Source organism: Bacillus sp. BB081 (genome assembly GCF_008368895.1).
GTDB classification, from domain to species: Bacteria; Bacillota; Bacilli; order Bacillales; family Bacillaceae_G; genus Bacillus_A; species Bacillus_A wiedmannii.
In genome coordinates, this window is record NZ_QOZX01000095.1 from 1 (window position 1) to 57671 (window position 57671).

The window sequence follows — 57671 nt, forward strand, 5'->3', positions numbered from 1 at the left end:
CTAAAGCTTCCTTGTAATGTTTTAAACCATACAGAGATTTTCCTTTTTCAAGATAATACAGTCCATCGTCTTGAAAAATTGGTATATCTTTTAGTTTTTCTCGGAATTGTTCTAAATGTGCTAATGCAATTGTATATTCATTCGTAACGGTGTTATAGTAATAAGCTTTTAATATATCTATATTTGCAGCAGATAAAGTATCTTCTGTAAAAATGGCAAATTGCTCAGATTTTTTTATGTAATATAAATATCTTTCTTTATCAGTTGTAATGATTTTTTGATAAGATAAAATACGGTAAAATTCATCTGTTTTATAATACACTTGATGTTTTTTTGAAAATGCAAGTGCATCTAAAATAACTTTTTCACATTTTTCATAATTACCATATGCGAGTAAAATAATTGCTTCTTTTAAATATAATTGTATATGTGTAATAAGATCCATTTCTAAATTCTTCGTTTTATATTCATCGCGAATTCTGGTAATCAACTGTAAACATTCTTTATATTTTTTCCGTTTGTAGAGCATATAGTAAAACAGTAGTTTCGTTTCAGTACTTTCGCGATACAAAGTATATTTTTCAAATATAGAAACAGCTTTTTCAACGTAATATTCAATATTATAATCGTTCATAATAGCCGCTCCAGTTATGAACTGTTTATATAAACGTGCTGTATTTAAAGTAAGAGGTAGTTCTTTTTGAACGATAGGTAGTAAAGTCTCATATACTTCATCGCATTTATTTGCTTTTATTAATGGCTCCATTTTTTGAATGAGTGCTACAATTTCTACATCATCTTCTTCTAATAAAAAACTCGTTTCACATTCAAGTTTTTCTGCAATATATTGTAATGTTTTCATAGAAGGTGTAGCTTTTCCATTTTCAATTTGACTAAGCATGCTTTTTGTCAATTCGGAACCTGCCAGTGCTGTTTGAGTAAGCTTTTTTTCTTTTCGCAATGCCTTAATTTTTTCTCCGAGAGTTGCCATATTGTAGCTCCTTTATAATTAAAAAAAGTTAAATACAATTAAACTTTTTGTTGTAATAATTGGAAAGTTGATTATATAATAAGTTTAACACAATTTAACTTTTAAGGGGAGAGTGTCATAATGGAAGATGTAAGTATAGGTCAAGCTGATTCAAGAATGAAGATTGCAACGAGAAATATCATTTTAATGATGATTGGAAAGATGACGTCTTTGTTAGGGGCGGGTATTTATACGTTTGCAATGGGGTTATACGTACTAAAGACAACTGGTTCAGGAATGGGATTTGCAATTACGCTCGTTTGCGGATCACTTCCAAGGATGATCTGTGGTCCAATTGCAGGTGCTGTAGCTGACCGTGTGAATCGAAAGTGGCTTGTCATTGGAACTGATTTATTAAGTAGTTTAACGATGCTTATTATGTTTATTCTTGCTGCTATATTTGGACCATCACTTCTTTTTATTTATATTTCAGCAGCATTATTATCAATTTGTGCAAGTTTTTATTCTGTTGCATTAACGTCGTCTATTCCGAGTTTAGTGGATGAGGGGCGTATTCAAAAAGCGAGTGCTTTAAATCAAACGGCAGCTTCTTTATCAAATATTTTAGGGCCGATTATTGGTGGAGTTGTATTTGGTTTCTTTTCAATTAAGTCGTTCTTTTTGTTAAATAGCGTAACGTTCTTTTTAGCAGTTATTTTGCAATTATTTATTGTATTTGATTTATACAAAAAAGAAGTGGCTGAGAGTAAAGAGCATTTCTTGACGAGTATAAAAGAAGGTTTTTCATATGTAAAACGACAACATGAAATATATGGTTTAATGAAAATAGCATTGTGGGTAAATTTTTTTGCGTGTGGGCTAACCGTTGCACTTCCATACATTATCGTCCATACATTGCATTTATCTTCAAAGCAACTCGGTACTGTAGAAGGGATGTTAGCAGTCGGGATGCTAATGGGTGCGATTGCTTTATCAGTGCGTAAAGAAGTGAATAATCCGTTTCGTTCTATTTATACTGGACTGTTTTTATTTGCGGGTTTAAGTTTATGTACAGTCTTTCCGTTGTTAGTTATCATTCCAAAAGTAGCAAGTTTTATTTACTATATTGCTTTCATGATGTTAACTGGTATAGCAATTATGATTGTAAACATCCCGATGCAAGTACATATGCAAAAAACGACAGATCCGAGCTACTTAGGGCGTGTGTTTGGCCTACTTGAAACAATTGCGACTGCAATCGCACCGCTTGGTATGATTGTATATGGATTATTATTAGATATGTTGCCAACTAGCATTGTTATGATGACAATAGGCGGAGGTTTATTGTTAGTTGTATTAGTTGGAGTAAAGCAACATATGGCGAAAAAACAAGTAGATGTATCGGCTTAAAAATAAGAAAATAATAAAAATTTGACGCATCATTATAAAAATGACCAAATTAGTATTTTAGTTTTTGAAACTCTTTTTCATGTATGTTACAGTATAGTGAGCAGGCAAAGAAAAGGAGACAACAGCATGAAAAAATTAAGTTTTGTTATGCTTTTTCTATTAGTCGTAATGGCTGGATGTAGCAATTATGACACATATATTGAAACAGGTATGCAATCATTGAAAGATGAAAAGTATAGTGATGCAACGATGTGGTTTGAAAAAGCAGAAAAAGAGAAATCAGGAAATGAAGCGAAATCATATAAAGAAGTTGCAGAGAGAATGGATCACGGAGCAACAGCATTAAAAGACGGTAAGTATTTAGAAGCGAAAGACATTGCAAATGAAGTGTTACAAAAGAAAAAAGACGATGCACTTGAAACAGCTGTAACATCAAATGCAGAGAATATGCTTCAAAAAGCAAAAGATGTAGAAGAGAAAGTGAATGAAAGAGTAGCCAAGCGTAGAAAAGTAGAAGAAGAAGGAATTGATAAACTCATTAAAGCAGTAGATAGTATAGACGATGTAAAAGAAAAAGAGAAGAAAGTTTCAGAAGCATTAGATAAGGCTGAAGAGGCACAAGAAAAAATTGAAGCAAAGAAAAATAAATAGAGTAATAGTTTAAAAGGCTGTCGTGTATAACGACAGCCTTTTAATTTTTTGTTGCATAAGAAGTGATGCTATGTAGTAAAAAAGAAATAATTTTAGAATTCCACCTGTCCTCATGATGAATCGTATAAATGTTACGTTGAAATTCAAATCCAGGGATGGGTATGTAGCATAGTTCATTTCGGTGTACTTCTTGTTCAATAGCGAGTTTAGAAATAAAAGCAACTCCATTACCATATTTTAAAATTTGTTTCATCGTTTCTAATGAATCTAATTCAATTTCAGATTGGAACGTAATGTTATGTTCTAACATCCATTGCGTAAGTAAATCTCTCGTTGTAGATGGGTTACGATGCAATAGTATACGTTCTTTTTCGATATCTTGTAATGATACATTTTCTTTTTTTGAAAAATGATGTTCTTTGGAGAAAGCAAGAACAAGTGTATCAGGTATTATTTTTGTCTCTTTTAAAAGTGATTCATCAAAAGGTGCCGCAGAAATTACCCCGAGATCAATTTCATGATTTTGTAGCATTACTCGAATTTCAGGAGCTGTTTTTACCATAATTGTTATTTTTATATTTGGGAATTCGCATTGAAATTGGTGAATAATTTCTGGTAAAAGATAAGTCGCTGGTACATAACTAGCGCCAATTGTTATAGCACCTTTATGAAAATCTTTAAACTCTTGCGTGACCCGCCTAGCTTCTTTCATAAGTGCATCTATTTTACAAGCATAATGATGCAGTGCCTCACCAGCCTCTGTTAAGAAATATCTTCCAGAACGTAATTCAAATAAAGGCACACCGAGTTCCTCTTCTAAGCTTTTTATATGGAATGTAATAGTAGGTTGTTTAACACCAAGTTTTTCTGCAACTATCGTAAGTTTTTTATATTTCTTAATAAGCACTACAATTTCTAATTTTAAGAGATTCATTATGAGTTGCCTCCTTTTTTATTTTAACTATAGAAAAAATCTATAGAAATAAATAGTTTATTAGAAGTTTTTTAATTTAATCTTTACAGTACATTAACATTCAGTATAAATCTTCCAGATAGAATGAAAGCAGGTTAAGAGTGAGGGGAAAGAGGTGAAACGATGGATATTAAAATTCATGGATTAGAAAAGAAGTTTGGAAAAACACAGGCGTTAAAACCGTTACAAATTGTCATGAAACAAGGTGAATTCACTACACTTTTAGGACCTTCGGGATGCGGGAAAACGACTTTACTTAGAATGATTGCAGGACTTGAAGAGCCAGATAAAGGTGAAATATATTTTGGAGATACGTGCATGTATTCTGGTGCGAAAAAAATAAAAACATCTCCTCATGAACGTAATATCGGTATGGTATTTCAAGATTTTGCTTTATGGCCACATATGACTGTATTTGAAAATGTTGCATTTGGTTTAAGGGCTACAAAGCAAACGAATCAATTACGGGAAAAAGTAGAAGATGCAATAAAGCGAGTTCGCCTGCAAGGGATGGAGAAAAGATATCCACATGAACTCTCTGGCGGACAGCAGCAACGTGTCGCATTTGCTAGAGCGATTGTAACAAAACCGCATTTTATTTTGTTTGATGAACCGCTGAGTGCACTCGATGCAATTTTGCGAGAAGAAATGCGATTAGAGCTTATGGATATCGTTCATTCGATCGGTTTAACGGCATTGTATGTCACTCACGATCAAACAGAAGCAATGTCAATGTCAGATCAAATTATTGTCATGAAACAAGGAGAAGTATTACAAAAAGGAACACCAGAAGACATTTATGTGAAGCCATCTCATGAATTTGTTGCAAAATTTGTTGGTAAGGCAAATTGGCTTGTAGAGGGTAAACAAATGATTCGCCCAGAGCATGTGAGCTGGACGAAAAATGAAGTGTGTGAAATGTATACAGGTGAAATTCAGCACGTTACATATGTAGGAGAACGGTATGAAATGAAAGTAAACATGGGTGCACTTGGAATATGGACAGCTTATCACAATAGTAAATTAAGCATCGGTAAACCAGTATCGTTATATGTGCCAAAAAAATATATTCATCATATAGGGGGAGAATCGTATGAAGAAATTCAGTTCGCTTAAGTCTTTATTTGTATGTACGTTATTATTTTCTGCTGTAGTAACAGGGTGTAGTTCAAAGACAGGTAGTGCAGATGCTAAAAATAAAAATGCGAATGAAAAGAAAATTGTTGTATATAGTGCGGGGCCAAAAGGATTAGCAGAAAAAATTCAAAAGGACTTTGAAAAGAAAACGGGTATAAAAGTAGAAATGTTTCAAGGAACAACTGGTAAGATTTTAGCGAGAATGGAAGCTGAAAAGAAAAATCCAGTCGTTGACGTTGTCGTACTTGCATCTTTACCAGCGATGGAAGGATTAAAAAAGGATGGGCAAACGTTAGCTTATAAAGAAGCGAAACAAGCTGATAAGCTTCGTTCTGAATGGTCGGATGATAAAGGACACTATTTCGGTTATAGTGCTTCAGCGTTAGGAATTGTGTATAACACAAAAAATGTGAAGACAGCGCCTGAAGATTGGAGTGATATAACAAAAGGGGAATGGAAAGGGAAAGTGAACCTTCCAGATCCGGCACTTTCAGGTTCAGCTTTAGACTTTGTAACAGGATATGTGAAAAAGAATGGGAAAGATGGATGGAATTTATTTGAACAGCTTAAGAAAAATGAAGTTACAGTAGCAGGTGCAAACCAAGAAGCGTTAGATCCAGTAGTAACAGGTGCGAAAGACATGGTAATTGCGGGTGTTGATTATATGACGTACAGCGCAAAAGCAAAGGGTGAACCGGTTGATATCGTCTATCCAAAAAGCGGAACAGTTATTAGCCCGCGTGCAGCAGGTATTATGAAGGATAGTAAAAATGTAGAAGGTGCAAAAGAGTTTATTGATTATTTATTATCAGATGATGTGCAAAAACAAGTTGCTAAAGCGTATTTATTACCAGGCAGAACAGATATAAAAGCTGAAAATAGACCGAATGTAGAAGAGATTCCCGTATTAAATATTGATTGGAAGACAGTTGAGAAAGAACAAGATGAAATAGGAAAACAATTTAAGAAAGTATTTCAATAAGATGGTGATTACATGGTAAATCGATTCGTATCAGTAAGACAAGTTGGAATGACGGTAGCGTTGTTACTTGTGGCGATGTTAATCGTCATTCCGCTTTTTCTCATTTTATTTTCTAGTGTATATGAAAATAGTAGTTGGAATTTTTTAAAGCCTTTTGAAGTGATGCAGAGTGGTGGATTAGCTGGGATTTTTCTAAACTCAATGCTCCTAGGTGTACTCGTAGTAATAGGAGCAACCATATTTGCATTTCCATTAGCATTTATTATGAGCAAAACAGATGTTGGAAAGTATAGTAAGTTAGATATTATTTTTATGATTCCATTTATGACACCGCCATATATTGGATCGATGGGCTGGATTTTGTTCATGCAACCGAACGGCTATTTTGAACAGTTTTTTCCGATGCTAAAGACGATTTCATCTTCGTTTTTTAGTTTAGGAGGTATGGTTTTAATTATGAGTCTGCATTTATTCCCATTCCTATACTTCATGTTGAAAAACACGTTACTTCAAATTGGGAGTAGTAAAGAAGAAGCGGCAGCAGTTCATGGTGGAGGATTTTTCTATCGTTTACGAAAAATAATATTGCCGTTATTAGTATCAAGTTATGTAATGGGTGCTTTACTCATTTTCGTAAAGACGATTGCTGAATTTGGAACACCAGCTACATTCGGAAGAAGAATAGGATTTCATGTGTTAACATCAGAGATTCATAAATTTATTTCGAGTTGGCCGATTGATTTTAGTAGTGCAACAGCATTATCTTCTTTATTACTTAGTGCGTGTATGCTCATTTGGTATATGCAAAATGTATTAAATCGAAAGTATTCATATGCAATGGTTAGTGGAAAAGGTGTGAAGACTAAAAGGTATACATTGTCTATATTTACACGCGTTGTGGCATGGGGCTATGTAATTGGTTTATTAATCGTATCAATTGGAATCCCATACTTTTCTATACTGATTGCTTCATTATCAAAATTAAGAGGCGGCGGCTTGCATGTAAACAACTTTACAACGAGCCATTATGAAGCATTGTTTACAATTGGCTCTCCAGGATTAGAAGCTTTATGGAACAGTTTTCTCTTTTCACTTATAACAGCGATTATTGCTGTAATGATTGGAGTGTTTTTGGCGCTTATGATCCGAAAGGGGAAAAAGTCCTCTGAAAAATGGCTTGATATGTGCGGTATGTTACCGAATATGGTACCAGGAATCGTGATGGTTGTAGGGCTGATTTTATTTTGGAATTCACCCTATATGCCCATGTCAATTTACAATACACCAGTCATGGTTATCGTGACGTACGTTGTTCTTTTTTTACCTTATACGGTGCAGTATGTAAAAGCATCGCTCGGGCAAATTGATGATTCTCTTGTACAGGCAGGAAGTATTTTTTCTGGAAATTATATTTATATTTTTAGAAAAATAATATTACCTCTTATTATCCCGGGCATTCTTGCTGGGTGGGCGATGACATTTACAATCTCGATAAGAGAGTTAGTAGCATCCCTTCTTGTACTGCCTCCATCAGTAGAAACTTCAGCAACATTTATTTTTGCTCAATTTGAACAAGGAGAAGTATCTATCGGAATGGCAATGGCTGTCGTTTCAGTTGGACTTACAACAATATGTTTATTACTTCTGCAACATATGGAGCAAAAACGAAAAGGGGTAGCATGATGAGGATAGAAGTATGGGGAGGAGCGGGAGAATACGGTCGTTCCTGCTACTTCCTAAAAAATAAAGAGACGAAAATAGTATTTGATTGTGGTATTAATCGATCATATGAGGATAGTTATCCAAAAATAGAGGCGGAAGTTGTACCGTTTTTAGATGCAGTATTTTTATCGCATATTCATGAAGATCATACGATGGGTTTACCTTTATTAGCTAAGTATGGATATAGGAAAAAAATTTGGACGACTCGTTATACGAAGGAGCAACTTCCCGCTTATTATGAAAAATGGAGAAACTATAATTTGACGCAAGGATGGAATGTACCTTATAACGACCAAAATGTGAAAGATTTAAATTATGTATATATTGATGAGATTAGTAATCCGAATGAATGGATACAGATTACACCTACATTGCGTTTTCAATGGGGGTATAGTGGGCATGTATTGGGGGCTGTTTGGTTTTTAGTGGACATGAGTCATACATATGTATTTTATTCTGGCGATTACTCAGCAGAGTCTAACATACTACGAGCTAATTTACCTGAGAAATTGCGTGGCGATATAAAAGTTGCAATCGTAGATGCCGCTTATCATACTGAGGATGTTTCGCAACATGAAAGAGTAAACGAACTGTGTGCAGAAATTGAACGAGTTGCGCAAAATAAAGGAATAGCATTATTACCATTGCCACCGCTTGGTAGGGCGCAAGATATCGTATTGTATTTATATGAAAAATATAAAGAACTTCCCATTATAGTAGATCAAGAAATTTTGGATGGATTTGAGGAGATGTTCGTATATAAAGATTGGATCAAAAATAATGAAGAAATTGAACGGGTGCTGGAGAGTTTAAAAAGAAACATAATCGTTATGGATCATGACATCGGTACGCAAAATAGTTATGGAATAGTTGTAATGAGTGATGCGAATATGCAAACGAAACGAGCGCAGTTATATTATGAACAACTGCGATATGAAGAACGAAATTCCATTATATTTACTGGACATATTGCTAAAGGGAGTTTTGCAGACAAAGTTTTGAAAGAACGTGTAGGTAAAGAATGTAGGGTGAAGCGAGTTCCATATAAAGTTCACCAAAGTATAAGAGATGTGAAAGAGATGTTAAATACATTATTACCAGAACATACGGTGTTAGTACACGCTTTGAAAGAGGATACGGATCGATTACAGAAAAAGCTTAGCATAGCAGGATATGAAAATGTGTATTCACTAACTATGGAACGTATAGAAGTCATTTAAAATGTAAAGGGGATAGGTATATGAAAAAAGTATTTGTATTCGTAAGCATTTTCTTTTGTTGTTTCCTTTATAACGTTCAGGAAGGGTTTGCTGCTAGTCCAATGAAACCTAGTTTTGAAGTGAAGTTATTATTAAAGCCAGAACAAGTATTAGGTTACAACAAAGAAATGAACCAAGAGATATTAGAATATTTTCAGGCTGGTACAAATTATGAAAGAATACAAGTGCAATTTTTAGATACGGCAAATAAAAATTTAAGTAATGAAGGGTGGTTTGCGAGAATTCGAAAGAAAGAATTTAGCAAAGATTTTGAGCTAACATATAAAAAAAGATATCCGATTCAAAATGGTGTAATTCAAGATGCACTAGAAGTGGCTAAAAAGGATGGATTTGATAGTAAAACTGATAACTATGAGGCAGAAATAGATTGGGGATTTGAGAAAAAAACGTTAAGTGTTTCAAATAAGAAAAGTTACAGCGCAAAAGGGTATGGAGTACTTGATTTACCAAACGAACGAGCTGCTCAAAACATGTTAATAGAAAAGTTTCCAGGGAAAATGAACAAATGGTTGTATACGAATTGGGGAGAAGAAATGCTCAACAATTCTCGTATTTACGGTCCTGTATTAATGAAACGGTATACAGGGGAGTTTGAAAATATAAAAACGAATATTGAAATTTGGCCACTAAGTAATACAGGGAAAATAGAAGATGATTTCGTAATAGAAGTATCGTTTAAAACAAAAGAGGAAAGTATTGCAACAAAACAAAGAGAATTATTAATGAAGAGTTTAGAACAAAAAGGATGGTTGTTACCGAAAGATAGTTTGAAGACAGAGCTTATTTTTCAGTGAATAGTAAAAGGGAATCCATATTCCATGGATTCCTTTTTCTAATATATGAGTATTAAGCTAAATCAGTTGACAAGAACATATCATTATTTTGAAGGTTTTTAGATCGTAAACTATAAGCAACTACCTTCTTTTTATGTTGCTTTACAACATCAACATGCTCTTCATGACTATAAATGTAAAAGATAAAATCTTTTTTGCCACGTTTTGCATTGATAATTAAAGGCGTGCCCTCATTGTGAGGTGGTGCATAATAGCGATCTAAAAATAAACCTTCGTTAAAATCATGAATAATTTTGGATTTTTGTTCGCCTTCTAAGTTATTTCCATTGATTGTAACAGTCGAATTCTCTTCTTCAAGTTGTGGATGTGTTTCGTACTTGCTAATAATGGATTCAATAACAGTGTTAGGAAGGCTAGAAACGATAATTTTAAATGCCCCAAATACAACTAACATTACAATAAACCAAGTCGTCATAGTATATCATCCCCTTTATTCTATTTAATAATATAACTCATATGGTAATAGTACATAAGGTGAAGTTTTGTATAATTTGTGAAAAATATGCCATTTTTACGAACAAAATGTTAGAAAAATCAATTTTGTTACAAAAAGTTGAAATCGAAGTATTTTAAAAGAAAAAGGTTTATAATAAAAATATAACTAATAACCACATTACTAATTATAAGGAAGTGTAACTATGAGTACTGTAGCAATCGTATATGGTATTATTCTTTCCACAATTATTGTTTTGTTTTTTGTTGGGGTTTCACGTTATATTCATAAATGGAAAGAAGGCGTTGCGAAATTAAATCACATTGAAGAAGAACTTAGTGATTTAATGTTACATCATGGTAAGTAAAAAGTTTATTTTTTAACTAAATAATGTGAAGAATATCACAAAACATGCTCTCATCATGAAGGCATGTTTTTTTGTTATGTGAATGATAGGCACATTCATACATTTTTTCCATACGATACAGTGTGAAACTAGAAATGTTCGGAGTGGAAAAGAGGGATAAAATGAGTAGTTCAGGTTATGTTCCAGATAATAAAAATTTAAAGAAAAGTTCAGGAACTCCAAACCTTTTCTTTGATTCGAGAAAAAACATCTTTTTTAAAAGAGATGAGAAAAACGTTGCCTATGAAGTTACGTCAACGCAGTTACCAGCAATGATTGGTGGAGCGTTTGTCGATTTATTTATGACAAAAGGGCACATGCGGGAACCACATTGGCATCCAAATGCGTGGGAATTAGATGTTGTTGTATCAGGAGAAGCGATTACATCTATCTTAAATCCGGAAACGAATCAATTGCAAAATTATCATGTAAAAGCGGGGCAAACCGTCTTTATTCCAATGGGATGGTGGCATTGGATCACAGCGGTAACAGAAGAAGTACAATTACATTTGTTCTTCAATAACGATCAGTTTGAAACAGCAGAAGGATCAGACATACTTAGATTAACACCGCCAGAAGTATTTCAAGCTGCATACGGTGTAAGTGCGGAAAAATTAGGGAAGGACCTTTCGCAAATTAAGGAGTCAGTTGTCATTGGTCCTCCTAACTCCAATCGATTAAAAGGTGCTAAAGAAAGTGGCGACTCAAATATAGTCGTTACGTTAAATGGACAAATAACATCATGTGAAATAGAGTAACTCTTTCTTTTTTAGGAAGAGTCACTCTGTTTTGTATAATTTTGTAATTAGATTCGTTATAATTATATAGTAGGGAACTTAGTAAAGGGGGGCATATTGTGAACATATTAAAGATTATAGGAATTATTGCAGGAGTCATTATAGTAGCCGCTATAGCTTTCTTTTTTATTATGAAGTACTATTTGTCAAAAGAAGATCCGAATTACGTATTAAAGTACATAAAAGAACATAAAGACGATGAAACATGTTCATTATTTATTAAAAGAAATGGAGAAGTAATAACTTCTATAAATGAAAATAAAAAATTGCCATTAGCGAGTATGGCAAAAATCGTAATAGCAGTTGAATTTGCTAAGCAAGTGTCAGAAGGGAAAATAAGTCGTGATGAACAAATTTCATTGCAGGAGCTAGATAAATATTACGTTAAAAACACTGACGGTGGAGCGCACCCTGACTGGTTAGAAGATGCCAAAGCGAGAGAGTTAGTGAAAAATGGACAAATCGCTTTAGAAGAAGTCGCTAAAGGGATGATTCATTATAGCTCTAATGCAAATACAACATATTTGTTAGATAAGCTTGGAATAGAAAGGGTAAATGATAGTTTAAAAGAATTAGAGCTTACTAGTCATGACAAGTTCTCTTCGTATACTGCTTCACTATATATGAGAGGGTATGTAGAAAAAGAGCTTCATGAGCCAGAAAATCGATCGTTAGAAATGATACGTAACATGTCAAAGGATGAGTATAATAAACATGTTTTACAAATTCATGAATGGATGAAAGATGAAGAAGAATGGAAAAAACGGGATATCCCCTTAAAAGTAGATATGGAATTTCAGCGAATTTGGTCAGATCGATTAATGGGTGCAAACGCTAAAGATTATATGAGTATAATGGAAAAAATAAATAGTAGAAAGTATTTTCCAAAATCAATGCAAGAAGAAATCGAGAACATTTTCAAAGGAACAGTTAAAAATAGTAAGTTCGAATATGCTGGTCAAAAAGGTGGTTCTACCGCATTCGTATTGACAAAAAGCTTGTATACTACAGATAAGAAAGGGAATAAAGTAGAAGTTGTCATTATGTTTAACGATATAGAAGATCAAGTTGCATATCAAAAGCTGAGAAATAATGTAGATTATTTTATTCGAGACATAATAACAAGTGAGGAATTCAAAAATAAATTATAATAGAATAATTTTATTATGTAAACAAGATGCTATTAAAGGTAGGTGTTGAGATGAGGTTGAATGAGTATATGCTTGAAACGTTTCCAAATTTAGAACTTAGACCACCTCTATTTTATAATGGGGATATTGGTATTCGCTTTAGATTAGGTGTGAACTATGATTGCAATAACATTTATGAAAACTGCCCATATTTAGAAGGCGTTTATAATAGAGCGATTACTTTATTTCAGTCTTTACATGCAACAGAAGATGATATTTATATCGTAGTGGATGTAAATGACTATGGAGACGGTGAAATTTTCAAACACAAATTGAATATCTTTTCTAAGTGTGTAAAAGAGAAGTCCGATTTGTTTAAGTTACAGAAAAATACAATCCCTTATATTTTTCCAGAAGACGATGAAGACGGGGTATATAAAACCCATAGATATACTTTGAAATGTAAAGTTTCAGACTTGAAATACATTCCTATGCTAAAAGCAATTTGTAATCAAGATATGGGAATAAAACCGCGTATTTTTCATAGGGTGTATTTCATAAATATTAACAAGAATACTATATTTCACGTTTATGATGATAGGGGTTGTGATGTATTAGCTACCTCTCCTAATACAATTAGAGGTATTTATCATACATATAATGATTGGATATTAGAATACGACAGAAATAAAATTGATAAAGTATTTAATTGAATGTAGTCTATTTTAAATGAGGGAAATACCATAGAGGTGTTTCCCTTTTATTAATATGAAAATCAACATTCAAATTTGACAGCACTTATTATAAAGGTAAAGGGATTTGATGGTAATGTATTGAATTTGGATAGAAACAGAAAAGGGGGATGAATGAATGACGACAATATATTTCGTTCGCCATGCCCATTCTACATATACAAAAGAAGAACGGGAACGGCCTTTATCTGAAAAAGGACATTGTGATGCAGAGAATGTAACACGCTTATTAAAAGATAAACATATTGATGTTGTGATTTCTAGTCCGTACAAAAGGGCAATGCAAACTGTGCAAGGAATTGCGAATACATATAATTTATCAATACAACTGGAAGAAGATTTACGGGAAAGGCTATTAAGTAAAGAACCAGTACAGGATTTTAATGATGCTCTTCAGAAGGTATGGGAAGACTGGACTTTTGCATACGAAGGCGGAGAATCAAATGATGTAGCGCAAAGACGTGCTGTAATATGTATGCAAAGTATATTAAAAAAATATAAAGGTAAGAATATTGTAATAGGTACTCATGGGAATATTATGGTATTACTAATGAATTATTTTGATTCGAAATATGATTTTCAGTTTTGGAAAACCCTTCATATGCCTGACGTGTATAAATTAACTTTTGATAATAATTGTTTCAGTTCTGCTGAAAGAATACAGTCTACAGATTATCAGATAAATAATTTGTAAAAGTTTATCAAAAAAAGAGGAAAGGGAGAAGTTATTGTAGAAGTATGACTTTGTAACATAAAAAATATGTGTTAAAGGAGGCTGTTTACATGTTTGAGAAAGAGAAAGAAGGGCTTATTGAAGTTCAGAACGTATTTGAAATTGTACCAGCAGATGGAGCAATTATTGGTATGGCAACGGAAGAAGAAATGGAAATTGCTGCTGAACTAGAGCTGCAGTACTATGCCCATTCTCGTTTGTTAGAAGCAAATATTCAGTTAGACGGTTCCTCCTACAAAGAGTTACTTCAGGAGTTCCAGGAGTACGAAAGAAAATCAATGAGCTTTTGGCGAGCAATACATAAGCGTTTAGCTGTGCCATGGGCATGGGTATTACGTATTGACGTTGCGAATGGCCCTATATATGTAAGTAATGGGAATTCGTATTATGAAGAAATCGATGATGAAGAAGATTATGAATAGATAAGTAAGGAAGCAGCGTTAGTTGCTTCCTTTTTTTATTTGCAAGGAGTGAATTGCTTCAATACCTCTACAAATTTATAAATAATAAACCCTCCTAACTAAGCTTGAAATAATTTTTGACAAGCAAAAACGATACACCAAACACCTATACCAAACAGGACAGATGTACTAAGTGAAAATGAGTTTTTCAGACCAATATAGACGATAAATAGTAGTAGTGCGGATGCAGGAAATCCATATAATACACCTATAGCAAATTGACTTAATTCTTGTTTGTTCCCGCCTTCTAAAGAAATCCAAAATAGGCTCAGTAAACTAACGAGAGGAAGGGCAGCAATAAAGCCGCCTATCGTACTATAATGTTTAGCGACTTCAGTAATAACGCCAATAATAAGTGCAGAAACGATTACTTTAACGAGGAAATGCATATTTTGCCTCCTTCGCTAATAACGAAAAGGCTTTTTCAATTAATTGTTGTTCTTCTTTTGATAACTGTGATTCTAATATTTTTATCTTTTCTTTATCTAGTAAAGTATGCTTTTCTAATATTTCAATGCCTTCTTTCGTTAAAGTAAGGTTTACGACCCTTTCATCTTGTTTGTTTCTTTCTTTTATAATAAATCCTTTTTGAATAAGGCGCTTTACGTGTTCCGACGCTGTGTTATGAGAGAGACTAAGCTCAGTAGCCACTTTTCCAATTGTTATATCTTTCTCACGAGAAATGAGTTGTAAAATACGAATGGCTTGGTGAGAAAGGTTGTCCTCATACTCATATCGTAAGTGATAATAAATGCTCTCCCAATGTTGATTGATGTCTTTCATAATGATAAATCCTCCTATTTTTATATCGTATAGTAAGATATATTCGTGAACATAGAAATAAAATCCTTTTATTTGGATAAAAAATGTTGAAAAAGTTTATTTTTATTGAAATATAAGGTAATCTATGTGTAAAGGTATACATTTAGCAAGAGAGAGGATGATAGCTGTGAATACATTCAAATGGATGAGTCATGAACAGATGTATGTAGATGAAATACATGTTGAAAAATGTGGTCCTCTTTCAGTCGGCGTATATGGGGGAAATCAAGAGAGTGATGCATATGAACGAGGAGATGCGGTGCTTGCTTGGTGGGATCCTGAATTACAATTTGAATTTGTTATGATTTTTGATACACACCACAAAACAAAAAATATCGATTATATAATAGAAGCAATTTCAGCAAGAAAAGAGAAACTAAAAGAGTTATTTTCTTACCCGATACATTTAGCTTTTCATCATACGCATATGTACTTATTAGCGTTATTTACAGATGAATTGTTTATTGAAAAATGTGATCAAGATGATGAGGAACTTGCATGCTTAATTTGTTTGCGAAAAGGCGAATTTTTATATTGGCTATCAGTTGGTGATTGCTTCGCATATTTATTCCATTCTGAAAAAACGAAGAATGGTAAAGGGCGGTTAAATAAACGGAAGAATTACGAATATATTGGTAGGAAAAATATTTTTGCTGCAAATACACCTTGCTTTACATCAGGTGTCAGAGGATTAGAAAAAGGAATGAATCACATTGTAATGGCAACGGACGGTATTTTAGAGTGTGATAAACGAAAATTTGATGATGATCAATCTTTAGTAGAAATATTGCACGACGGAAGTTGCTTACAGATTGAGCCAGTATTAACAAATGTACTGCAGTGGAAAGGTAGAGATTGTGCCACTATTATTGGGTGGTCTATTGACACTGAAAATAAACAATGCGCTAATTAATATAAAAGGAGTTCAAGGTTTTTATCCTTGAACTCCTTTTTGTTAAGCAATATGAATATGATACGTTTTCAACCATTCATTTACTTGTAGCATATATTCCATAGCACTTCTTGCTTCAAAATTGTTAATTTCTTTATTGCTTTCATCGGCAATGGCAAGTAATGTGGAATGATTAATAAGTGAGAAAATAGGATTGTTTTTATTACTGCACAAGTCGAGTGATAAATGACGGATTGTTTGTAAATAATGTGGATCTTGTGAAGTTGGGTAAGCACTTTTTCTTCTATTGCGTACATCGTCAGGTAAAGCAGGTTGCAGTGCTCTACGTAAAATGCCTTTTTCAATATTATCAATGCTTTTTATATTGAAAGGAACGTTCCATAAATATTCAACTAATCTATAATCGCAAAACGGTACACGTACTTCAAAGCCTACAGCCATACTCATACGATCTTTACGATCAAGTAAGAACGGGAGAAATCTCGTTAAAAATAAATAAAACATTTGGCGTTGTTTCGCGGCTTTTTTACTTTCCCCTTCAAGAGTAGGTACTTCAAGAATCGCTTCTTGGAAGCGTGCATCAATATAGTTTTCTAAGTTGCATTGGTTATTTACTTCATTTAGTAGAAGAGGGGAAGTGTTTTTCCAATTTGTTAGCCAAGGAAATTTATCGACAAATAGTAAATCCTCTTGATGAAACCAAGGGTACCCACCGAATACTTCATCAGCAGATTCGCCGGATAAAGCTACAGTTGCATCTTTTTTCATTTCGCAAAATAGTAAATATAGTGAAGTTTCCATTTCGCCAGCACTCGGTAAATCTTTTGCATGGAGAGGGACGAATAAGTGATTTGCTAATTCTTCAGCATTCACAATAATGTCATGATGAGATGTCCCTACATGTTCGGAAACACGTTTTACCCAAGGAGCGTCTAAACCAGTGCGAGCAAATGTCAGCTCGAAATCTTTTGCACTATTTACAAAGTCAACGGAATACGTATGAAGTGTTTTATTTTCCGCTGCAAACTCTTTACCCGCTAGAGCAGTAATACCGCTAGAATCTAATCCTCCTGATAACATACAAACGAGAGGAACATCGGCAATTAATTGTCTTTTTACTGTATCTTGTAAAAGAGATAAAATATGTGATGATGTATCTTCAGTACAGTCTGTATGAACTTTACTTTCTAAATTCCAATATTTCTTAACTACTTTTTTATCACGTGTAAACGTTATAGAATGTCCAGCACGCACTTCTTGAATATGTTTAAAGACGCCACATCCTGGAGTTCGAAATAATCCTAATCCAAATATTTCGTTTATGCCATCTGCATCAATTTCAGCAGGGACAGATGGATGGGCTAATAGTGCTTTTATTTCGGATCCGAAAATAATACTGTCATTTCTTTCTGTATAAAAGAGTGGCTTTACGCCTAAATGATCACGTGCTAAAAATAATTGTTGCTTTTGATCATCCCATATTGCAAAGGCAAAAATACCATTTAAATGTTGTACGCAGTCTTCTTTCCATTCTAAATAAGCATGTAGTAACACCTCTGTATCCGAATGCGTTTCAAATGCATGACCACATTTTTGAAGTTGCTCTCTAAGCTCGCGGAAATTATAAATTTCTCCATTATAAGTAAGAGCATACATATAATCACCAGCACGAAATGTCTTCGGCTGTGTCCCGCCTTCTGGATCAATTACGATTAACCGACGGTGTGCAAAAGCCGCACGAGGTGAAAACCAAAATCCTTCAGCATCCGGACCGCGATGCTGGATACTATTTGCCATCTTTTCTAAAATAACATGTTCATTGGAAAGATCCTTATTCCAATTTACCCAACCTGTAATTCCACACATACACATCTCATCTCCTAGTTTAAAATGTTGAAAAGTAGATTAATGAAATAAAGTGAAACTTTAATCAGTGGTTTTTTTTCCATCGCCCACTGATTATTAGTTGAACCAATCGGGCTTTTACGGGGAGTTATCTCCCACCTAACTTCCTCGCATTCGCCCAATTTTGAGGTGGGATTTATTGCCTGTTAATGCGGGGTGAAATGTACACCAAGTTAAAGAATGACTATATAAATAGTGTACTACATGAATTAAATTGCAGACTTGAGAAAATTTTCTTGTAATACATAGTTATGTGAGACAATGGCGTAGGGAAAGTATTCCATAACATACAAAAAATAAAAAAAGATGAGAGAAAATTTTTTGTAAGACGTTATATAGGGTGTAAAAGCTTTTACAAAAAAATAAGGGGAATCGCTACATGAAATCAAATGAGAAAAATTTTATAAAAAGATTACAACGGCAAAAAGAAGATGCGCTAGAATTCGTTGTCGATACATACTTACCACTCATAAAAGGAATAACGCACAAAGTTCTTCTTCCAGTCCAAAATGATGGACTCATAGAGGAATGTGTAAATGATATATTTCTTTCCATTTGGAATAACGCAAATAAATTTCATGGAGAGCCGAGTGATTTTAAAAAATGGATAGCGGCAATTGCAAAATTTAAAGCGATTGATTATTACCGGAAAGCGACTAGAAAAGTAGAAATTATTTCAGATGAGATTCCTATCAGTACGGAAAAGTCAGCGGAAGACGAATTAATCGTTATGGAAGATAGGGAAGAATTATTGAAGCTTATTAATCAATTAGAACCGCTAGATCAAAAAGTGTTCATTATGAAATATCTTCTCGGTATGAAGACAGAAGAAATAGGAGACAAGTTAGGGTTAACTCGGGCAGCGATCGATAATCGTGTGTACCGTGGGAAAAAGAAACTACAACAAAATGCTACGAAAATTAGTTTTGGAGGTAGTGCAATATGAAAGACATTTATGAACTATTAAATGATATTGATATAGATGAAAAAGAACTTGAGGAAATTGAGGCTTCTGAAATTGAAAAAGAAAAAGTGAAACGTAATGTAAAACAATCGATACGTACGAAGAAAAAGATGAAAAATTGGAAAAAAGGTGTCGCTGTTGCATCTATTTTAGTAGGATTATCAGTTGCAACGCTTGGTATCGGATTTCCTACATATGCAGGGGGATTGCCAATTGTAGGTGATATATTCCGATTTTTAGATAATGGTAGAACAGGGGTATATGAAAATTATAAAGCGGACGCAGAGAAGAAAACGGGGCTTCATAATGATTATCAACAATACGCCACAGTACTAAATATGACAAAAGAAAGAAATGGAATTAAGATAACGATTAATAATGCGATTTTCGATGGTAAGACAGTATTAATAAACTATTCTATAGAAAGTAACAGAGATTTAGGCAAAAATCCAAGTACGTTGGATTTTTTAACTATTAAAGGAGCAGGTGCCCAATCAGGAAGCAATGAAATTATTAAGGTCGCTGATAGGAAATATAAAGGTTTAATAAAAACAAGTAGTGATCTAGTTAGTAATAAAGGAACTACAGTGAATGTTGAATGGAGTATACAAAGTATAAACATTTTAGAAACAGAAGAAGAGATAAAAGGAGCTTGGAATTTTAATATTAATCTAAAAGGAATAGAAAATAAAGAGCAATTGATTAGAGGTAGTGCAGAAAAAGATGGTGTAAAAGTTAATATGGAGAGAATGGAAATAACACCCATGTCGTTTATTCTATATTACAACCAAGAAGTAGCTCAAGAAATAAGAGGTGTATGGGATGGAGTGGATGTTGATTTAAAAGTGAGAGATGATATAGGTAATCAGTATTATGGAGAAGGAAATGGAGGCTCAGGTGAAGATCCTTATAATTTTAATTGGAGTGAAACATTCCAACAACTTAATGAGAATGCGACTAAGTTAATAATAACGCCTTACGTTAATTTAAGAATTCACACTCCTGAAAATTATGGCTCGGTAACAATAGTTGGAGGAGAAGTAAAGGAGCGTTTTGTGCCTCGAAGATTGGGAGGCAATAAGGGTATTGCGTTAGATGATATCGTAATTGACTTAAAGAAATAAAAAAGAGACTGCCTAAAACCATTAGGCAGTCTTTTTTTCGTTAAGAACTAGTAACGAGTAATGCATGTGGATGCTGCGTTTTATACTCATCTTTCCACGGAATGTTTAGTTGTTCCCACGATTCGCCGCTATCATTGGATTGAAAGACGCCATTGTTATTTAAAGTGTAAAACGTATGTGGTTCTGCTAGATTTGTAGCAAACATTGAAATGACTGTACCAATTGCAGATGGTAGACCTTGCTGCAATTGCTGGAAAGGAGTATCTTTCGTTTTCCGATAAATATAAGATTCATAAGGAATACGATGATGAGCGAGGTCAGCACTCGGTGCGGCAGAAACGAGAATTGTATCACAATCAGCCGGATCGATAGCCATGCTGTATAAATAATGGTGTTCAAGTCCTTCACTGCATGAGATCCAGCTTTTTCCGCTATTATAACTTTCAAGGTATGCGCGATCAGGTCCGCCCATAAATCCGTCACCACATGATGCATAAAGGCGATTTGGAGCTTCAGGGTGCATAAGCAATTGATGCGCATCGATAGGAGCACCGAATTTTTTATCAATCCAAGTATGCCCTCTATCATTACTTTGAATAATAGCACCAGCTTCAATTGAAACATGGATTGTATTTGGATTGTTTGGATCAACTGTAATCCAGCGAACATGATGGGTGAAAGGTCTAGGCGGAAAAGCCCACGTATAAGAAGATAATAATGATTTCATATTTTTAAGTTCAGTCCACGTTTCACCACCATTTTCAGAACGGAATAAAGCGCTCGGTTCTGTGCCGACATAAACGACGCCATAGCCGTTAACTTGTTCATTAGGACTTATCGTAATGGAAGTTATCGAAGAGTGTAAAATACCATCTTCTTTAGGGAAATCAAAGTAACGATATGAATCTCCAATCGGTTTCCACGAATCCCCGCCATCGTCGCTTAACCATAAACCTCGTCCAAATGTTCCGCAGTATACACGATTCTTTTGAAATGGATCAACAGCGATACAGGTAGGTTGCATATTTTGTAAGTGACACGCTGTTTCAAAGTGACCATATTGTTCTTTCACTACAACAAGTTCTCGCTCCATACAGAGAAATAAACGTTTCATTTTAGTAACCTCCTTAAAAATTCTTTCATTAGTAAACAATATGAAGCTGAAAAAGAAGTAGTCTTATTTTTTGTTGAGAAAAAGGACTTGTTTGAAAAATATCGAAGTGTGTAGGTAGAGGAAGCGGACGTTTATGGGCAGTTAATGGGGGATAAAGAGGGGGAGTTTGTTTCATACTAACATACAGATATTGCACTTAAAGGAGCATTCGTATGGGACATTCACATGATCACGGTCATTCTAACAATAAAAAAGCGTTACTAATTGCTTTCGTATTAACGACAAGTTTTATGATTGCTGAAGTTATTGGGGGATTTGTAACAAATAGCTTAGCACTATTATCTGACGCGGGGCATATGTTAAGTGATGCAGTATCCTTAGCGTTAAGTTTACTTGCGTTCAAGCTCGGAGAAAAAACAGCAACAACTGCGAAAACATATGGGTATAAGCGAGTCGAAATGTTAGCGGCATTATGTAACGGTGTCGTTCTTATTGTCATTTCAGTATACATTTTTATTGAAGCAATTCGCCGTTTTAAAGAGCCAGTTGAGATTGCTAGTAATGGGATGCTCATTATTGCTGTACTTGGTCTGCTTATTAATATTTTATCAGCTTGGATATTAATGAGAGGCGGAGATGTGAAGGGGAATTTGAATTTAAGAAGCGCTTTCCTACACGTATTAGGCGATCTATTAGGATCAGTCGGAGCGATTATTGCTGCGCTATTTATTAAATTTTTCGGATGGACTGTTGCAGATGCGATTGCTAGTATTCTTGTGTCTATTTTAGTCATTATTAGCGGATGGCGTGTAACACGTGATACGGTCCATATATTAATGGAAGGTGCACCCCAGCACATAAATGTTGAAGAGGTAAAAAGTACATTATTAAATATTACGGTTGTAAAAGAAGTTCATGATTTGCACATATGGTCTGTCACATCTGATTTTCAAGTATTAACTTGCCATTTGATTATTAAAGGTGATGAAACGCAAAATGTATTAAAAGAGGCTACGGATGTATTAAAGGAGAAGTTTCATGTAGAACATGTCACCATTCAAGTAGAAATAGATGGTGAATTTAATCATAGTGAGACAACTTGCAAAGTATGAAAGAAAAAGGATAAGAAAATGTGTCATAACATTTTTCGCACGGCATACATATATATAATGTGGCCACAAATACTTTGTAAGGTAAATATTTCATGAAATTACTTTACTTATAAAGAGTCATCTTTTATAATCAAAAGTGGTAATTGATAAAGATTATCATTTTCAATGATCGTGGAAAGGAGTTTTTTAAAAGATGAGTAGTCAACTCCGTTTTGCTATTGAAAATCGTAAGAGGCATTTAATTGATGAGTTAATTGGAGCAGGTGTGTTTAAAATTCGTGACCGACAATTATACGAGCTGTCTTTAGAGGAATTGGAAAAAGAGTACGAAGATATGGAAGAATATGCAGATATTCAGGCATAACTATATAGATTAGTAAAAGGTGAGCTGGTTACGATTTTCTGTAACCAGCTCTATTATTATTTCGTAGAAATTATTTTTGATATTTCTTTCATTGGACGGAGCCAGTTTTGAGACATCATTTGTTCCATTTGTTTTTCGTCCTGCTTTTGCAATGCTTGAATGATAGAGTGATGTTCTTCAATAGATTGACTTGCTGGAACAAAGTTTTGGAAAAACAAATATTCAAGGCGTAAAACGTGAAGTTGCATATTTTCTAGAAAGGGTTCAATATATTGGTTTTTAGCAATAGAAGAAATTGTATTGTGAAATTGTATATCTAGTTTTAAAGCTTGTTTTGCGTTTTTCTTCTCTATAGAGCGCTGAAAATCAGCATTTATTTCAGAAAGTAGTTTCAGATCAGCGTCTGTAATGTTTTGAAGTGCTTGCTTTCCTATAATAGAGTGAAGACCAGCCATCGTTTCATAAATGATAGGAATGTCGTCTAACTTAATAGGAGAAATTTTTGTTTTTTGCCCAGGTACCATTTCCACTAATCCAGAAAGCTCTAATATTTGAAGTGCTTCTCTTACAGGTGTTCTGCTTACTCCTAGTGCTTCAGCCAATTCCCCATCATTAATTTTTTCATCAGGTTGCAGTACACCTTCAATAATCCAATCTTGTAGTTGATTTAAAACGAGTGATTTTGCCGAAACTCTTCCTTGTTTTTTATAATTTTGAGGGATAGGCATAGTGAATTCAATCCTTTCATTGTATATTTTCTTTTTTCTCATGAACAAACTTTAATTCCGGTTTCCTTTCATCCGGTTTTTGGCTTAAGATGAGCACCATTACAATGACACAAAAAGCCCCTAATAACTGAAAAGATTGAAAGGGTACGTGTAATATAAGTACAGAAGAAATAATAGCTGCGAGTGGTTCAGTACAACCGAATAATGTCGTTTCTTTCGGAGTCAGGTATCGTATGCTGTCTAAGTATAAATAAAATGCAATCAGTGTTCCGAAAATGACGACAAATGTGATGAGCGGTAGGGTACTTAGTTTTACATATTTCATAGTCGATAATAAAATGAATTCGTTTGTAGAAATAAAGTGTAGAATCGTAACGCCAATACCCCCAATAATCATGCCCCATCCAACGATAACAGAGGAAGACCAGCTTTCTAGTAATTCCTTGGAATATAAACTATAAAAAGCAAGAGATACCCCAGATAAAATACCCCAAATAATAGCCGGTGTAGAAACAGCCAAGTTATGAACAGACCCATTTGTTAGTAAGAGAAAAGTGCCTACTAATGAAAGGGTAATGGAAATGAAATCAATTTTTGATGGCCGAACGTTCCATTTGAAAAGTAAGTATACAGTAATAAATATAGGAGCTAAATATTGCAATAATGTTGCGACGGCAGCGTTCCCTTCTTTAATAGAAGCGAAGTACGTGTACTGTACAGCAAGCATACCGAATAGGCCAAACAATATCATTTTAGTAGCATCAGATTTTTGTTTCCATATGCCGAATATTTCTTTTTTTCTCGTTCCGAATGATGAAATAAGGAGCAAGATAACGCCAGATATAAGCAATCGAATTGTAACTAACCATTCAGTAGAAACATTTTCATATTGAAAAAGTTGTTGTGCAGCTGTTCCGGACAATCCCCATAAACAAGCACCAATTACAACCATAATGATTCCTTTTAAACGATTTGGATCCATATAGTTTTTATTCTCCTTTTCTACAAATTCGTTTCGGATACAATATGCAATATATCACGAAATGAATAAAAAATAAACTGAAATTTCTGTGTTATAAGGTAGGAATTTTAGTAGTTTCAGTTATGTTTACGATACAAGTGAGGAGGTGAAATAAAGCGAGATAAAATTATAAAAATAAATCATAATCAAGAGGATAAAAAAATAAAGATAAGAGTAATTTGGTTTGTTAAAAATATGTGTAGAAGGAGAAATGTGATGAGCTGGGTTACTCATAAACCAACATTTGAATTTGATCAATACAGTCCATATATTCGTATGAATTCTGCTTGGGTGGGACATTTAAACTTCGCTTATGATTTAGTAAGATTTGAAAAGCCAGAAATATTAGTTGAGTTAGGTACACATTTAGGAGCTTCTTTTTTCAGTTTTTGCCAAGGGGTAAAAGATGAAGGGTTATCTACAAAATGCTTTGCTGTAGATACTTGGGCAGGAGATGAGCACACAGGTCCATATGGAGAAGGTGTTTTTCAAATAGTGAGTAAATTCGTGAGCACGAGTTATCCTCAAATAGGGAATTTAATTCGGTCTACTTTTGATGAGGCCGTGGATCAGTTTCAAGATGGAACGATAAATTTGTTGCATATTGATGGCTATCATACGTATGAAGCAGTTTCTCATGACTATAAAACATGGCTACCGAAACTTGCGAATAACGGTATTGTGTTATTTCATGATATTGAGGTGAAAAATCGAAACTTCGGTGTGTATAAATTTTGGGATGAGGTCAAGGCAAAGTACCCTCATTTTCAGTTTGAGCATTCCTATGGGCTCGGAGTGTTATTTCCGAAAGGCTGTAGCGATCAGTTTGTGGAAATACTTAAAAATAAAGAAGAAATACAAAATATGTATAAATAAAAGTAGAGCATGCATCATTTTAATGATGTGTGCTTTTTTGTGGAGAAAAATGGTATTCCATAAAAGGGGAGGATAATAGTAAAAAGTTTTGTTGTGGCAAATATTAAAAAAGTTATTTTTAGATTGTTCTATATAAAAATGTAACATTTTTTATATTTTCCATTGCGAAAAGTAACATCTACTTTTACAATAGAAAAGGTGTTATATTATACTGGAAAAATAAATCGAAATAATATGAAAATTTTGTTTTGTCTTCGCTAATTGTATATTACATACATGTAAGACGACACACGTCATGTTATCGACTTGTAAGGAGAGAAAAAAATGAAAAGTGTAAGATTACCATCGATGCTAGAAATCATAGTTCTTTTATTACTATTTCTTGCTGTTGTCTTTTCCTTCCAAACGATTTTTGATCTCCCAATTCAATTAGCGCTATTTATTTCATGGTTTTTAGTAATTGCGCTTGGATTAAGATTAGGATTTCGTTATCAAGAATTGCAAGATGCAATTACGAAAGGGATTTCTAACGGATTAGAAGCAATACTGATTTTAGTTGCGGTAGGTGCTTTAATTGGAACTTGGATTGCTGGTGGCGTAGTACCAACATTAATCTATTATGGATTAGAGTTTATTCACCCTAGCATATTCCTATTAGCAACATTAATTATTTGTTCGATAACTTCTATTGCGACAGGAACATCATGGGGAACAGTTGGAACAGCAGGTATTGCTATGATGGCGATTGGTGAAGGACTTGGCTTACCACTTCCGCTTGTTGCTGGTGCAGTTCTTTCAGGAGCTTATTTCGGTGACAAATTATCACCACTTTCTGATAGCACAGTTCTTGCAGCTTCTATGGCGAAAGTAGACGTTATTGCTCACGTTCGAGCTATGCTCGTATTAGATGTTCCGGCTTACATTATTACTAGCATTATGTTTACTGTAGCTGGTTGGATGTATGGCGGCGATAATGTAGATTTGAATCGAGTAGAGTTTTTAAAAGAAGCTTTATTAAAGGAATTTGATATTAAAATATGGATGCTTGTTCCGGCAGTCATTGTTATCGCTTTATTAGCGATGAAGAAACCTTCTATGCCAACAATTGCAATTGGAGCTTTAATTGGTGCAATTTGGGCAACTCTTTTCCAAGGAATGAACTTTGGAGAGGCGATTGGAACAGCGTATAACGGATTCTCAATTCAATCAGGTGTTGAGTTTGTTGACAAGTTATTAAACCGTGGTGGAATTAACGGTATGCTTGGCTCAGTAGCCGTTATTATTTTCGGTTTAGGATTTGGTGGATTACTTGAAAAACTAGGTGTTTTAAAAGTGATTGTATCAAAATTTGAGAAGAAATTAAATTCTGCAGGTAATGTAACATTGTCTACATTAATCGTAGCATTCTTAGCTAATATATTTGGTTGTGCGATGTATGTATCATTAATTTTAACACCGAAAATTATGGAAGATAGCTATGATAAATTAAAAATAGACCGACGTGTATTAGCGCGTAACTCAGAAGTAGGTGGAACGTTAACTTCTGGTATGGTCCCGTGGTCGGATAATGGTATTTTTATGGCTGGTATTTTAGGTGTAGCAACATTCTCATACGTTCCGTTTATGTGGTTAAGCTTTGTTTCATTAATTTTAGCAGTTATTTACGGATACACAGGCAAGTTCATTTGGTATGTAGATGACGTTGAAAAAGGAAAGCAAGCATCATAAAAAAATACCTTCTGCGATGGCAGGAGGTATTTTTTTTATATATACGAGTGAGAATTCTTATCATTGGGGTGAGATTCTGTTAAAATGAGAAATGTAGGTATTTTATTTTCAAGGGGATGAAAAAATGGAGTACAGAATTGAAAGAGATACAATAGGAGAAATAAAAGTTCCAGCTGATAAATTATGGGCAGCACAAACGCAACGTAGTAAAGAAAACTTCCCAATTGGAACAGAGCAAATGCCGCTTGAAATTGTAAAAGCATTTGCCATTTTAAAGAAAAGTGCAGCACTTAGTAATCAAAAATTAGGAAAGCTATCAGAAGAAAAAGCAGAAGCAATTGTGGCAGCAGCTGACGAAGTGATTGCAGGGAAATGGAATGAACATTTTCCACTTGTCGTATGGCAAACTGGTAGCGGTACACAGTCAAACATGAATGTGAATGAAGTAATTGCAAATCGAGGGAATCAAATTTTGAAAGAGAAGGAATCTGACGTACATATTCATCCGAATGATGATGTGAACATGTCTCAAAGTTCAAATGATACATTCCCAACGGCGCTTCATGTAGCATGTGTAATTGCAGTGGAAAATCACGTATTACCAGCAATTACGAAATTAAAAGAAACGCTAGCAGAAAAAGTAACTGTATTTGAACATATTATAAAAATTGGTCGTACACACTTACAAGATGCAACACCGTTAACATTAGGACAAGAAATTAGCGGATGGCACCGTATGCTTGAAAAAACAGAGCGTATGATTGCTGAGAGCAATACATATATGAAAGAGCTTGCAATTGGTGGTACTGCAGTTGGAACAGGTATTAATGCTCATCCTAAATTTGGTGAGATGGTGTCAGAGGAAATTAGCCAATTTACAGGTAAGCAATTTATTTCTGCACCAAATAAGTTCCACGCATTAACGAGCCATGATGAAGTTGTATATACGCATGGTGCATTAAAAGCATTAGCAGCTGATTTAATGAAGATTGCTAACGATGTGCGCTGGCTGGCAAGTGGTCCACGTAGTGGTCTAGGAGAAATTATTATTCCGGCAAATGAGCCAGGAAGCTCTATTATGCCAGGTAAAGTAAATCCAACGCAAAGTGAAGCGTTAACGATGGTTGTAGCGCAAGTGATGGGAAATGACGCAACAATCGGATTTGCTGCGAGTCAAGGTAATTTTGAGTTAAACGTATTTAAACCTGTTATTGCATATAACTTCTTACAATCCGCTCACTTATTAGCAGATGCAATTGTTTCATTTAATGATAATTGTGCAGTTGGCATTGAAGCAGATGAAGAAGTAATTAAAGAGAATGTGAATCGTTCATTAATGCTTGTTACAGCATTAAACCCGCATATCGGATATGAAAATGCAGCGAAAATTGCGAAGCATGCTCATAAAGAAGGGTTAACGTTAAAAGAAGCAGCACTGCAATCTGGACTACTAACAGAAGAACAATTTAATGAAATTGTCGATCCGAAAAAAATGATTGCTCCGAAAGAGTAATAAAAAAAAGCCAAGGTTCTTTGTTTAGAATCTTGGCTTTTTTGATATTTATTTTATGTCCTTCCATTTGTACTATTACAAGTGCCAACATATATTATTTGTTAGCAGGCATATTCAATACTTTCATATGTGGACAATTTTCTTTTAAGAGTGAAATGAACTTTTCTTCTTCTAGTGGTACAAAAGCAGTTACTGAGTCAAATAAATTGTGATGGATTTCTAATTGCTGTCTAGTCCATTTTTTTGAATGAAGTTTTTTACCAGAGTATTTAACGTAACGAATGTCTTCAAAAGGAATTTCAGTATGAAATATGAAACCGTGTTTTACAATAAGAGATGATGCAGTTATATTGTAGTGAGAAAAATAGAATGAAGCAAGATTCACGACATTTAGCACCATCATGAGAGTGAAAAAAATAGAATTTTCATTTTGGAAGAATAGTGAAATGAAAAAAATTATGATAAATAATGTAATAAAAATGACGTAAAATGGATTCTTTTTCGCTTTAAATTTCAAGTTAGTCACCTCGGTTTACGTGTACTCTAACTAAATTAAATCACAATATCGTAATAAGACGAAGGGATATGCAGAATTGCATATTCCTTCGTCTTATTATTCATGTAAAATTTCTTGATGGGATAAATTCAAAAGAAGTTTTGTAATAGTGGAGTGGCATGAAGTGACTTACAAGAATAGAAAGGTAGCGTTAGTCATAATTATTTGTATGATAATTGTGGGTAGTTGTGCTAATAAATTTATTGAGGATGGAAACCGAAAGCATACATTCGTACAGGTAAGTAAAGCTTTAGTAGAGGTTGTAAATAGAATATATAATGAGTAAAAGGTGTTTTCGTATACGAAAACACCTTTTTGTAGTTAAAATTGAAGGCTGAAGTTTTGGAATGTGTGAATACCAGTCCCATGTTTAATCAGCTCTTTATCATTTAAATATTGAATAGCATATTTCACTTCTTTCAATATAACAGGTGAAAGGCCGAGGGTATGATGTGAACCGAAAATTTGTTTAATAGGAAAGAGGTTTGTAATTTTATTTAGAGACTGAACTAAATCTACAGGGTTTGTCGTTGGATAAAATGCAAAAATCGTGCCTTCATACAGTAAATCTCCTGTGAATAAAAAAGCAGATTCATAATCATATAGGCAAATATGTCCTGGTGAGTGACCTGGCGTATGTATAATTTGAATCTTCCTATTTCCGATATCAATCATATCTCCATCTTGTAGTAATTTTGTTGGTGTTCCTTGAAAGGGTTTGAATGTTTCAGGTTGAAATGTTTTAGGTGTAGGTAAAGTAATATCACGGGCGATGTCGTGCCTAATTTGAGTAATAGGAAGTCCTTTTATGCCATTAATGAGCCAATCCGCCTCTAAAGCATGTACATAGATTTCTTCAAATTGTGCGTGACTACCGATATGATCCCAATGGACATGTGTTGTGACAACAATAATTGGTAAGTTTGTTAGTTGGTCAGTTATACGCTTCAGATTATCGATACCTAGTCCAGTATCGATAAGGAGTGCGGTAGTATTTCCCACAAGTAAGAAGGAATGCACTTTTTCCCAATGTCCATATTCACTAATCGCATATGTATTTCGAGCGATTTGTTTAACCGTAAACCAAGGGTCGGGCAGAATGGTCATGTTTTGTTTCACATCCTATCGTAATTCATTTATTAAATACATTCGCTTTTCTTTATTTTAAATCCTTTTTTAGTTTGTTTAATAGATTTTTTTATAAAAGTTTATAAAATGGGTAAACGGAACGTTGAAATGTTTATTTGTGTTATGTTAAGATGATGAAGTGATAATAAACGTTATTATGATTTGTTTGGCTTTAAAACAAACGTTTTGAAGGAGTGTTTAGTATGAATGATATTTCAGAGAAGTTTTGGGATGCATCGGTTGAGGAATTGAAGAAAGGGTATGTGTTTGAAGCGGAAGCAGAGGAATATATTTGTTTAGCTTGTGGAGAAGCGTTTATTAAAGGGGTTATTTATCAAGATAATCAAGTTTTGTATGAAGCAGAGAAGTTTGTGCAATTGCATGTGCAAAATGAACATACGTCTATGTTTGATTATTTATTAAACCTTGATAAAAAGTATACGGGTTTAACGGATTTGCAAAAGAAAATGGTTCAGTTTTTCCATATGGGGCTAAATGATAAAGAGATTGTAAAAGAGATGGATGGTGGAAGTACATCAACCATTCGTAATCATCGATTTACACTTCGAGAGAAAATGAAGCAAGCGAAAGTGTTTTTAGCGTTAATGGAATTATCAGAAGAAAAATCAAAAGTACAAACGAAATTTGTACCGATTCATAGAACAGCAACGATGGTAGATGATCGTTACAATATTACGGAAGAAGAAAATGAGGAAGTATTAAAAGCACACTTTACAGAAGGATTAGATGGACCGCTTTCTAAATTTCCGAAAAAGCAAAAGCGTAAATTAATTATATTACGCCATTTAGTGACGAAGTTTGATAGTAATAAAAAGTACACTGAAAAAGAAGTAAATACTGTCATAGAAAGTGTATACCCGGATTTTGTAACTTTAAGAAGATATTTAATCGAATATGGTTTTTTAGATAGAACAGCAGATGGAAGCCAATATTGGGTAAAGTTATAATAATACGGAAAAGAAAATGAATAGAGGCACATTATTATAACAACTATACAAAGAAATAGAAGTTGAAAAACAGATTTTTAATAAAAGGAGAAATGAAATTTGAAACCACCTACAGATAATAATAAAGAAGGTGCGGAGTCACATAAGTTAGAAAGTGAGAGTAAACCGATTTGGAAATCGATGTCCATGTTTTTAGTACCGTTACTATTAAGTAATGTATTACAATCGATTGGACAATTATTCGGTATGGTAGTAGTAGGAAGATGGCTTGGCGTTAATGATTTAGCGGCTATATCAGCATTCTTTCCACTATTTTTCTTACTCGTTTCATTTGTAATTGGTATTGGTTCAGGGAGTTCTATTTTAATTGGTCAGGCGTTTGGTGCTAAAAACGAAGATCGTTTAAAAGCTATCGTTGGTACGACACTGACATTTACCTTTATTATTGGAGTTGTGTTGGCGATAATAGGTAGTATTTTTGCGATGGATATTATGCGCCTAATGGGAACGCCAGAAAATATTATTGATATAAGTGTTCATTATGCACGTATTTTATTTATATCGATGCCAGTATTATTTTTATATTTTGCATACACAACATTTATGAGAGGTACAGGAGATTCTAAAACGCCATTTTACTTTTTAATTGTAAGTACAGCGCTAAATATGATCTTATTACCAATTCTTATTTTTGGATGGTTAGGAGCTCCGAAATTAGATGTGTATGGAGCAGCCTATGCTTCTGTTATATCTACAGTGATTACGTTTATTGTCATGCTAGTGTATTTAAAGAAGAAAAATCACCCACTACAATTAGATAGTACGGTAAGGAAATATCTTCGCATGGATGGGGAGTTATTAAAGCTATTGCTACGACTCGGTATTCCAGCGAGTATTAATATGATATTAGTTTCATTATCTGAAATTGCGGTCATCGCGTTTGTAAATCGTTACGGTTCAGATGCAACAGCAGCTTATGGCGTTGTGAACCAAGTTGCAAGTTATGTACAAATGCCAGCTGTTAGCCTTGGTATAACAGTTTCTATTTTTGCAGCGCAATCAATTGGTGCGAATCGATTTGATCGATTGCAAAAAGTTGTGAAGGCCGGAATTATTATGAACTACGTCATAGGTGGTGTGCTAATATCCCTTATTTACTTGTTCTCAAGAGATATTCTATCGCTATTTTTAACGAGTCAAACTACAATTGAAATTGCTCATAGCCTAGTTATGATTACGTTATGGAGTTATTTAATTTTCGGGCATGCGCAAATTATTAGTGCGACAATGCGAGCGAGTGGTACAGTATTATGGCCAACTGTTATCGGAGTTGTATCAATATGGCTTGTTGAAGTACCTGTAGCATATTACCTTTCTTACCATACAAGTCTTGGCATAGAAGGGATATGGATTGGGTACCCAGCAGCATTTATTGTCAGCTTAATATTACAGTATGCATATTATAAGCTTTCATGGCAGAAGAAACGAATTACACGACTAGTGAGTTAAATCATGCAAATGTCCCTAAGTTATTATACTTAGGGACATTTTTTGTAAGTGTATGTTTACAAATAGCTTTTTAAAGTGATATCAAAATGTTGTCTAATGAGCTTGTTATCACTCATATAAAACTCCCACGCTTTTTCAGGTTCACCGATAATTTCAAAAGATTCTTCTGTAATATATAAAGCGCAATTATCCTCTAGTGCAATTCCTTCTATATTACCTTGATGATTTTGTAAAAAGGAATGGAAGGCGTTCATTCTATTTAATTGATTATAATGTGGACAAAACCTTTTGTTAACAATCCCCCAACCGTTACACTCTATATAACCAGAACCTTCATAATCTGATCGGATACTAGATGTGAACCAACACATAGCACCAGCGCTATTGCCTGCAATGAGTGTTCCTTGTTGCAGAGCCGATAGTAATTTTTCATCGAGTTTAAGTTCTTTCCATTGTGTAAGCATGTGAATATAGTTCCCGCCACCGAGATAAATTAAATCAGCAGACTGAATCATTTCGTCTATTTCATATTTAGAAGGTGTATCAGCTATAGTACGTAAAATTTGTACTTCACAGTGTAATTGTTTTTCGAACGTGTCTAAAAATAGCTTTATATAGCTTTCATCATCATGACTAGCTGTAGGGATGAATAATACTTTTGGATACTGTTTATTTGTTAATTCTATAAGTCGCTCATTAATAGGCGAGTGATTTGAATCTTGTAAATCACCGCCACCAATGACAGCTAATTTCATAGTAAAGCACCACCTAATCATTTTTGTTATATAAAAATTCGATAGAAGAGAGTAACATTCCTTCTCTCATGTAATGAATAAGTAGAAAATATAGTTTCAGTATATCGGAATAGTAAAGGTAGTGAGAACTATATAGAAAAATGAATTTGAAACAATTTACCCCGCTATTTGCGGGCTGCCCGTAAAAGTCTGATTGGTGAGGGCTAATAATCAGTGGGGATGAACAAAACCCCCATTGATTAAAGTTTCGCTTTATCGATATATAATACTTCATACTATTGTTTCAAAATATGGAAACAATATGTTTAAATGGATATAACGAAGCATTAATTCAAATTGAATTAGTGTTTATACTTTAAAAAGGAATCGGAAATAGTAGAGATTTCACAAATCGTTTTTTACTTTTAATAGGAACTTGTATTACAATATGGTAAAATTATTTCAATATATTTATTTAATATAAAAATACAAAGAGGGAGCGTGAAAAAGGTGGATTTTCGATTTGAGTTTGCAGCGAAGGTGAAAGAATACTTAGATGATGAGAAGGATGAAAAAATAATAAAAGATGGACATAGAGATATAATTTTTCACTATTTATATGCGTTAGAGGCTGAAATTGGCGTTGTTAAAAATCCTAATTTTACTTTTTTTACATCAGGAAGACGTTCACATATCGTATTAGAAAATGTTGAATTTAAAACAGAGGTAAATGTAAAAAGTAACATCATTGAAATTACAAAAATAGTGGATAATGTCGTTATTCCTTTAGATACTATCGTAGCAAAGGATCGGGAATTATTTGCACTTGGGCGCAATGAGAAGTTTAATGTACAAATATTAGAGCAGTATCTCTTTGAGACATTTGGAGAGAAATTAGGTTTAAAATGAATGGAATGGCCTACGTATTTATAGGTAGTGAATTTTAGTATATATCATTCTTGTTTGACCTTTCATTTAATTTGTACTACAATTTGTAGTGTGAAAGGAGCCATACTATGTTTACTCAAAACTATAAGTTAAATGAGCAAGGATTAAATCACTTTTTTGGACCTCTTGAAGCAAAAATTATGGAGATTGTTTGGTCTACCGAGGGTATTACGATTAAAGAAGTGCAGCAGAAATTAAGTGAAGAATCACCTGTGAATTTTAACACTGTTATGACAGTTATGAACAGGTTAGTAGAGAAATTACACTTAGAAAAACAGACGGTGAAAAGAAGTGGCATATATCGTACTGTACAAACAAAAGAAGAATTCTTATCCAATCAAACGAAGAAGATGACACAGGAATTGATGGGGGAATTTGGAGATTTAGTTGTAAATCATATGCTAGATGAGTTAGAGCAGGCTGATCCGACTTTAATAAAAAAATTAGAAGACAAATTGAGTCAGTTAAAAAAAGAGGATCGATGAAATGAAATGGCAAATGCGTAAAATCGTATTGTTAGCAGTAATTGTTAGTACTCTCTTTTTCAGTATGTTAGTGTATTACGTTACATATCCATTTCTGTTTCAAAATAAGGCGTTCTTTCTTTCAAATTTTTGCTTGTTTCAATTAGAACAACATATGAAGGAATTATCGCTCGTTCGTATTATAATTGCTGGATTACTATTACTTACAGTACTCATAGTTTGCAAAAGAATTTGGCGACAATTTTTCTATAGTAAAAAATTACAAAAAGTACTTATCCCTTTCATCCGAAAAGGAAAACAAATATATATATTGCCGACTACGGAAGTTGCGGCATTTACAATTGGGCTATTTCGTCCGAAAGTTGTCATGTCAGAAGGGATGCTTCAAACATTTTCAGATGAAGAAATGGATGCAATTATTTTCCATGAAGAATATCATCAAACTAATCGTGATCCGTTAAAATTATTTTGTTTTACGCTATTAGCAGAAGGAATGATGTACATCCCGATATTAAAAGGGTTGTTACAGCGGTATCACACGTATCAGGAGCTAGCTGCTGATAAATATGCGATGCAAAAAATGGAATCTTCATTTGAGTTAGGTAGCGCGTTATTAAAATTAATTAAAATAAAGACAATGGAAAATCGATGTGTTACAGCTTCATTTGCAAAAACAGCAATAAATTTACGAATCGAGCAAGTGTTAAATGAAAAGGTTGTTAAGCTTACTATTCCGTTACATACGAATTCGGTATATGTAACAGCAGGTTTATTCTGTATGTCGGTTGTACTTATTATCGGAGAGTGCGTATAGCCTCTTTTTTTTAAGAATCAGCACTACTTGTTGTAGTGTTTTAGGGGGAATAAAATGAATGCAGCAGATTTAACAATTTGGCTTGTAGCTGGGGCAGGGGTATTGTCATTTATATCACCATGTTCTTTACCGCTATATCCATCTTATTTATCTTATATTACAGGTGTGTCTATTCAAGATTTAAAAGAAAATCGTGGAATTATGCAAAAATCAGCGATTATACATACCGTATTTTTTATGATCGGATTTTCGGTTATATTTTATGCGTTAGGTTTATCGGTAAGTTGGATTGGAATAACATTTTCATCTAACCAAAAATTGATTCAACAAATTGGTGGGATTTTTATTGTTTTGATGGGACTGTTTATGACAGGTTTGTTTCAACCTAAGTGGCTTATCGCAGAGAAAAAGGTACAATACAGAAGTAAATCGACTGGATATATTCGCTCGATTTTAGTCGGTATGACATATGCAGCGGGTTGGACGCCATGTGTTGGACCGATATTTTCAGCTGTACTCATGCTTGGTGCGACAAATCCGGAAGGGGCACTTCTTTATATTACCGCGTATACTCTTGGGTTTGCGGTTCCGTTTTTCGTGATGGCATTCTTTATTGGGAAGGTAAAATGGATTGTTACATATGCCAATGTCATGATGAAAATTGGTGGCGGAATGATGATTGTAACAGGGGTTTTATTGTATACAAATCAAATGACGAAAATTACCGCATTCTTTATTCGTCTATTCGGTGGATTTACAGGCTTTTAATAATGAGGAGGAAGAAAAGTGAAGAAACTAATTGCGATTATACTGGCCGGGGCACTAATTTGGGCCGGAGTTAATTTTTATAATACAAAGAAAGAAGAAAAAGAAAGAAAAGCAAAACAAGCGGAGTTACAAGAAACAGAAGTATTACCACAAGTAGGATTTAAAGCACCAAACATAACGTTAAAAGGGTTAGACGGGAAGCTGTATTCGTTAAATGATGCAAAAGGAAAACCATATCTTATTAATTTTTGGGCATCATGGTGTGGTCCATGTGAAATGGAGGCACCTGACTTAGTTCGTATGTATGATAAATATAAACAGGACGTTGAAATTTTTGCGGTGAATGCGACAATTGGGGATCCAGTACAAGAAGCGAGTGCATTTGCAGATCGTCACGGATTTAAGTTTCCTGTTTTACTAGATATGGACGGAGTAGCTGGATTAGATTATAAAGTATTTTCGTTACCAACAACATTTTTTGTTAATAAAGATGGAATTATCGTAGAGCAAGTGCGAGGCGTATTACCTCCAGATCAATTAGAAGAGAAATTTAAGAAATTAATTGAGAGTTAAAGAGGGGATTTTGTATTGATGGAGTGGATCGTGAGGTTACAACCTGTATCTATTATAATTGGAAGTCTATTTGGATTTATGTTGATGAAACGAAAGATGAAGAACGAAAGTGTACCATATGAAAAAATGATGGATGCAGTAACAAATGCATTTCTAATCATCGTATTTGTGTGGAAATTTGCACCGGCAATTATAAATCCAGTATGGGCTTTTAGGTCGCCATTGCAGGCACTATTAGCTGTAGGAAGTATGCAGCATATTATAGCAGGATGTGTAATTGCGAGTATATATATTGTTTGGAAAAGTAAAAAGGGACAATTTTCGCTTCGTATTTTACTTGATGCCTTGCCTATTGGATTATGTATGAGTATTGTTTTTTATTTTCTATTCCACCAAAAAGTAGGTGTACCAACGACATTGCCTTGGGGTGTGAAAATATACGAATCTAAATTTTTATATCACCCCATTTTTGTATACGAGATCATCCTTGCCCTTTGTATAATGGGCATGCTATGGATGAAAAATGAAAGGTTAGGAAATGGAAAGAATATAAGTGTTTTTCTAATTATTGAGGGTTTTGCTCATATCATTATTTCGCTTGTTAGTGAACAAAATTCGGTTTTATTTGGTTTATCAATACAGCAAATAATGAGCTTCTTTTTTATTAGTTTAGGGATTTTGTTGATACCGAAAAAATAAAAAGATAGCCACGTATGGAGTGTGTCCATGCGTGGCTATCTTTTTATTTTGCATTAAAAAATCGGCGGAGTAACAGAAAATAAAACAATGGCGTTTTTCTCGAATTGATTTACCCATCTATGTTTTAAATAAGCAGGTATTTTTACGCTATCACCAGCTTCTAATATGTATTCTTCTTCGTTTAAGTACAATTTGATTAACCCGTCTAATACAAATGCCAATTCTTCCCCTTTATGTTCTAGTACATTTTCTGATGAAGCCGTATTCGGTGGAACAGTCATAATTGCTGTTGCTAAATTACCTGTGAAATCAGGTGATAGCAATTCATATGATAAATTATCGACAATCATTTTTTTTCGTTTATGAGAACGTACAATTAAATCGTCTGTATTTGTATCTTCCAGTAAAAAGCTAAATGTTGGAACATCTAACGCTTTAGCGAGTACTTTTAATGTTTGAATAGAAGGGTTAGCAGACCCACGCTCAATTTGACTTAACATAGATGGTGTAATACCTGCCATCGTTGCTAGTTCTTTACTAGTTAAACCTTTTTCTTTTCTTTGCTTTTCAATCTTTTTACCAATATCTATATTTTCCATAATGAAAGGCTCCTTACTAATTATTAAATTATATTTAATTAAATTAAATTAAAATTAACTAAAGTGAATAATTTATGTTAAACTATATTAAAATTAATTTAATTATAATTTATTGAATCGTAAGCTACAAGGTTATGAGGAGGAAGAGAAATGAAGGAAATAGAGAAATTAAAAGAGCAATATCCACTAATAAATAAATTAATCGCAACAGAAGAAGTGTTTTGGATGAATCCGAACATGGAAAAGTATGAAATGGCAATAATAGATTCGCCACTGAATGAAGAGAATGTACAAGATGCGGAAGAGAGATTAAAGCGTTTTGCACCATATATTGCGAAAGTTTTTCCTGAAACGAAAGAAACAGGCGGTATTATAGAATCACCTTTAGTGAAGATACCTTCTATGAAAAGGTCTTTAGAGAAAAATTACGGGCAACCTATATTAGGAGAATTGCTATTAAAGTGTGATAGTCAGCTTCCAATATCAGGATCAATTAAAGCTAGGGGCGGGATTTATGAAGTGCTGAAACATGCTGAACAATTAGCTTTGCAGCATGGGATGTTAACAGAAGAAGATAATTATTCTATTTTAGACAGTGATACTTGTAGAGAGTTTTTTGCAAAATACTCAATTGCGGTAGGTTCTACAGGTAATTTAGGGCTAAGCATTGGGATTATGAGTGCGAAACTAGGTTTTAACGTAACTGTTCATATGTCAGCGGACGCAAAAGAATGGAAAAAAGATTTATTAAGACGTAAAGGTGTAAACGTTATTGAATATGAAGCTGATTATAGTAAAGCAGTAGAAGAGGGGCGTCAGCAAGCAGATGCAGATCCTAGCTGTTATTTTGTAGATGATGAAAACTCACATGATTTATTTTTAGGATACGCAGTAGCAGCATCGCGTTTACAAAAGCAATTAGAAGAGTTAGAGATTGTAGTAGATGAAGAGCACCCTTTATTCGTTTACCTTCCGTGCGGAGTAGGGGGCGGACCTGGCGGAGTCGCATTTGGTTTAAAGTTATTGTATAAAGACAACGTACATTGCTTCTTTGCAGAGCCGACACATTCACCATGTATGCTACTCGGATTAATGACAGGACTTCATGATAAAATTGCCGTTCAAGATATCGGTATTGATAATGTAACAGATGCAGACGGACTTGCAGTAGGAAGACCATCAGGATTTGTCGGTAAAACGATGGAACCATTTTTGAGTGGGAATTATACAGTAAGTGATGAAGAGTTATATAAGTTGTTAAAAGAACTGGCGGATACGGAAAATATTTATTTAGAGCCTTCTGCGTTAGCGGGTATGATAGGGCCAGTGAAAGTATGTAAAGAAGATGAGTATTTACAAAAACAACAGTTAACAGAGAAGATGAAGAAAGGTATTCATATTGTGTGGGGAACTGGCGGTAGTATGGTTCCGGAAGATGTAATGAATGGCTATTATAAAACAGGTGAGGCATTAATGTTAAAACAAAAATGAGGCTAGTTGTAGCCTCATTTTTTATTTATATAACAAATGTATTATTATAAATTCTTTGTTATTTTCGGATTAGTTCATTATAGTATAGATATAAAGAACGAATATGAAATAAACATAACAAAATAGCTTTATTTTACATAATAAGAGGATGTGTATACGATGTCATTACAGACTAAATATATAGCGGGTATTTCGCTTGGGGTTATGGGAGTAGGCTTTGCGGCTTCTATCCCTTTTCAAGGAACGGTAGCTGGAGAGATTATTCAAGGGGGATTTGAAGCTGGGTTAGTTGGCGGGCTTGCAGATTGGTTCGCAGTTACAGCATTATTCCGTCATCCGATGGGAATTCCAATTCCGCATACAGCTTTGTTACCTAAAAATCGAAAGAGAGTAACGAAAGGGCTCATCAATACGTTAGAAAATGAGTGGCTAACGAAAGAAAGTATTACGAATAAAGTAAAAGAAATGCAGCTAGCGCAAATGGTGCTGCAAATTGCTGAGAGAGAAATGCAGTCTGATGCTGTGAAGAAAGGAATTGTAACGATTGCGGAGAAAGCAATTGTTTCAATAGATACAGAAAAGTTAGCGGTTATTATTGAAAAAGAAATGAAAACATATTTGCATACAATTAATACAAGTAACATCTTACAAGTGCTTGTTGATCAATTAGTTGTGCAAGAATATGATGAAAAGACACTTGATTACATATTAGTAAAAGTGAAAGATTGGACAGCGCAAGATGAAGCACGTTACCAGCTCGGAAGCTTAGGTATGAAGGCGATGGAAAATATAAAAGTAGATGGATTCTTGCAGTTTACTTTGAAATCATTTATGAATATTGTAGATGAAGATAAAATTGGTGGTATTTTGCAGAAGTTTATCATTAGCAATATTAACAGCTTACAAGATGCTGATAATAGCACAAGACAACTTATTTTAACAAAAATTCGTCAAGAAATTATAAATGTAAAAGAAAATGAAGCTTTACTACAGGAGTTAGAAAATTGGAAAGAAAAATGGATTGCCAATTGGAATGCTACTGACAAAATTAAAGAGATGCTGGAGCAAGTGCAACAAAGGGCAATTACTTTTGTGAAAAATGAAGAATTTACGGATAAATATGTTATTCCATTTTTACAAACACAAATGAACAAAATAAAAGAAGATGAACAGACTGTTCAAAAAATAGAAGATTGGTTACAAAAACAAGTTGTCACACTGGTTGAAAAGAATCATTCGAAAATTGGAAAGCTTGTACAAGAAAACCTTGATAAGTTAGACGATAAAACATTAATCGAAATGATTGAAAATAATGTAGGAAAAGATTTACAGTGGATCCGAGTAAACGGGGCTGTTTGCGGATTTATGATTGGATTAGTGTTAGAAGGAATTAAAGCGATTATATGAGAAAAACCTTCCACAATTGTGGAAGGTTTCTTATTTTTCAATAACACTCATATTTAAATTGTAAGCTTTCTCGATGTTTAACTTGTACGTCCCATTGCCTGTTTTAATCGAATTTTTATACCAATGTTCTTGCTCGTTTAATTCTGGATTTTCTTCTGAAGAATTGTTTTCTTTTTTTGTTAAATCTTCTACTTGTTCCCAAGGTGTATTTCCAATAGCTTCTTTTTGATTTGTTACTGCTGTTAGAGATACGTCACTCTCTTTTATTAAATGAACAGATACACCTGAGCTTTCTTGTACAAACCAATTGTTTTGTAATTGACCTGGATAAAGAGAAAGATCTCGATTAGAAGCACGAATTTCTACATGTTTCGTTTGTGGGAGTACAAGCGTCGGTTTTACTCGTGGTTCATGACCAAACATTTTTTGATGAAACGGTAATGACTTTAATGTTATATACATTGTTTCCCCAGTCGTTTGAACTGAAAGAAAATCTTCTTGTTTTAAATTGAGTTTTTCATTTCCTTTTGTCGTCATTTCGTATGTTCCAAGAAGGCTAACTTCATTTGAGTTCCTGCCGTCTATCGTTAGAGGATAATTGTCTGTACCTGCATCCACTACAATTTTATTGATAGATTCAGGAATATCAAGTTTACTTTCTGGAATCGTGTTCGTTTGTCTAGTTGTATTAAAGGCGTAACGAACTTCATCTAATAATCCAGTTGATAATAAACAATAAAAAGCAATTCCAACGCTTCCTAAAACGCCGATAAAGAAAATACTAAAAATATCATATTTAATAAATGATTGTTCCTTCTTAGAAAATAGAAGATATAGTAAAATTTCAGCGCCAAGTATAATAAGTAAAACAGGCCACCATGCAGTTAGTGTATCCAATACTTGAGTGCCTTTAATGACTGAAAATAGTAAGAAACAACCTAATGTAATAATGGAAAGCCCCATTGAGAATGTTCCAACGCGCCATGTTCTCATTCGTTTGTACCACCTTTGTTTTCTTTGTTTCCAAGTAACAATTTAAAGCCGCCACCAATTAAGAGGAGTGCAACGATAGATGTTTGGAAATAGCGATAATATAGTTCGCTAAGATGAATATTAAATATAGTTGCAAAATAGTCATTCAAAATAGGAAGGACTGTTTGATCTAATAAATAGTAACCACCGAGTGTAATTAATCCGATACCGATCCATCTTTGATGATTGATAAAATAATCTATGATAGGTTCGTCATTAACACGTTCTTTTCCATATTTTGCAGTTTGCTGTAACGCATCAAAAAAGCTATAGAACCAAATGATTGGTACTAAAAATAAAAACGCAGAAAGTCTTAATAAGTCGAGCAAATAAATAGATAGTAAAAAGGCTGCCATAAGCTGAAGGCCGCGGCGTTGTAAACCTAAATACATATGTCCTGCTCCGGGGAACATCGCTAAAATAGAAGCGAATGTTTTATTCTTCTTTCCTTGTTCACGATGCTCTTCAAACTCTTCGAAAATAGTACGATCATCTAGTTGCTCGCCACGTTCTTTTTTCTGGAGTTGCTGAACAACATCGAAGAAATTGTAAATCCATAAAACAGGTAATGTAATAAGGAAGATAAGGAAACTTTCTTGCGATGTTAAAAGTGCAACGAAAATAATCATACTTCCGATTCCTGTGCAAGCTACTAAAAATGTAAGTCCACGTTGCATAAGTCCTAATTGAAAATGTCCAAGTCCAGGGATGATTGATAGAAGAATGATATAAAATCGTTCGCTCTCTTTAGAGGACTCTGTAAATTCTCCGGTTGCTTGTTTTTTCGATTGATTAATAATAGTGATGACTAAATCTAATAAATTGATCGCCCATAATACGAAGAGTAAAAATAGAGAAAGAAAAGCAATATCACGCGCTCCTAATGCTATTGTACAAAATGCTGCAAAGATAAATAGAAATACAGCCCCTCCGCTATATAAAATAAACCTTCCAAATTTCTTTAAATATAAATGTCCAAGCCCGGGAATTAGCCCTAATACAAGTGCTAAAAAGGGATTTTTATTCATGCTTTGAACCTCCGTCCTTTTTTGATGTATCTACCGATTTGTTTACAATTTGTTGTGAGATAGAAGACTCGTTATGTTTTGAAGATTTCTCGAAATTTGATGTCGCTGTGAAAATATACTGGAATAAACCACTTACCATAAAAATAATTGTAGCTGCCGTAGCAATTATGTAGTGAATAATCGTTCGCTTTAGTGAGTTTGTTTTTATATTTTCATTAGGTTGTAGCGTTTCAAAATCAATTTTCGCCATAACTTCGTTCGTAAATGAATCATCATTTATCATTGGAAGGTTTTCCTGTTGTTCATCGATACTTTCCATATAAAGTGCTAAACAATGATCACATTCATAAAGGTGTTCTTCCATAGATTCACGTTCATTGCTTTCTATAAAATCTAAAGTATAATTGCGCCAATCTTCTTTTGAATAATGCATCATAGAAACTCTTCCTCCTTCCAATGTTTTTTAATCCATTTTCTTGCCCGGTACAGTTTCATTTCGACTGTTTTCACTTCGATGTTTTCCTGTAAAGCAATTTCTTGATAGCTTTTTTCTTCTAAGTAATGTGCGAGAACGACGTCACGGTAATTTCCAGGAAGTTCTCTCAGTTTTTGAGCAATGAGTAATTTTTGCTCTTTCGTCAATAATAAAGCCTCAACATTATGAGAGGATTTTATATTTTCCTCAGTTTCTTTACATAAGGAGAGTTCTTCGTTTTCTCTAGCTTTTTTTCTCTTATAATCAATAGCGTGATTGGTGGCAATACGAGCCATCCACGTTTTTAATCCGCGAAATTGATAATTAGGGAGAGAGGCGTGAATTTTTACGAATACTTCTTGTGTAACATCTTTTGTATCTTCTTCATGTCTTAAAATAGAAAAGATAACTTGAAAAATATAATGACGATATGTTTGCACAAGGATACGAAAAGCATGTTCGCTTCCTTGCTGTGCTTTTTCAATTAATTGTTTTTCCTCAATGGGTCTCTCCCTCCTTTTTGACGCATTCTATTATATAGACGTAAGAAATGATAGGTCACCCTACACATGTTGTAAAAAAAGAATAATATATTTTTAGGAAGGAAGCTATATGAAAAAAGGTGTGAAAAAATGGTAAAAAGAAGTATATAATGAGCAAGTGAGAAATGTTATGTGAAGAAAGGATGTGAATGTTAGTAGGGGAAGGTCCATACTAACAAACATGAAAATTAAAATATTAATAGCGGATGATAATTCTTTTATTAGAGAAGGCATGAAAATTATTTTAAATACATATGAAGAGTTCGAAGTGGTAGATACAGTAAATGATGGGAAAGAAGCAGTGGAATATTGTAAAAAGAACGACGTTGATATCGCTCTTTTAGATGTCCGCATGCCAAATATGAATGGGGTAGAGGCAACGAAATTTATTTGTGAAGAAACGGAAACGAAACCACTAATTTTAACGACGTTCGATGATGATGAATATATTTTGGACGCAGTGAAGAACGGGGCGAAAGGTTATTTATTAAAAAATAATGATCCAGAGCGTATTCGTGATGCAATAAAAGGAGTATATAACGGTCAAACTGTTATGCAAGATGTAGTGCTTGATAAAATTAAGAGCAATTTAATGGAGAGCAAAGAGGACGAATGCAAAATAGATACAAGTCTTTTTACAGAAAGAGAACTTAGTATTATCGCATTAATTGCGAAAGGTTTCTCGAATAAAGAAATTTCAAAGCAACTTTTCATATCAGAAGGAACGATTGCAAATTATATTACATCAGTTTTAGGGAAAACTGGACTTGAACATCGCACACAAATTGCGATTTATTACTTAACAGGGAAAGTAGATTAAAGATATGGAATTTTGGTTAATTGTAAGTAAATTAATTGTATTTATATATATTGTGTTTAGTTACATTTATTTAAATGTTGTGAACTTACCATGGATTATACTTACTTTGCTTTTATATCTTTCTGTAAACGTGCTAATCTCTATATTTAAAAAAGATACGCACAAAAACATATTAACTTCTCTGTCAATTGGAGTAGTTATATTATTTGCATGGAAGGTTCATCCGTTTTTTATTTTGTTTTTACCATTGAACTTATATGAAATTATATTTCGTTATATAGAGAAGAAATGGCTGATCTTTAGCATTATGATGATTCCTATTATCTTTACAGAAGAAAGTATTCGAATGACATATGGATTAATTGTTGCATTTTCTTTTATCGTATTAACTATGGCAGATCGTTATATCGCTCGTGTATTAAAGCTGGAATCACAAAATGATAAGATGCGCAAAGATATGCAGCGGCTGACGAAAAGCTTACATGAAAATAAAGAGTACATAAAGCAATCAGAGTACACATTTAAGTTAGAAGAGAGAAATCGGTTGTCACAAGAAATTCATGATAAAATTGGCCACTCGATGACAGGGGCGCTAATTCAAATGGAAGCAGCAAAGAGGTTAATGGGGATAGATAAAGAAAAATCTGCCGAGTTATTACAAAATGCAATTCATATATCGAAAGATGGAATTGAAAGTATTCGGGTTACATTAAAAAATATGAAGCCGCCAACTGAGCAAATTGGTATTCATCGTATGAAATTATTCATAGAGGAATTTGCCGGTAAACATGATATAAATATTCCTTTCGTATATAAAGGGAATTTAGATATGATTTCTCCAATTCAGTGGAAGATTATCGGTGAAAATGTTACGGAGGCACTAACGAACGCGATGAAATATGCTGATGCGACAGTCATTTCAATCGATATTCATGTACTTAACAAGATGGTGAAAGTACAAGTGAAGGATAATGGAAAAGGTGCAGCTCTCGTTAAGAAAGGTCTCGGGATTATGGGGATGGAGGAGCGAACAGCATCAGTAAACGGAAAAATTATTGTAGACGGAAGAAGTGGTTTTTCAGTAACGATGCTGTTGCCCATTTAGGAAATTATGACGAGGATGAATCATCTCATATGAAAAAAGTGAATAATCTCATGTGAAAAGAATGAACTTCTGCACTGAGCAGGTTCATTTTTTTTGTTTATACTAAAAGCAGAGAAACCGAAATAGGGGTGAAATGATGAATACATTAGAAATTAAAAATTTAACGAAAAAATTTGGTGATTTCATCGCGGTAGATAATATGTCTTTATCTATTAAAGAAGGAGAGATATTTGGCTGTTTAGGATCAAATGGTGCTGGTAAAAGTACAACGATAAATATGATTGCTGGATTGTTAAGAAGTAATGAAGGTGAAATTAGCATACTAGGAAAAAATATAAAGAAACATAATCGATTTGCCAAAATGAACATCGGTATCGTTCCGCAAGATATTGCGATTTATGAAGAGTTAACTGCCTATGAAAATGTGAAATTCTTTGCTGGATTGTACGGGTTAAGAGGAGCTGAGCTAAAAGCGAGAGTAGAGGAAGCACTTCAATTTGTAGGGCTTAGTGATAAGCATAAAAGTTACCCGAAAAACTTTTCTGGCGGGATGAAACGAAGATTGAATATCGCTTGTGCGATCGCTCATAGACCGAAGTTAATTATTATGGATGAGCCGACAGTTGGAATTGATCCGCAGTCAAGAAACTATATTCTCCAGTCTGTTCGAAAATTAAATGAAATGGGAAGTACTATTATTTACACGAGCCACTACATGGAAGAAGTAGAAGAGATTTGTACGAAAATAGCAATTGTAGATCACGGTAAAGTGATTGCAGAAGGAACGAAAGAACAGTTAAAAGCGATTATTACTGATACGAAAGACATTTGGGTTGAAGTGAAGTCAGTAGAAAATTTAGATGTAGAAAAGTTAAAAGAGATAAACGGTGTGAAAGCTGTTCAAGTTGAAGAGAACGTAATTAAAGTAAACTCGGATGCAGGAGTAAATAATTTAAATAAAATTATTCAGCATTTCATTAATCATGACATTGAAATTCGTTCGTTAGAGGAGCAGGCCCCGAACTTAGAAACGGTATTCCTTACGTTGACTGGAAGAAACTTACGAGATAAATAAAAGGTAAATGAAGAAAAGGTAAAGGGAGGTTCATCAATTGAACATCTTCAATATTGCAGTTATGCATATTAAAAGAGATTTCAGAGACGTAAGAACTTTAGTTTTTATGTTAGCATTTCCGATTGTACTAATGCTTGTGTTAGGAACAGCGTTAACGAATGCATTTGATAGCGATAGTCAAGCGATTAAAGATATACAAGTGCTCTACAAAGATGAAGCGAGTAGCACATTTTCTCAAACGTTCGAAGCATTTACGAAAGAAGTCGATAAATCGGGTATTCATTTTAAAAAAGTTTCCGGCAGTATAGATGGGAAAGAAGAAGTGAAGCAAAATAAATATGCTGCTTATGTAGAATTAAATAAAGATGGTGCGAAATTTTACGGAAGTGACAAAAGTAGTATTGAGGGAAGTATTGTGGAAGGCATGCTTACAACATTTATTGATAAGTACAATGTAGCGGCCGAAGTTGCAAAAGTTGATCCTAGTAAGGTGAGCGCGGTTATTTCAAGCGGAAATCATAATGATTATATAAAAGAAACATCTTTACAAGCTGCGAAAAAGCCAGGTTCTATGGATTACTATGCGGTTGTAATGACGACGATGATTGCACTATATGCTGGGATGGGAGCGAGTTCTTTAATTCGAGGAGAAAGAATACGTAAAACAGGAGATCGTCTCATTGCTGCACCTATAAGTAAGGCTGAAATATTCATTGGAAAAGTACTTGGTAGCCTAGTAGCAAATGCCCTTTGCGTATTACTTGTCATGTTATTTAGTAAATTTGTCTTTCAAGCGAATTGGGGCGATCATCTTGGAATCATATTTATTATTTTATTAACACAAATCTTCCTAGCAATTAGCTTCGGTTTAGGGATCGGATATATTACGAAAACAGCTGAATCATCGAGAGCAATTATTCTTGTAGTTGTGCAATTAGCCTCTATTTTTGGTGGTGCATATTTCGTAATAGAAGAAAATTTCGTTACGAATTTATCACCATTAACGTGGGCAAACACAGCTGTTATGAAAATTATTTATGCAAATGATGTAGGAGCAGCACTACCGGTAATATGTTTAAATCTTGGAATCTCAGCACTCTTTTTATTAATTGCGATTATTGCATTACGTAGACGGGAGGGGCTATAGTATGAAAGATATTTTATGGCTCATACAAAAAACGTTATCTGTACTTTTGAAAAATAAAAAAGGGTTATTCATTATTATTAGTTTGCCGATAATCGGAACACTAATCTCCTTCTCGATGTATGGGAATATGGGGCAAGGGACGTTAAATATCGGGGTTATTAATAAAGAAAATCAATCTATAGCAAATGATACGGTGAAATTTTTAGAAGGATTAAATCATGTAAAGGTAAGTAAAATTAAAGAATCTGAAGTAGAAGATAAACTCACTTCCAAAAAACTTGATGGAGTTATTACAGTAGATTCTGGTTTTTCAAAAAGTGTTCGAGAAGGGAAACCAAATCATATTGAAATTTCATCGATTAAAGGTGATCAAGTAACAGGATTTATAAAATCATATTTATACAATTATATTGATAATGTAGCAGCTATTAGTAAAGCAGCAGGAACAGATCAAAGTGCATTTGATACTATGTACGCAGGATATCAAAAAGGTTCATTTAAAATGAAAACTGAGACGCTAGAAGATACTTCGAAAAATAAAGATATGACAAACCAAACGATGGGTTATCTTATTATGTTTATGCTGTTTTCAGCAGCGAACTTATCAGGTTATATTTTAAAAGAAAAAGAAAATAGAACGTATTTTAGACTCTTATCAACGCCGATAGATGGGAAGAAATTCATATTATCTAATGTCGGGGTAAATATGATGATACTCACAATACAAATTTTGATTACAATCCTATTCCTAACGAATGTTTTTCATACGAATATCAATATGCCTTTCATAGTGATGCTTGGCGTACTCATGCTATTTGCTTTAATAGCGATTGGAATATCGTTAGTGCTTGTCGCATTTTCGAAAAACTCAGCATCGGCAAATGCACTGCAAAATATGATCATTGTACCGACATGTTTACTCGCTGGATGTTATTTCCCATATGACATTATGCCGAAAGCAGTGCAAAAAGTAGCTGATTTTCTTCCGCAAAGATGGCTATTAGATACGGTATCAAAACTACAACAAGGAATTCCGATTTCAGATTTGTATTTAAATATTTTAATCTTATTTGCCTTTGCGGTAGCATTCTTCTTAATTGCTATTTATAAATTTGGAAGAAATAATGATGCGAGGAACTTTGTTTAATATAAAAAAGGGTGTGACGTTAAGTCGCATCCTTTTTTGTATGAAGCATGAAATCTAAATTTGAATGACAAAATAGAAAGGTGGAAAGAAAACGAGCGGAAGGAAATTAAAATGATTAAAAAAATATTGCGAGTTATTTCTATTATTATGGCTATATTTATTTTTATATTAATTTGGATGCATATTGACGTCACACTCGGAAGAAAAATGGAAGCTGGGAAAAATATGCCGACAGAGTACGCTCCTCATTATAGTGACTTTCAATTATATGTAAAAGGGAAGTCATTTTATAAACAGTTATTTACTGACATAAGAGAAGCAAAGCAATCTATTTACACGTATTTTTTTATTTTGTCGGATGACAAAAGTAGCCATACTTTTTTAAACTTATTAAAAGAGAAGGCAAAAGAAGGAGTAAACGTCTATTTATCAGTTGATCGCATTAATGATTTATCATTTGAAAGAAAGATGATAAATGAATTGCGGGAAAGTGGCGTGCATTTTACATATAGTAGAAAACCGGAATTGCCATTCGGATTTTATTCACTTCACCATCGTAATCATCGCCGTATTACGACGATTGATGGGGAAATTGGCTATACAGGCGGATTTAATATAGGAGATGAGTACTTAGGGAAAGATAAGCGATTTGGATATTGGCGTGATTATCATGTACGGCTTAAAGGAGAAGGAGCAAAAGATTTAGAAGAACAGTTTGCTTTAGATTGGAAACGAGATACGAAAGAAGATATAAAGAGAAGTACGAATAAAGCTAGTAAAGGGAACACATTACATACGATGGCTAGTTACAATGGGCATCACGTCGCTGAAAAATATGTTGAGTTAATAAACCAAGCGAAGCATTCGGTTGTCGTTACGACGCCTTATTTTATAGCGAAAAATAAAGAGTTAATGAACGCTTTAATCGCGGCACAAAAACGTGGCGTTACAGTAAAAATACTTTGGTCATATAAACCAGATATTCCTCTCATTAAAGAGGCGGCCTATCCTTACATACGTCAAGCTGTTAATAACGGGATTACGGTATATGGTTATAAAAAAGGGATGTTTCATGGAAAGTTAATGCTGATTGATAATGAATTAACTGTTATCGGTACAATGAACATAACCGCACGTAGCTTTTATATTAATGATGAGATGAATTTGTATATTCATGGTGGAACTATCGTATCAGAAGTGAACGAGGCATTAGCGCAAGATATTCATGATTCAAAAGAAATGACGAAAGAATTTTTTGAGAAGTTATCTTTTTGGGAGCGTTGTAAGGAGAAATTAGCAGGACTGGTGGATTTTTATTTGTGATGATTTAACTGAGATACGGGGAATTTAGAATATAGTAAATAGGAAGTTGTATTGTTTATTTAACAAGTAGAGAAGTGAGAAGGAACCTTCAAAAATAGAAGGTTCTTTCTTGTTTTATAGTTCATTATTCATTATTGGTAGTTAAAAAAGTTTGGTCTATCGGGGGTTCCGCTGTTTTTATTTGCACTTCAGCAAAAAAATGAAATATGTAGCTAAAATAAAGTTAAGATATTGTCTCTATCTTATTAAGGGCTCTTAAAAAAACTGAAGTTTCATAACTGAATTTTTTGACAAACATAAACAATTAACGTGATATAATTTTATTAATAATTTTGAAACTAGAAGGTGTTTAAATGATGGGGAACTTCCAAAGTAATTTTCAAACGGCTACACAAATTGCTACGCAAATGAAAAATGCATCGGATACAATTCAAGGTGCGACAAATCGTTCTATAACAAAGGCGAGCCGTACTACACTATCTGTTAATGCCCAGGCGCAAGAAGCGAATCAACAAATGCTGGATTTGACTAGACAATTTTGTGGGGCCTTTCAACAAGCAATTGATAATATTCATTTAGTAGCTAAGGATTTTGAAAGAATGGATAACGAACTACAAAAGACATTTCGCTAATGTGGCAACCTACGGTAAAAGGAGAAGGGTAGGGAGAATAGGATGAGTCAAGATGTGGAAAAGAAAATAAATGAATTTAATCATGAATTACGGATAGTATTTGAAAAACAGGATCGAAATCAAGTGGAGATTCAAATTCAGAGACAGGCAGAAATGGAATTTCACGAATTGAGAAATCGAAATAATTACTTATTTAATAGGGTTTTAGAAACATGGTATGGTGATAAAGAAGTTTCTAATTTTTTTATGAATAAGCTCCAAGAGTCGCAACATATTGAGCGGAAATTAACATTTGAATTGGAAAATCAAAAAGAAACATTACTTAAAAAAAGACGCGATCTTATTGATTTAGAAACCGACCTTACCTATCGGCATCGACAATTAAAAGGGGAGGGCGAAGCATGAGTCTAAATATGTATTTAGGGGAAGTGCAAAATCAGACTGAAAGCATGAATGCTGTATGTGTGGCTACTATTCAAGCTATGGAGCAAGCAATTCAATCAATTGATGCTTTTGCAGCTGATACGGTTCTGCAAGGACAAACATATAGTAGTGCAAAAATATTTTTTGTCCAAACCTTTCGTCCTTTAGCACAAGGGATCATTTATTTATGTGAAGAATTAATTCGTCAAAATAATGCGTTTCCAAGCGATTTTCAATCACAAGTTGCTTCCACAGATGTCATTGAACAAGAAATAAGAGAGCAAATTCAAGAAATTAATCGAATGGTCGCAAGTATAGAAGCGATTAGTATTGCTACAGTATTGCCTGGAATAGATGCCATGGTTATCGTATTAATGGAGATGAGAAAAAAACTGCAAGAAAAATTAGAGCATCTATATGAATTTAACTATACGTCCAGTAATAACTACAATACAGCTCTTCAACTAGTGGCTAGCATTACTGCCGGCCTCGCTGAAGTCCAAAGTGGTAAAGGATTTAGTCCTGTAAGTGGTACGTTTAGTACACAAGGATTAAATATGGATTGGACCGTTTCGATTCAAGAAATTGCTGATGAAAGAAAACGTCAAGTTGATAATCTTTTAAAGGAAGGATCAATGGAAGAAGGAGCGGTGAGCAAGAAAGCTCCCGAAAAATCTACATCCGAAAAAATTATAGATGGTATTTTAGAAGGTACGGGTCAAGCTGTTGAAGATACAATAGATGGTATTGTGGCACTTGGTAAATGGGAAACGTGGGAGAACATGGGATACGCCGTTACTCATTTAGATGAAACCTTACCTGCTATGTGGAATGCATTGTCAGATTCGTTTATTAATGATGTAATAAATGGAGACGCTGAAAGTCGTGCTAAGTGGGGAAGTTATGCATTAACACAAGTTGGATTAGGGCTTATTGGTGATAAAGGAATAAGTAAAGTCACTACATTAGCAAAAGGTGCAAAATTTTCTACAGGAATGTCTTCTTTCGCAAATAAATTGCCATTGACGGATCGGTTGGCATTTGCAGGTACAAGTGGATTTGGAAGCAATCAAATAAAAAGTTTTGAAGTTTTACAAAAAGCTCGTGAAACATTTATGTTTTCCAAAACTAGTGGAAGAAGTAAAATTAAAGATGTTCAAGAAGTAATTCAGGAATATGCAGATAAAGTTCTTGATAGAGTAGAGGTGAAAAACGAATATCCTGATTCTTATACAGCATCTCAAAAATTACGTGCAGAACTTAAAGATGCAGGGGTTGATACACCTCCATATCCTAATGCGGCACATCACATAGTACCTTGGAATGATAGTAGGGCTGTGGAAGCTCAGGAATTATTACAAGAGATAGGGATAAGTTATGATGCTGCGGTCAATGGGGTGTTTTTACCATATAAAATAAATGATTATGTAACTACTGAAGTTTTACATATAGGTAACCACTCAAAAGAGTATATAAGAGAAGTAACAGAAAGATTGAATTCTGTTATAGAAATGGGTGGTACTCAAGCTGATATAGCTGAAGTGTTACATGGAATAAGAAGAGATTTATTAGAAGGTAATTTACGATTAAATGAACCCAAGAAATAACTAACTAAATAAATGGTAATAATAAAGGAGAATATATATGAAGATTTGGCAATTAAAGAGCTCGACTGATGATTATGAAACCTTTCAATTATTGAACTATGAAGAGGATAAAAAATATTTTAAAACTAGTTTTAATTCTATGGTGAGTTTGTCAGATTCATGGACGCCTCAGTTTATTGAGGTAACAGATGAAGGAAAGTCAAGCGATTCCCCTATTTTTTGGGGAAAGTCTGGTGTACAAATAATTAGTGAAAAAGCCAAGAATGTTTTAGAACCTATAGTAGGAGATACTATTGAATTTTTACCATTAATTCATAAACAAACAAACAAAAAATACTATGCTATGCATGTTTTAAGAGTGTTGGAAGCACTTGATACTAATAAAACAATCTTTGATAAGTTAAGTTCAGGTTTAATAATAGGGTGTAAAAAATTTGTATTTATTCCTTATGTTGTCCAGGATGAACCAATTTTTAAATTGAAAATAAATGGGAAGGTACATCCTAACTATCTTTTAGTATCAGATCAATTCAAAAATGCAATTTTAGAGAGTGAATTAAAAGGTTTTCAATTTACTGAAGTGTGGGATTCAGAAGAGGGTGCGTAAAGAAATCTAATTTAATTAGATTATTAATGGGAACCCATATCTAAGAGAGTAAAAAATAAAAAGCTTATGCACTTGTATAAGCTTTTTATTATGAATAAGTATAGTAATTCATATTCAAGATATATTTTAGAATCACAAAGTAAATAGTAGTAAACGATTTTTTGTTACTTAATATTCTATTTTATTTTAGAAGATAAAAGAATAGTTAAGGGGAATAAGCATGAAAATATGGGCATTAAAGAGTGTATTAGATAACTATGAGTCTTTCCAGTTATTAAATTTTGAAGAAGACAATAAAAAATATATTGATGGAAAAATAAATTCGATAACTCATTTAGCAAATTCATGGGGAAATATATATATATAGTGTATTGAAGGAGATATTCATAGTGATTTCCCTAAATTTTGGGGAGGAACTGGTGCACCAATGATTAGTGAAAAAGCCAAGCAAGTACTTGAACCTTTAATAGGCGATAATGTTGAATTCTTACCACTTTTATGCGATTCAACTAGTGAGGTATATTACTTGGTCCACGTGTTGAATGTACTAGATGCAATTGATAGTGATAAAGCAATTTTTAAAAAACTGATTACAGGTTTAATAATAGGATGCGAAAAATTCGCATTTAATAGTAATACTGTTCAAAATGAGATGATTTTTAAGGTTTATATAAATGGGAAAATTCATCCCACGGCTGTTTTTATTTCAGATGAATTGAAGAATCTTATTGAACAAAGTGATTTAAAAGGATTTGAATTTATTGAAGTGTGGGATTCAGAAGAGCTTTCGTAAATAAATTCTAAAATTATAAATGGTCCTGATAAGTTTACGATAAAAACTTAAGTCCCCTTGTTATACAAAGTAGGGGACTATTTACCCTGCATTAACGAGCAGTAAGATTCCCACCTCAAAATTCGGCTGAAGCAAAGGGGCGAGGTGAGAGATCAATTGCTTGTAAAAGGCTAATAATTCCTGGAGATGAACAAAACTTCCGATAAAAAATATTATTTTTCATGCACCAGCATCGAAACATCATCATTAATTAACGTCCCAACATGTTCACCTAAACAAATTCTTTTCATCACGCCAGGCTCATCAAAGTTAAAGACATGTGCTGGTAAATTATAATCACGGGCAAGTAGTAAAGCGGCTTGATCCATTACTTGTATGTTTTGCCTAACTATATCGTTATAGTTTAGTTTTTTATACATTTTCGCTGATTTGTTATGTTTTGGATCGCTTGTAAAGACACCATCTACGCCTTGTTTTGCGACTAATATGGCGTCACTATTCATTTCAATGGCTCTTTGTACACTTGGATAATCTGTCGTAACGAACGGTTGCCCGTTACCGCCCCCAAAAATGATGATATAACCGTTATCTAAATGGTGGACTGCACGTAAGCGAATGTATGGTTCAGCTACTGCATTAAAAGGGATGGAAGTCATAACGCGTACTTCTTTATCAGTTTTGCTAGTTAGAACGCCGCGAAGCATTAAGCTGTTAATTATCGTTCCTAACGTCCCTATATTATCAGCTTCTACGCGATCAATGCCCCATTCTTCAGCTAAATGACCTCTGAATATGTTACCACCACCAATTACGATGGAGACTTCGATACCTAAATCAACAATGGATATAATTTCGTTTGCGATATGTTCTAATCGTTTGGAGTTAAAGCTATTTCCGGATTGATCAGCAAGTGCGCCGCCGCTTAATTTAATTAAGACTCTTTTATATGGCTTCATAACAATTCCCCCTATATAGATCGCAATAAAAAAGGAACAAAGGCAAATGCCTTTGTTCCTTTTTAAGAAAATGAAAAAGAAAAGAAGAAGATAGGACGAATTTTTGTACATAATTTTTCATACCATCCACTCCTTTTCATTTCGATTTGTAGTAAGTATATATCTTTTTGATTATACGAAACAATCTGATTACTTATCAAGTATATTGTATCTCTTTTTAATAAAAAGGTGTCAATGAAAAAGAAAAGAAAAATTTTTGAATTTTTTGTGACGAACTTGTAGGTTTTTGTATGATTTTGTAGGTTCGCTTATAAGATGTGTGAGTAGCTTTTATAAATTCAAATTGAAAGCGTTCGCATGAAGGGGATGAACATAAATGAAAAAATTCGGATTGGCAACACAAATTTTTGTCGCGCTTGTTTTAGGGATTGTAGTAGGGGCAGTCTTTTATGGCAATAAAACGGCGATTTCTTATATCACACCAATTGGGGATATATTTATTCACTTAATTAAAATGATTGTAGTACCAATTGTTATTTCAGCATTAATTGTTGCGGTAGCTGGTGTAGGAGATATGAAGAAGCTTGGTAAACTAGGCGGGAAGACAATTCTTTATTTCGAAATCATTACAACGATCGCTATTTTAATGGGATTACTTGCGGCAAATATATTCCAACCAGGTACTGGCGTTGATATGAATAACTTACAGCAAAGTGATATTTCTTCTTATAAACAAACAGCAGATGCTACAGAGAAGAAAGGTTTTGCTGAGACGATTGTTCATATTGTACCGAAAAACGTATTTGAATCGATTGCACAAGGGGACTTATTACCGATTATTTTCTTCTCAGTATTATTCGGTTTAGGAGTTGCGGCAATTGGAGATAAAGGAAAGCCTGTTTTTAACTTCTTTGAAGGTGTACTCGAAGCGATGTTTTGGGTTACAAATCAAGTTATGAAATTTGCACCATTTGGTGTATTCGCATTAATTGCGGTTACGGTTGCAAAATTTGGTGTAGCAACACTACTTCCTTTAGGAAAACTAGTGCTAGCTGTATACGTAACTGTTATACTATTCGTTGTGATTGTATTAGGTATTAATGCACGAATGGTTGGCGTAAACATTTTTACATTAATGAAAATTTTAAAAGAAGAACTTATTCTTTCATTTACGACAGCAAGTTCAGAAGCTGTTTTACCTAATATAATGAGAAAAATGGAAGAGTTCGGTTGTCCAAAGGCAGTTGCCTCTTTCGTTATTCCGACAGGTTATACATTTAACTTGACTGGATCGGCTATTTATCAAGCGTTAGCGGCATTATTTGTTGCACAAATGTACGGTGTGCACATGTCACTAACAGAGCAAATAACGTTATTATTCGTTCTCATGTTAACATCCAAGGGT

At 33.9% G+C, this 57671-nt stretch carries 61 protein-coding genes and 1 pseudogene (1 of these 62 running past the window's edge); 44 read left to right on the forward strand and 18 right to left on the reverse strand.

Going from position 1 to position 57671, the window contains the following annotated elements; translation table 11 throughout:
* Positions 1–991, reverse strand: a 991-nt coding sequence (locus tag DN394_RS26130; RefSeq protein ID WP_149294385.1) for a helix-turn-helix domain-containing protein, incomplete at its 3' end; no start/stop codon positions are given.
* Between the two features lie 120 nt (positions 992–1111).
* Here DN394_RS26130 and DN394_RS26135 point away from each other — a divergent pair.
* Entirely contained in the window at positions 1112–2380 is a 1269-nt protein-coding gene (locus tag DN394_RS26135; protein WP_060630302.1) for an MFS transporter, read from the forward strand.
* 126 nt (positions 2381–2506) lie between these two features.
* Positions 2507–3031: a COG3014 family protein gene (locus DN394_RS26140; protein WP_060630303.1), complete on the forward strand. Its 525-nt coding sequence runs from the start codon at positions 2507–2509 to the stop codon at positions 3029–3031.
* 40 nt (positions 3032–3071) lie between these two features.
* On the opposite strand, the gene DN394_RS26145 is transcribed toward DN394_RS26140, so the two are convergent.
* Positions 3072–3965 (reverse strand): LysR family transcriptional regulator, encoded by an 894-nt coding sequence (locus tag DN394_RS26145; protein WP_087980077.1) that lies wholly within the window; start codon positions 3963–3965, stop codon positions 3072–3074.
* A 162-nt stretch (positions 3966–4127) separates the two neighbouring features.
* Between DN394_RS26145 and DN394_RS26150 the strand changes: the two genes are divergently transcribed.
* The 5 genes from DN394_RS26150 to DN394_RS26170 are packed head-to-tail and all read left to right on the forward strand — an operon-like array spanning position 4128 to position 9919.
* Positions 4128–5120 carry an ABC transporter ATP-binding protein gene (locus DN394_RS26150; protein ID WP_098705239.1) on the forward strand — a complete coding sequence of 331 codons (993 nt, stop codon included), beginning with the start codon at positions 4128–4130 and terminating at the stop codon, positions 5118–5120.
* Entirely contained in the window at positions 5098–6123 is a 1026-nt protein-coding gene (locus tag DN394_RS26155; protein ID WP_046959003.1) for an ABC transporter substrate-binding protein, read from the forward strand. The genes DN394_RS26150 and DN394_RS26155 overlap by 23 nt, the downstream gene beginning before the upstream one ends.
* A gap of 12 nt (positions 6124–6135) precedes the next feature.
* Positions 6136–7806, forward strand: a complete 1671-nt coding sequence (locus DN394_RS26160; protein WP_098705237.1) for an ABC transporter permease — start codon at positions 6136–6138, stop codon at positions 7804–7806.
* Complete coding sequence (locus DN394_RS26165; protein WP_141545443.1) at positions 7803–9065, forward strand: MBL fold metallo-hydrolase; 1263 nt, start codon at positions 7803–7805, stop codon at positions 9063–9065. The genes DN394_RS26160 and DN394_RS26165 overlap by 4 nt, the downstream gene beginning before the upstream one ends.
* Positions 9066–9085: 20 nt before the next feature.
* The gene (locus DN394_RS26170) at positions 9086–9919 is read left to right on the forward strand and encodes a hypothetical protein (RefSeq protein WP_149294386.1); all 834 of its coding nucleotides are present in this window, start codon (positions 9086–9088) and stop codon (positions 9917–9919) included.
* Positions 9920–9971: 52 nt separating this feature from the next.
* Here DN394_RS26170 and DN394_RS26175 read toward each other — a convergent pair whose 3' ends face one another.
* Entirely contained in the window at positions 9972–10394 is a 423-nt protein-coding gene (locus DN394_RS26175) for a YfmQ family protein (RefSeq protein ID WP_098705234.1), read from the reverse strand.
* 41 nt (positions 10395–10435) lie between these two features.
* Between DN394_RS26175 and DN394_RS26180 the strand changes: the two genes are divergently transcribed.
* The 7 genes from DN394_RS26180 to DN394_RS26210 all read left to right on the forward strand — a co-directional run bounded on the left by DN394_RS26180 (position 10436) and on the right by DN394_RS26210 (position 14652).
* On the forward strand, positions 10436–10552 hold the full coding sequence (locus tag DN394_RS26180; protein ID WP_098084386.1) for a multidrug transporter MatE: 117 nt from the start codon (positions 10436–10438) through the stop codon (positions 10550–10552).
* Positions 10553–10617: 65 nt separating this feature from the next.
* Positions 10618–10779 (forward strand): hypothetical protein, encoded by a 162-nt coding sequence (locus DN394_RS26185; RefSeq protein ID WP_000108701.1) that lies wholly within the window; start codon positions 10618–10620, stop codon positions 10777–10779.
* Positions 10780–10940: 161 nt separating this feature from the next.
* Complete coding sequence (locus DN394_RS26190) at positions 10941–11576, forward strand: cupin domain-containing protein (protein WP_060489788.1); 636 nt, start codon at positions 10941–10943, stop codon at positions 11574–11576.
* A 98-nt stretch (positions 11577–11674) separates the two neighbouring features.
* Positions 11675–12766: a serine hydrolase gene (locus tag DN394_RS26195; protein ID WP_097917565.1), complete on the forward strand. Its 1092-nt coding sequence runs from the start codon at positions 11675–11677 to the stop codon at positions 12764–12766.
* A gap of 50 nt (positions 12767–12816) precedes the next feature.
* Positions 12817–13458 carry a DUF3885 domain-containing protein gene (locus tag DN394_RS26200; protein ID WP_098954021.1) on the forward strand — a complete coding sequence of 214 codons (642 nt, stop codon included), beginning with the start codon at positions 12817–12819 and terminating at the stop codon, positions 13456–13458.
* A gap of 157 nt (positions 13459–13615) precedes the next feature.
* A complete protein-coding gene (locus tag DN394_RS26205) occupies positions 13616–14191 on the forward strand; it encodes a histidine phosphatase family protein (protein WP_097917567.1) in 576 nt (191 codons plus the stop codon).
* 89 nt (positions 14192–14280) lie between these two features.
* Positions 14281–14652 carry a hypothetical protein gene (locus DN394_RS26210; RefSeq protein ID WP_046959012.1) on the forward strand — a complete coding sequence of 124 codons (372 nt, stop codon included), beginning with the start codon at positions 14281–14283 and terminating at the stop codon, positions 14650–14652.
* 98 nt (positions 14653–14750) lie between these two features.
* Here the strand turns inward: DN394_RS26210 and DN394_RS26215 are convergent, their stop codons facing one another.
* Both DN394_RS26215 and DN394_RS26220 read right to left on the reverse strand, forming a co-directional pair.
* Positions 14751–15080, reverse strand: coding sequence for a DUF3147 family protein (locus DN394_RS26215; RefSeq protein WP_000545644.1), 330 nt, complete (start codon positions 15078–15080; stop codon positions 14751–14753).
* Positions 15064–15474 carry a MarR family winged helix-turn-helix transcriptional regulator gene (locus tag DN394_RS26220; RefSeq protein ID WP_000651933.1) on the reverse strand — a complete coding sequence of 137 codons (411 nt, stop codon included), beginning with the start codon at positions 15472–15474 and terminating at the stop codon, positions 15064–15066. The genes DN394_RS26215 and DN394_RS26220 overlap by 17 nt, the downstream gene beginning before the upstream one ends.
* Positions 15475–15598: 124 nt before the next feature.
* Between DN394_RS26220 and DN394_RS26225 the strand changes: the two genes are divergently transcribed.
* The gene (locus DN394_RS26225; protein ID WP_002007354.1) at positions 15599–16426 is read left to right on the forward strand and encodes a PP2C family serine/threonine-protein phosphatase; all 828 of its coding nucleotides are present in this window, start codon (positions 15599–15601) and stop codon (positions 16424–16426) included.
* A 42-nt stretch (positions 16427–16468) separates the two neighbouring features.
* Here the strand turns inward: DN394_RS26225 and asnB are convergent, their stop codons facing one another.
* Positions 16469–18292, reverse strand: a complete 1824-nt coding sequence (asnB, locus tag DN394_RS26230; protein WP_149294387.1) for an asparagine synthase (glutamine-hydrolyzing) — start codon at positions 18290–18292, stop codon at positions 16469–16471.
* Positions 18293–18710: 418 nt separating this feature from the next.
* Between asnB and DN394_RS26235 the strand changes: the two genes are divergently transcribed.
* Entirely contained in the window at positions 18711–19277 is a 567-nt protein-coding gene (locus DN394_RS26235) for a sigma-70 family RNA polymerase sigma factor (protein ID WP_000840023.1), read from the forward strand.
* Positions 19274–20419, forward strand: coding sequence for a DUF4179 domain-containing protein (locus DN394_RS26240; RefSeq protein ID WP_149294388.1), 1146 nt, complete (start codon positions 19274–19276; stop codon positions 20417–20419). The genes DN394_RS26235 and DN394_RS26240 overlap by 4 nt, the downstream gene beginning before the upstream one ends.
* Before the next feature lie 40 nt (positions 20420–20459).
* Here the strand turns inward: DN394_RS26240 and DN394_RS26245 are convergent, their stop codons facing one another.
* The gene (locus DN394_RS26245; protein ID WP_098084379.1) at positions 20460–21533 is read right to left on the reverse strand and encodes a WD40/YVTN/BNR-like repeat-containing protein; all 1074 of its coding nucleotides are present in this window, start codon (positions 21531–21533) and stop codon (positions 20460–20462) included.
* Positions 21534–21745: 212 nt separating this feature from the next.
* Here DN394_RS26245 and DN394_RS26250 point away from each other — a divergent pair, with 212 nt between their 5' ends.
* Complete coding sequence (locus DN394_RS26250; protein ID WP_097917572.1) at positions 21746–22645, forward strand: cation diffusion facilitator family transporter; 900 nt, start codon at positions 21746–21748, stop codon at positions 22643–22645.
* 193 nt (positions 22646–22838) lie between these two features.
* The gene (gene fbpA / locus DN394_RS26255; RefSeq protein ID WP_149294389.1) at positions 22839–23009 is read left to right on the forward strand and encodes a Fur-regulated basic protein FbpA; all 171 of its coding nucleotides are present in this window, start codon (positions 22839–22841) and stop codon (positions 23007–23009) included.
* Between the two features lie 56 nt (positions 23010–23065).
* Here fbpA and DN394_RS26260 read toward each other — a convergent pair whose 3' ends face one another.
* Together DN394_RS26260 and DN394_RS26265 are read right to left on the reverse strand one after the other, a co-directional pair.
* A complete protein-coding gene (locus DN394_RS26260; RefSeq protein WP_002096738.1) occupies positions 23066–23737 on the reverse strand; it encodes a GntR family transcriptional regulator in 672 nt (223 codons plus the stop codon).
* Positions 23738–23753: 16 nt separating this feature from the next.
* Positions 23754–24719: a DMT family transporter gene (locus DN394_RS26265; RefSeq protein WP_097917573.1), complete on the reverse strand. Its 966-nt coding sequence runs from the start codon at positions 24717–24719 to the stop codon at positions 23754–23756.
* 255 nt (positions 24720–24974) lie between these two features.
* Between DN394_RS26265 and DN394_RS26270 the strand changes: the two genes are divergently transcribed.
* The 3 genes from DN394_RS26270 to fumC all read left to right on the forward strand — a co-directional run bounded on the left by DN394_RS26270 (position 24975) and on the right by fumC (position 28875).
* Positions 24975–25634 (forward strand): class I SAM-dependent methyltransferase, encoded by a 660-nt coding sequence (locus DN394_RS26270; RefSeq protein WP_000119206.1) that lies wholly within the window; start codon positions 24975–24977, stop codon positions 25632–25634.
* Between the two features lie 324 nt (positions 25635–25958).
* Positions 25959–27362 (forward strand): Na+/H+ antiporter NhaC, encoded by a 1404-nt coding sequence (gene nhaC, locus DN394_RS26275; RefSeq protein WP_000843981.1) that lies wholly within the window; start codon positions 25959–25961, stop codon positions 27360–27362.
* A 124-nt stretch (positions 27363–27486) separates the two neighbouring features.
* Positions 27487–28875 carry a class II fumarate hydratase gene (gene fumC, locus DN394_RS26280; protein WP_098092837.1) on the forward strand — a complete coding sequence of 463 codons (1389 nt, stop codon included), beginning with the start codon at positions 27487–27489 and terminating at the stop codon, positions 28873–28875.
* Between the two features lie 94 nt (positions 28876–28969).
* Here the strand turns inward: fumC and DN394_RS26285 are convergent, their stop codons facing one another.
* Positions 28970–29392 carry a PH domain-containing protein gene (locus DN394_RS26285; RefSeq protein WP_046959026.1) on the reverse strand — a complete coding sequence of 141 codons (423 nt, stop codon included), beginning with the start codon at positions 29390–29392 and terminating at the stop codon, positions 28970–28972.
* Positions 29393–29752: 360 nt separating this feature from the next.
* Positions 29753–30538, reverse strand: coding sequence for an MBL fold metallo-hydrolase (locus DN394_RS26290; RefSeq protein ID WP_149294407.1), 786 nt, complete (start codon positions 30536–30538; stop codon positions 29753–29755).
* 224 nt (positions 30539–30762) lie between these two features.
* Between DN394_RS26290 and DN394_RS26295 the strand changes: the two genes are divergently transcribed.
* Complete coding sequence (locus DN394_RS26295; RefSeq protein ID WP_097917575.1) at positions 30763–31527, forward strand: DUF2087 domain-containing protein; 765 nt, start codon at positions 30763–30765, stop codon at positions 31525–31527.
* 99 nt (positions 31528–31626) lie between these two features.
* Complete coding sequence (locus tag DN394_RS26300; RefSeq protein ID WP_000804151.1) at positions 31627–33036, forward strand: MATE family efflux transporter; 1410 nt, start codon at positions 31627–31629, stop codon at positions 33034–33036.
* A gap of 56 nt (positions 33037–33092) precedes the next feature.
* On the opposite strand, the gene DN394_RS26305 is transcribed toward DN394_RS26300, so the two are convergent.
* The gene (locus tag DN394_RS26305) at positions 33093–33791 is read right to left on the reverse strand and encodes a peptidase E (RefSeq protein ID WP_149294390.1); all 699 of its coding nucleotides are present in this window, start codon (positions 33789–33791) and stop codon (positions 33093–33095) included.
* Between the two features lie 489 nt (positions 33792–34280).
* Here DN394_RS26305 and DN394_RS26310 point away from each other — a divergent pair, with 489 nt between their 5' ends.
* The 6 genes from DN394_RS26310 (at position 34281) to DN394_RS26335 (ending at position 38057) form a co-directional block, all read left to right on the forward strand.
* A complete protein-coding gene (locus tag DN394_RS26310) occupies positions 34281–34679 on the forward strand; it encodes a DUF3942 family protein (protein ID WP_002108594.1) in 399 nt (132 codons plus the stop codon).
* A gap of 107 nt (positions 34680–34786) precedes the next feature.
* Positions 34787–35203 carry a BlaI/MecI/CopY family transcriptional regulator gene (locus tag DN394_RS26315; RefSeq protein ID WP_000495071.1) on the forward strand — a complete coding sequence of 139 codons (417 nt, stop codon included), beginning with the start codon at positions 34787–34789 and terminating at the stop codon, positions 35201–35203.
* 1 nt (position 35204) lies between these two features.
* The gene (locus DN394_RS26320) at positions 35205–36017 is read left to right on the forward strand and encodes a M56 family metallopeptidase (protein ID WP_149294391.1); all 813 of its coding nucleotides are present in this window, start codon (positions 35205–35207) and stop codon (positions 36015–36017) included.
* A 54-nt stretch (positions 36018–36071) separates the two neighbouring features.
* Positions 36072–36785: a cytochrome c-type biogenesis protein CcdA gene (gene ccdA / locus DN394_RS26325; protein WP_149294392.1), complete on the forward strand. Its 714-nt coding sequence runs from the start codon at positions 36072–36074 to the stop codon at positions 36783–36785.
* Between the two features lie 18 nt (positions 36786–36803).
* Positions 36804–37358 carry a TlpA family protein disulfide reductase gene (locus tag DN394_RS26330; protein WP_097917578.1) on the forward strand — a complete coding sequence of 185 codons (555 nt, stop codon included), beginning with the start codon at positions 36804–36806 and terminating at the stop codon, positions 37356–37358.
* Between the two features lie 18 nt (positions 37359–37376).
* Positions 37377–38057 carry a prolipoprotein diacylglyceryl transferase family protein gene (locus DN394_RS26335; protein ID WP_149294393.1) on the forward strand — a complete coding sequence of 227 codons (681 nt, stop codon included), beginning with the start codon at positions 37377–37379 and terminating at the stop codon, positions 38055–38057.
* 53 nt (positions 38058–38110) lie between these two features.
* Here the strand turns inward: DN394_RS26335 and DN394_RS26340 are convergent, their stop codons facing one another.
* A complete protein-coding gene (locus tag DN394_RS26340) occupies positions 38111–38656 on the reverse strand; it encodes a helix-turn-helix domain-containing protein (protein ID WP_098954024.1) in 546 nt (181 codons plus the stop codon).
* Between the two features lie 150 nt (positions 38657–38806).
* Here DN394_RS26340 and DN394_RS26345 point away from each other — a divergent pair, with 150 nt between their 5' ends.
* Positions 38807–40147, forward strand: coding sequence for a D-serine ammonia-lyase (locus DN394_RS26345; protein WP_061673209.1), 1341 nt, complete (start codon positions 38807–38809; stop codon positions 40145–40147).
* A gap of 159 nt (positions 40148–40306) precedes the next feature.
* Entirely contained in the window at positions 40307–41554 is a 1248-nt protein-coding gene (locus tag DN394_RS26350; RefSeq protein WP_016088453.1) for a DUF445 domain-containing protein, read from the forward strand.
* A 30-nt stretch (positions 41555–41584) separates the two neighbouring features.
* Here DN394_RS26350 and exsE read toward each other — a convergent pair whose 3' ends face one another.
* Genes exsE through DN394_RS26370 form a run of 4 tightly spaced genes read right to left on the reverse strand, consistent with a single transcriptional unit; the run spans position 41585 to position 44529 of the window.
* The gene (gene exsE / locus DN394_RS26355; protein ID WP_048566874.1) at positions 41585–42547 is read right to left on the reverse strand and encodes an exosporium protein ExsE; all 963 of its coding nucleotides are present in this window, start codon (positions 42545–42547) and stop codon (positions 41585–41587) included.
* Positions 42544–43614, reverse strand: coding sequence for a hypothetical protein (locus DN394_RS26360; RefSeq protein ID WP_048566875.1), 1071 nt, complete (start codon positions 43612–43614; stop codon positions 42544–42546). The genes exsE and DN394_RS26360 overlap by 4 nt, the downstream gene beginning before the upstream one ends.
* Positions 43607–44050, reverse strand: a complete 444-nt coding sequence (locus tag DN394_RS26365) for a hypothetical protein (protein ID WP_000972354.1) — start codon at positions 44048–44050, stop codon at positions 43607–43609. The genes DN394_RS26360 and DN394_RS26365 overlap by 8 nt, the downstream gene beginning before the upstream one ends.
* Positions 44047–44529, reverse strand: coding sequence for an RNA polymerase sigma factor (locus DN394_RS26370; protein ID WP_001195480.1), 483 nt, complete (start codon positions 44527–44529; stop codon positions 44047–44049). Before DN394_RS26370 ends, DN394_RS26365 begins: the two co-directional genes overlap by 4 nt.
* A 283-nt stretch (positions 44530–44812) precedes the next feature.
* Here DN394_RS26370 and DN394_RS26380 point away from each other — a divergent pair, with 283 nt between their 5' ends.
* From DN394_RS26380 to DN394_RS29620, 11 genes and pseudogenes are all read left to right on the forward strand, one after another.
* Positions 44813–45451 carry a response regulator transcription factor gene (locus DN394_RS26380; RefSeq protein WP_000694104.1) on the forward strand — a complete coding sequence of 213 codons (639 nt, stop codon included), beginning with the start codon at positions 44813–44815 and terminating at the stop codon, positions 45449–45451.
* Positions 45452–45455: 4 nt separating this feature from the next.
* Positions 45456–46556, forward strand: coding sequence for a sensor histidine kinase (locus DN394_RS26385; protein ID WP_000397644.1), 1101 nt, complete (start codon positions 45456–45458; stop codon positions 46554–46556).
* Between the two features lie 136 nt (positions 46557–46692).
* Positions 46693–47631: an ABC transporter ATP-binding protein gene (locus DN394_RS26390; protein WP_149294394.1), complete on the forward strand. Its 939-nt coding sequence runs from the start codon at positions 46693–46695 to the stop codon at positions 47629–47631.
* A gap of 37 nt (positions 47632–47668) precedes the next feature.
* Positions 47669–48778 carry an ABC transporter permease gene (locus DN394_RS26395; protein ID WP_001020182.1) on the forward strand — a complete coding sequence of 370 codons (1110 nt, stop codon included), beginning with the start codon at positions 47669–47671 and terminating at the stop codon, positions 48776–48778.
* A 1-nt stretch (position 48779) separates the two neighbouring features.
* Complete coding sequence (locus tag DN394_RS26400; RefSeq protein ID WP_000651864.1) at positions 48780–49925, forward strand: ABC transporter permease; 1146 nt, start codon at positions 48780–48782, stop codon at positions 49923–49925.
* A 111-nt stretch (positions 49926–50036) separates the two neighbouring features.
* On the forward strand, positions 50037–51248 hold the full coding sequence (cls, locus tag DN394_RS26405; protein ID WP_000591894.1) for a cardiolipin synthase: 1212 nt from the start codon (positions 50037–50039) through the stop codon (positions 51246–51248).
* A 353-nt stretch (positions 51249–51601) separates the two neighbouring features.
* Positions 51602–51880 carry a TIGR04197 family type VII secretion effector gene (locus DN394_RS26410; protein WP_000971917.1) on the forward strand — a complete coding sequence of 93 codons (279 nt, stop codon included), beginning with the start codon at positions 51602–51604 and terminating at the stop codon, positions 51878–51880.
* A 42-nt stretch (positions 51881–51922) separates the two neighbouring features.
* Positions 51923–52285 (forward strand): DUF3958 family protein, encoded by a 363-nt coding sequence (locus tag DN394_RS26415; protein WP_149294395.1) that lies wholly within the window; start codon positions 51923–51925, stop codon positions 52283–52285.
* Entirely contained in the window at positions 52282–53910 is a 1629-nt protein-coding gene (locus tag DN394_RS26420; RefSeq protein ID WP_149294396.1) for an AHH domain-containing protein, read from the forward strand. The genes DN394_RS26415 and DN394_RS26420 overlap by 4 nt, the downstream gene beginning before the upstream one ends.
* 37 nt (positions 53911–53947) lie before the next feature.
* Positions 53948–54517, forward strand: a complete 570-nt coding sequence (locus DN394_RS26425; protein ID WP_000708217.1) for an imm11 family protein — start codon at positions 53948–53950, stop codon at positions 54515–54517.
* Between the two features lie 220 nt (positions 54518–54737).
* Positions 54738–55310 (forward strand): annotated as a pseudogene (locus DN394_RS29620) (imm11 family protein).
* A gap of 212 nt (positions 55311–55522) precedes the next feature.
* On the opposite strand, the gene pyrH reads toward DN394_RS29620, so the two are convergent.
* The gene (gene pyrH, locus DN394_RS26435; RefSeq protein WP_149294397.1) at positions 55523–56266 is read right to left on the reverse strand and encodes a UMP kinase; all 744 of its coding nucleotides are present in this window, start codon (positions 56264–56266) and stop codon (positions 55523–55525) included.
* Positions 56267–56642: 376 nt separating this feature from the next.
* On the opposite strand from pyrH, the gene DN394_RS26440 reads away from it, so the two are divergent.
* Positions 56643–57671, forward strand: partial view of a cation:dicarboxylate symporter family transporter gene (locus DN394_RS26440; RefSeq protein ID WP_097917589.1) — the 5' portion only. Its footprint extends 243 nt past the window's final position; the window shows 1029 of its 1272 coding nt (coding positions 1–1029); it begins with the start codon at positions 56643–56645; its stop codon lies beyond the right edge, outside the window.

Coding starts and splice junctions, on each gene's coding strand:
- DN394_RS26135 (WP_060630302.1), top strand. CDS start 1,112: ATGGAAGATGTAAGTATAGGTCAAGCTGATTCAAGAATGAAGATTGCA.
- DN394_RS26140 (WP_060630303.1), top strand. CDS start 2,507: ATGAAAAAATTAAGTTTTGTTATGCTTTTTCTATTAGTCGTAATGGCT.
- DN394_RS26145 (WP_087980077.1), bottom strand. CDS start 3,965: ATGAATCTCTTAAAATTAGAAATTGTAGTGCTTATTAAGAAATATAAA.
- DN394_RS26150 (WP_098705239.1), top strand. CDS start 4,128: ATGGATATTAAAATTCATGGATTAGAAAAGAAGTTTGGAAAAACACAG.
- DN394_RS26155 (WP_046959003.1), top strand. CDS start 5,098: ATGAAGAAATTCAGTTCGCTTAAGTCTTTATTTGTATGTACGTTATTA.
- DN394_RS26160 (WP_098705237.1), top strand. CDS start 6,136: ATGGTAAATCGATTCGTATCAGTAAGACAAGTTGGAATGACGGTAGCG.
- DN394_RS26165 (WP_141545443.1), top strand. CDS start 7,803: ATGATGAGGATAGAAGTATGGGGAGGAGCGGGAGAATACGGTCGTTCC.
- DN394_RS26170 (WP_149294386.1), top strand. CDS start 9,086: ATGAAAAAAGTATTTGTATTCGTAAGCATTTTCTTTTGTTGTTTCCTT.
- DN394_RS26175 (WP_098705234.1), bottom strand. CDS start 10,394: ATGACGACTTGGTTTATTGTAATGTTAGTTGTATTTGGGGCATTTAAA.
- DN394_RS26180 (WP_098084386.1), top strand. CDS start 10,436: ATGGTAATAGTACATAAGGTGAAGTTTTGTATAATTTGTGAAAAATAT.
- DN394_RS26185 (WP_000108701.1), top strand. CDS start 10,618: ATGAGTACTGTAGCAATCGTATATGGTATTATTCTTTCCACAATTATT.
- DN394_RS26190 (WP_060489788.1), top strand. CDS start 10,941: ATGAGTAGTTCAGGTTATGTTCCAGATAATAAAAATTTAAAGAAAAGT.
- DN394_RS26200 (WP_098954021.1), top strand. CDS start 12,817: ATGAGGTTGAATGAGTATATGCTTGAAACGTTTCCAAATTTAGAACTT.
- DN394_RS26205 (WP_097917567.1), top strand. CDS start 13,616: ATGACGACAATATATTTCGTTCGCCATGCCCATTCTACATATACAAAA.
- DN394_RS26210 (WP_046959012.1), top strand. CDS start 14,281: ATGTTTGAGAAAGAGAAAGAAGGGCTTATTGAAGTTCAGAACGTATTT.
- DN394_RS26215 (WP_000545644.1), bottom strand. CDS start 15,080: ATGCATTTCCTCGTTAAAGTAATCGTTTCTGCACTTATTATTGGCGTT.
- DN394_RS26220 (WP_000651933.1), bottom strand. CDS start 15,474: ATGAAAGACATCAATCAACATTGGGAGAGCATTTATTATCACTTACGA.
- DN394_RS26225 (WP_002007354.1), top strand. CDS start 15,599: ATGTGTAAAGGTATACATTTAGCAAGAGAGAGGATGATAGCTGTGAAT.
- asnB (WP_149294387.1), bottom strand. CDS start 18,292: ATGTGTGGAATTACAGGTTGGGTAAATTGGAATAAGGATCTTTCCAAT.
- DN394_RS26235 (WP_000840023.1), top strand. CDS start 18,711: ATGAAATCAAATGAGAAAAATTTTATAAAAAGATTACAACGGCAAAAA.
- DN394_RS26240 (WP_149294388.1), top strand. CDS start 19,274: ATGAAAGACATTTATGAACTATTAAATGATATTGATATAGATGAAAAA.
- DN394_RS26245 (WP_098084379.1), bottom strand. CDS start 21,533: ATGAAACGTTTATTTCTCTGTATGGAGCGAGAACTTGTTGTAGTGAAA.
- DN394_RS26250 (WP_097917572.1), top strand. CDS start 21,746: ATGGGACATTCACATGATCACGGTCATTCTAACAATAAAAAAGCGTTA.
- fbpA (WP_149294389.1), top strand. CDS start 22,839: ATGAGTAGTCAACTCCGTTTTGCTATTGAAAATCGTAAGAGGCATTTA.
- DN394_RS26260 (WP_002096738.1), bottom strand. CDS start 23,737: ATGCCTATCCCTCAAAATTATAAAAAACAAGGAAGAGTTTCGGCAAAA.
- DN394_RS26265 (WP_097917573.1), bottom strand. CDS start 24,719: ATGGATCCAAATCGTTTAAAAGGAATCATTATGGTTGTAATTGGTGCT.
- DN394_RS26270 (WP_000119206.1), top strand. CDS start 24,975: ATGAGCTGGGTTACTCATAAACCAACATTTGAATTTGATCAATACAGT.
- nhaC (WP_000843981.1), top strand. CDS start 25,959: ATGAAAAGTGTAAGATTACCATCGATGCTAGAAATCATAGTTCTTTTA.
- fumC (WP_098092837.1), top strand. CDS start 27,487: ATGGAGTACAGAATTGAAAGAGATACAATAGGAGAAATAAAAGTTCCA.
- DN394_RS26290 (WP_149294407.1), bottom strand. CDS start 30,538: ATGACCATTCTGCCCGACCCTTGGTTTACGGTTAAACAAATCGCTCGA.
- DN394_RS26295 (WP_097917575.1), top strand. CDS start 30,763: ATGAATGATATTTCAGAGAAGTTTTGGGATGCATCGGTTGAGGAATTG.
- DN394_RS26305 (WP_149294390.1), bottom strand. CDS start 33,791: ATGAAATTAGCTGTCATTGGTGGCGGTGATTTACAAGATTCAAATCAC.
- DN394_RS26315 (WP_000495071.1), top strand. CDS start 34,787: ATGTTTACTCAAAACTATAAGTTAAATGAGCAAGGATTAAATCACTTT.
- DN394_RS26320 (WP_149294391.1), top strand. CDS start 35,205: ATGAAATGGCAAATGCGTAAAATCGTATTGTTAGCAGTAATTGTTAGT.
- ccdA (WP_149294392.1), top strand. CDS start 36,072: ATGAATGCAGCAGATTTAACAATTTGGCTTGTAGCTGGGGCAGGGGTA.
- DN394_RS26335 (WP_149294393.1), top strand. CDS start 37,377: ATGGAGTGGATCGTGAGGTTACAACCTGTATCTATTATAATTGGAAGT.
- DN394_RS26340 (WP_098954024.1), bottom strand. CDS start 38,656: ATGGAAAATATAGATATTGGTAAAAAGATTGAAAAGCAAAGAAAAGAA.
- DN394_RS26345 (WP_061673209.1), top strand. CDS start 38,807: ATGAAGGAAATAGAGAAATTAAAAGAGCAATATCCACTAATAAATAAA.
- DN394_RS26350 (WP_016088453.1), top strand. CDS start 40,307: ATGTCATTACAGACTAAATATATAGCGGGTATTTCGCTTGGGGTTATG.
- exsE (WP_048566874.1), bottom strand. CDS start 42,547: ATGAGAACATGGCGCGTTGGAACATTCTCAATGGGGCTTTCCATTATT.
- DN394_RS26360 (WP_048566875.1), bottom strand. CDS start 43,614: ATGAATAAAAATCCCTTTTTAGCACTTGTATTAGGGCTAATTCCCGGG.
- DN394_RS26365 (WP_000972354.1), bottom strand. CDS start 44,050: ATGATGCATTATTCAAAAGAAGATTGGCGCAATTATACTTTAGATTTT.
- DN394_RS26380 (WP_000694104.1), top strand. CDS start 44,813: ATGAAAATTAAAATATTAATAGCGGATGATAATTCTTTTATTAGAGAA.
- DN394_RS26385 (WP_000397644.1), top strand. CDS start 45,456: ATGGAATTTTGGTTAATTGTAAGTAAATTAATTGTATTTATATATATT.
- DN394_RS26390 (WP_149294394.1), top strand. CDS start 46,693: ATGAATACATTAGAAATTAAAAATTTAACGAAAAAATTTGGTGATTTC.
- DN394_RS26400 (WP_000651864.1), top strand. CDS start 48,780: ATGAAAGATATTTTATGGCTCATACAAAAAACGTTATCTGTACTTTTG.
- cls (WP_000591894.1), top strand. CDS start 50,037: ATGATTAAAAAAATATTGCGAGTTATTTCTATTATTATGGCTATATTT.
- DN394_RS26410 (WP_000971917.1), top strand. CDS start 51,602: ATGATGGGGAACTTCCAAAGTAATTTTCAAACGGCTACACAAATTGCT.
- DN394_RS26415 (WP_149294395.1), top strand. CDS start 51,923: ATGAGTCAAGATGTGGAAAAGAAAATAAATGAATTTAATCATGAATTA.
- DN394_RS26420 (WP_149294396.1), top strand. CDS start 52,282: ATGAGTCTAAATATGTATTTAGGGGAAGTGCAAAATCAGACTGAAAGC.
- DN394_RS26425 (WP_000708217.1), top strand. CDS start 53,948: ATGAAGATTTGGCAATTAAAGAGCTCGACTGATGATTATGAAACCTTT.
- pyrH (WP_149294397.1), bottom strand. CDS start 56,266: ATGAAGCCATATAAAAGAGTCTTAATTAAATTAAGCGGCGGCGCACTT.